The sequence below is a fragment of the Veillonellales bacterium genome (assembly GCA_039680175.1).
Taxonomy (GTDB): domain Bacteria; phylum Bacillota; class Negativicutes; order JAAYSF01; family JAAYSF01; genus JBDKTO01.
The window spans coordinates 1-57671 of record JBDKTO010000036.1 but is presented as its reverse complement, the minus strand read 5'-3'; the positions used below and the strand labels follow the sequence as shown (position 1 = coordinate 57671).

Annotated in this window: 52 protein-coding genes and 1 other annotated feature (1 of these 53 running past the window's edge); of the genes, 8 read left to right on the top strand and 44 right to left on the bottom strand. The window is 45.3% G+C overall.

The features are described from left to right. The 3 genes in view from ABFC84_05960 to nifU are tightly spaced (at most 2 nt apart) and all read left to right on the top strand, a layout consistent with a single transcriptional unit that may run on beyond the window. On the top strand, window positions 1-287 hold the 3' portion of the coding sequence (locus ABFC84_05960) for an Rrf2 family transcriptional regulator (GenBank protein MEN6412299.1). The gene continues 154 nt to the left of window position 1, outside the view; 287 of the gene's 441 nt are visible here — the last part of the coding sequence; its start codon lies off the left edge, out of view; the stop codon is at window positions 285-287. Further along, window positions 280-1467: a cysteine desulfurase NifS gene (nifS, locus tag ABFC84_05955; protein ID MEN6412298.1), complete on the top strand. Its 1188-nt coding sequence runs from the start codon at window positions 280-282 to the stop codon at window positions 1465-1467. The genes ABFC84_05960 and nifS overlap by 8 nt, the downstream gene beginning before the upstream one ends. A gap of 2 nt (window positions 1468-1469) precedes the next feature. Next, entirely contained in the window at window positions 1470-1898 is a 429-nt protein-coding gene (nifU, locus tag ABFC84_05950; protein ID MEN6412297.1) for a Fe-S cluster assembly scaffold protein NifU, read from the top strand. A gap of 82 nt (window positions 1899-1980) precedes the next feature. Here the strand turns inward: nifU and ABFC84_05945 are convergent, their stop codons facing one another. From ABFC84_05945 to ABFC84_05930, 4 genes are all read right to left on the bottom strand, one after another. Beyond that, window positions 1981-3186 carry an MFS transporter gene (locus ABFC84_05945; GenBank protein MEN6412296.1) on the bottom strand — a complete coding sequence of 402 codons (1206 nt, stop codon included), beginning with the start codon at window positions 3184-3186 and terminating at the stop codon, window positions 1981-1983. A 314-nt stretch (window positions 3187-3500) separates the two neighbouring features. After that, window positions 3501-4610 (bottom strand): HD domain-containing phosphohydrolase, encoded by a 1110-nt coding sequence (locus ABFC84_05940; protein MEN6412295.1) that lies wholly within the window; start codon window positions 4608-4610, stop codon window positions 3501-3503. Between the two features lie 28 nt (window positions 4611-4638). Then, window positions 4639-5112 carry a chemotaxis protein CheW gene (locus ABFC84_05935; GenBank protein ID MEN6412294.1) on the bottom strand — a complete coding sequence of 158 codons (474 nt, stop codon included), beginning with the start codon at window positions 5110-5112 and terminating at the stop codon, window positions 4639-4641. A 15-nt stretch (window positions 5113-5127) separates the two neighbouring features. Beyond that, window positions 5128-6300, bottom strand: coding sequence for a methyl-accepting chemotaxis protein (locus tag ABFC84_05930; GenBank protein MEN6412293.1), 1173 nt, complete (start codon window positions 6298-6300; stop codon window positions 5128-5130). Window positions 6301-6820: 520 nt separating this feature from the next. Here ABFC84_05930 and ABFC84_05925 point away from each other — a divergent pair. Then, window positions 6821-7210: a helix-turn-helix transcriptional regulator gene (locus tag ABFC84_05925; protein ID MEN6412292.1), complete on the top strand. Its 390-nt coding sequence runs from the start codon at window positions 6821-6823 to the stop codon at window positions 7208-7210. A 79-nt stretch (window positions 7211-7289) separates the two neighbouring features. On the opposite strand, the gene nirJ2 is transcribed toward ABFC84_05925, so the two are convergent. The 5 genes from nirJ2 to hsp18 all read right to left on the bottom strand — a co-directional run bounded on the left by nirJ2 (window position 7290) and on the right by hsp18 (window position 12413). Further along, entirely contained in the window at window positions 7290-8309 is a 1020-nt protein-coding gene (gene nirJ2 / locus ABFC84_05920) for a putative heme d1 biosynthesis radical SAM protein NirJ2 (GenBank protein MEN6412291.1), read from the bottom strand. Window positions 8310-8319: 10 nt separating this feature from the next. Next, window positions 8320-9516 (bottom strand): putative heme d1 biosynthesis radical SAM protein NirJ1, encoded by a 1197-nt coding sequence (nirJ1, locus tag ABFC84_05915; GenBank protein MEN6412290.1) that lies wholly within the window; start codon window positions 9514-9516, stop codon window positions 8320-8322. A 177-nt stretch (window positions 9517-9693) separates the two neighbouring features. Continuing rightward, a complete protein-coding gene (locus tag ABFC84_05910; GenBank protein MEN6412289.1) occupies window positions 9694-10296 on the bottom strand; it encodes a TetR/AcrR family transcriptional regulator in 603 nt (200 codons plus the stop codon). Window positions 10297-10545: 249 nt separating this feature from the next. Next, complete coding sequence (locus ABFC84_05905) at window positions 10546-11772, bottom strand: SLC13 family permease (GenBank protein ID MEN6412288.1); 1227 nt, start codon at window positions 11770-11772, stop codon at window positions 10546-10548. A gap of 191 nt (window positions 11773-11963) precedes the next feature. Then, window positions 11964-12413 (bottom strand): heat shock protein Hsp18, encoded by a 450-nt coding sequence (hsp18, locus tag ABFC84_05900; GenBank protein MEN6412287.1) that lies wholly within the window; start codon window positions 12411-12413, stop codon window positions 11964-11966. A gap of 374 nt (window positions 12414-12787) precedes the next feature. Here hsp18 and ABFC84_05895 point away from each other — a divergent pair, with 374 nt between their 5' ends. Continuing rightward, the gene (locus ABFC84_05895) at window positions 12788-15118 is read left to right on the top strand and encodes an anaerobic ribonucleoside triphosphate reductase (GenBank protein MEN6412286.1); all 2331 of its coding nucleotides are present in this window, start codon (window positions 12788-12790) and stop codon (window positions 15116-15118) included. A 71-nt stretch (window positions 15119-15189) separates the two neighbouring features. Here the strand turns inward: ABFC84_05895 and ABFC84_05890 are convergent, their stop codons facing one another. From ABFC84_05890 to ABFC84_05850, 9 genes are all read right to left on the bottom strand, one after another. Continuing rightward, complete coding sequence (locus tag ABFC84_05890; GenBank protein ID MEN6412285.1) at window positions 15190-15876, bottom strand: TVP38/TMEM64 family protein; 687 nt, start codon at window positions 15874-15876, stop codon at window positions 15190-15192. 156 nt (window positions 15877-16032) lie between these two features. Beyond that, complete coding sequence (locus ABFC84_05885; GenBank protein MEN6412284.1) at window positions 16033-17175, bottom strand: HD-GYP domain-containing protein; 1143 nt, start codon at window positions 17173-17175, stop codon at window positions 16033-16035. A 217-nt stretch (window positions 17176-17392) separates the two neighbouring features. Beyond that, window positions 17393-18604, bottom strand: a complete 1212-nt coding sequence (locus ABFC84_05880; GenBank protein ID MEN6412283.1) for an LCP family protein — start codon at window positions 18602-18604, stop codon at window positions 17393-17395. A 124-nt stretch (window positions 18605-18728) separates the two neighbouring features. Beyond that, window positions 18729-19535: a TIGR03915 family putative DNA repair protein gene (locus tag ABFC84_05875; GenBank protein MEN6412282.1), complete on the bottom strand. Its 807-nt coding sequence runs from the start codon at window positions 19533-19535 to the stop codon at window positions 18729-18731. After that, window positions 19514-20851, bottom strand: coding sequence for a putative DNA modification/repair radical SAM protein (locus tag ABFC84_05870; protein MEN6412281.1), 1338 nt, complete (start codon window positions 20849-20851; stop codon window positions 19514-19516). The genes ABFC84_05875 and ABFC84_05870 overlap by 22 nt, the downstream gene beginning before the upstream one ends. 148 nt (window positions 20852-20999) lie before the next feature. Beyond that, a complete protein-coding gene (locus ABFC84_05865) occupies window positions 21000-21734 on the bottom strand; it encodes an amino acid racemase (GenBank protein MEN6412280.1) in 735 nt (244 codons plus the stop codon). A 179-nt stretch (window positions 21735-21913) separates the two neighbouring features. After that, the gene (locus ABFC84_05860; protein ID MEN6412279.1) at window positions 21914-23128 is read right to left on the bottom strand and encodes a M20/M25/M40 family metallo-hydrolase; all 1215 of its coding nucleotides are present in this window, start codon (window positions 23126-23128) and stop codon (window positions 21914-21916) included. 144 nt (window positions 23129-23272) lie between these two features. Beyond that, the gene (gene dcuC, locus ABFC84_05855; protein MEN6412278.1) at window positions 23273-24649 is read right to left on the bottom strand and encodes a C4-dicarboxylate transporter DcuC; all 1377 of its coding nucleotides are present in this window, start codon (window positions 24647-24649) and stop codon (window positions 23273-23275) included. 20 nt (window positions 24650-24669) lie between these two features. Beyond that, window positions 24670-25623 (bottom strand): isoaspartyl peptidase/L-asparaginase, encoded by a 954-nt coding sequence (locus ABFC84_05850; GenBank protein ID MEN6412277.1) that lies wholly within the window; start codon window positions 25621-25623, stop codon window positions 24670-24672. Window positions 25624-25831: 208 nt separating this feature from the next. Here ABFC84_05850 and ABFC84_05845 point away from each other — a divergent pair, with 208 nt between their 5' ends. Beyond that, window positions 25832-27826, top strand: a complete 1995-nt coding sequence (locus tag ABFC84_05845; protein MEN6412276.1) for a sigma 54-interacting transcriptional regulator — start codon at window positions 25832-25834, stop codon at window positions 27824-27826. 20 nt (window positions 27827-27846) lie between these two features. Here the strand turns inward: ABFC84_05845 and ABFC84_05840 are convergent, their stop codons facing one another. From ABFC84_05840 to ABFC84_05815, 6 genes are all read right to left on the bottom strand, one after another. After that, the gene (locus ABFC84_05840) at window positions 27847-28971 is read right to left on the bottom strand and encodes an iron-containing alcohol dehydrogenase (GenBank protein MEN6412275.1); all 1125 of its coding nucleotides are present in this window, start codon (window positions 28969-28971) and stop codon (window positions 27847-27849) included. Window positions 28972-29058: 87 nt separating this feature from the next. After that, window positions 29059-30033 carry a 2-keto-3-deoxygluconate permease gene (locus tag ABFC84_05835; protein ID MEN6412274.1) on the bottom strand — a complete coding sequence of 325 codons (975 nt, stop codon included), beginning with the start codon at window positions 30031-30033 and terminating at the stop codon, window positions 29059-29061. A gap of 51 nt (window positions 30034-30084) precedes the next feature. Then, window positions 30085-31086: a 4-hydroxythreonine-4-phosphate dehydrogenase PdxA gene (pdxA, locus tag ABFC84_05830; GenBank protein MEN6412273.1), complete on the bottom strand. Its 1002-nt coding sequence runs from the start codon at window positions 31084-31086 to the stop codon at window positions 30085-30087. Window positions 31087-31164: 78 nt separating this feature from the next. After that, complete coding sequence (locus tag ABFC84_05825; GenBank protein MEN6412272.1) at window positions 31165-32454, bottom strand: four-carbon acid sugar kinase family protein; 1290 nt, start codon at window positions 32452-32454, stop codon at window positions 31165-31167. A 147-nt stretch (window positions 32455-32601) separates the two neighbouring features. Continuing rightward, complete coding sequence (locus ABFC84_05820) at window positions 32602-34503, bottom strand: sigma 54-interacting transcriptional regulator (protein ID MEN6412271.1); 1902 nt, start codon at window positions 34501-34503, stop codon at window positions 32602-32604. A gap of 131 nt (window positions 34504-34634) precedes the next feature. Continuing rightward, a complete protein-coding gene (locus ABFC84_05815; GenBank protein ID MEN6412270.1) occupies window positions 34635-35801 on the bottom strand; it encodes an MFS transporter in 1167 nt (388 codons plus the stop codon). A gap of 131 nt (window positions 35802-35932) precedes the next feature. Here ABFC84_05815 and ABFC84_05810 point away from each other — a divergent pair, with 131 nt between their 5' ends. Beyond that, complete coding sequence (locus ABFC84_05810; protein ID MEN6412269.1) at window positions 35933-37300, top strand: PLP-dependent aminotransferase family protein; 1368 nt, start codon at window positions 35933-35935, stop codon at window positions 37298-37300. Window positions 37301-37308: 8 nt separating this feature from the next. Here ABFC84_05810 and ABFC84_05805 read toward each other — a convergent pair whose 3' ends face one another. The 14 genes from ABFC84_05805 to ABFC84_05740 all read right to left on the bottom strand — a co-directional run bounded on the left by ABFC84_05805 (window position 37309) and on the right by ABFC84_05740 (window position 51094). Then, complete coding sequence (locus ABFC84_05805) at window positions 37309-38055, bottom strand: ABC transporter permease (protein MEN6412268.1); 747 nt, start codon at window positions 38053-38055, stop codon at window positions 37309-37311. Further along, complete coding sequence (locus ABFC84_05800) at window positions 38052-38810, bottom strand: ABC transporter ATP-binding protein (GenBank protein ID MEN6412267.1); 759 nt, start codon at window positions 38808-38810, stop codon at window positions 38052-38054. The genes ABFC84_05805 and ABFC84_05800 overlap by 4 nt, the downstream gene beginning before the upstream one ends. A gap of 1 nt (window position 38811) precedes the next feature. Beyond that, window positions 38812-39774, bottom strand: a complete 963-nt coding sequence (locus ABFC84_05795; protein ID MEN6412266.1) for a MetQ/NlpA family ABC transporter substrate-binding protein — start codon at window positions 39772-39774, stop codon at window positions 38812-38814. A gap of 46 nt (window positions 39775-39820) precedes the next feature. Further along, on the bottom strand, window positions 39821-40567 hold the full coding sequence (gene map, locus ABFC84_05790) for a type I methionyl aminopeptidase (protein MEN6412265.1): 747 nt from the start codon (window positions 40565-40567) through the stop codon (window positions 39821-39823). A 119-nt stretch (window positions 40568-40686) separates the two neighbouring features. Next, window positions 40687-41691, bottom strand: coding sequence for a diguanylate cyclase (locus ABFC84_05785; protein MEN6412264.1), 1005 nt, complete (start codon window positions 41689-41691; stop codon window positions 40687-40689). Window positions 41692-41985: 294 nt separating this feature from the next. After that, window positions 41986-43296, bottom strand: coding sequence for a TrpB-like pyridoxal phosphate-dependent enzyme (locus ABFC84_05780; GenBank protein MEN6412263.1), 1311 nt, complete (start codon window positions 43294-43296; stop codon window positions 41986-41988). A gap of 99 nt (window positions 43297-43395) precedes the next feature. Next, window positions 43396-43679: a binding site (T-box leader), on the bottom strand. A gap of 172 nt (window positions 43680-43851) precedes the next feature. Beyond that, window positions 43852-44814, bottom strand: a complete 963-nt coding sequence (locus tag ABFC84_05775; protein ID MEN6412262.1) for an amidohydrolase family protein — start codon at window positions 44812-44814, stop codon at window positions 43852-43854. Window positions 44815-44881: 67 nt separating this feature from the next. Further along, complete coding sequence (locus tag ABFC84_05770) at window positions 44882-46258, bottom strand: tripartite tricarboxylate transporter permease (protein ID MEN6412261.1); 1377 nt, start codon at window positions 46256-46258, stop codon at window positions 44882-44884. A 73-nt stretch (window positions 46259-46331) separates the two neighbouring features. Beyond that, window positions 46332-46772: a hypothetical protein gene (locus tag ABFC84_05765; GenBank protein MEN6412260.1), complete on the bottom strand. Its 441-nt coding sequence runs from the start codon at window positions 46770-46772 to the stop codon at window positions 46332-46334. A 37-nt stretch (window positions 46773-46809) separates the two neighbouring features. After that, entirely contained in the window at window positions 46810-47379 is a 570-nt protein-coding gene (locus ABFC84_05760; protein MEN6412259.1) for an HD domain-containing protein, read from the bottom strand. A 14-nt stretch (window positions 47380-47393) separates the two neighbouring features. After that, window positions 47394-47618 carry a hypothetical protein gene (locus ABFC84_05755; GenBank protein MEN6412258.1) on the bottom strand — a complete coding sequence of 75 codons (225 nt, stop codon included), beginning with the start codon at window positions 47616-47618 and terminating at the stop codon, window positions 47394-47396. 108 nt (window positions 47619-47726) lie between these two features. Continuing rightward, on the bottom strand, window positions 47727-48890 hold the full coding sequence (locus tag ABFC84_05750) for an amidohydrolase family protein (protein ID MEN6412257.1): 1164 nt from the start codon (window positions 48888-48890) through the stop codon (window positions 47727-47729). A 20-nt stretch (window positions 48891-48910) separates the two neighbouring features. After that, window positions 48911-50131, bottom strand: coding sequence for an MFS transporter (locus ABFC84_05745; GenBank protein MEN6412256.1), 1221 nt, complete (start codon window positions 50129-50131; stop codon window positions 48911-48913). 69 nt (window positions 50132-50200) lie between these two features. Then, window positions 50201-51094, bottom strand: coding sequence for a DUF1932 domain-containing protein (locus tag ABFC84_05740; protein MEN6412255.1), 894 nt, complete (start codon window positions 51092-51094; stop codon window positions 50201-50203). A gap of 134 nt (window positions 51095-51228) precedes the next feature. Between ABFC84_05740 and ABFC84_05735 the strand changes: the two genes are divergently transcribed. Next, a complete protein-coding gene (locus ABFC84_05735; protein ID MEN6412254.1) occupies window positions 51229-52212 on the top strand; it encodes a LysR family transcriptional regulator in 984 nt (327 codons plus the stop codon). Between the two features lie 87 nt (window positions 52213-52299). Here ABFC84_05735 and ABFC84_05730 read toward each other — a convergent pair whose 3' ends face one another. The 6 genes from ABFC84_05730 to ABFC84_05705 all read right to left on the bottom strand — a co-directional run bounded on the left by ABFC84_05730 (window position 52300) and on the right by ABFC84_05705 (window position 57623). Next, complete coding sequence (locus tag ABFC84_05730; protein ID MEN6412253.1) at window positions 52300-53316, bottom strand: 2-hydroxyacid dehydrogenase; 1017 nt, start codon at window positions 53314-53316, stop codon at window positions 52300-52302. Window positions 53317-53329: 13 nt separating this feature from the next. Further along, window positions 53330-54031 carry an RraA family protein gene (locus ABFC84_05725; protein MEN6412252.1) on the bottom strand — a complete coding sequence of 234 codons (702 nt, stop codon included), beginning with the start codon at window positions 54029-54031 and terminating at the stop codon, window positions 53330-53332. Between the two features lie 371 nt (window positions 54032-54402). Beyond that, window positions 54403-54969 carry an acyloxyacyl hydrolase gene (locus ABFC84_05720; protein ID MEN6412251.1) on the bottom strand — a complete coding sequence of 189 codons (567 nt, stop codon included), beginning with the start codon at window positions 54967-54969 and terminating at the stop codon, window positions 54403-54405. Between the two features lie 229 nt (window positions 54970-55198). Further along, window positions 55199-55774: an ATP-dependent Clp protease proteolytic subunit gene (locus ABFC84_05715; GenBank protein MEN6412250.1), complete on the bottom strand. Its 576-nt coding sequence runs from the start codon at window positions 55772-55774 to the stop codon at window positions 55199-55201. Window positions 55775-56042: 268 nt separating this feature from the next. After that, the gene (locus ABFC84_05710) at window positions 56043-57164 is read right to left on the bottom strand and encodes a D-alanyl-D-alanine carboxypeptidase family protein (protein MEN6412249.1); all 1122 of its coding nucleotides are present in this window, start codon (window positions 57162-57164) and stop codon (window positions 56043-56045) included. A 246-nt stretch (window positions 57165-57410) separates the two neighbouring features. Beyond that, a complete protein-coding gene (locus tag ABFC84_05705; GenBank protein MEN6412248.1) occupies window positions 57411-57623 on the bottom strand; it encodes a hypothetical protein in 213 nt (70 codons plus the stop codon). Window positions 57624-57671: the final 48 nt, after the last annotated feature.

The following is a 57671-nucleotide window of genomic DNA, read 5'->3' as shown; positions in this document are numbered from 1 at the left end:
CCGGCATCATCAAGAGCATCCGTGGTGCCTACGGCGGCTATACTTTAAGCAGACCGCCCCAGGAAATAACCGTCTACGATATTATGGATGTTCTCGAAGGCTCTATTGAGATATCCGACTGCATTGAAGATACTTCCTGCACTAATATCGACTGCTGTCCGACCAGGCTTCTCTGGGTCCGAATCAAAGAAAGTATTGACAGCGTGCTAAAGTCGACCACCCTGGGGGATATGGTTGATGACTATACTAAAATGAAAAACAACAAGGAAGGTGCTACTCATGAGTGACAAACATATTTATCTGGATCATTCGGCAACAACCTACATCAAACCGGAAGTTTTCGATGAAATGCTCCCCTATCTGAATACTTATTACGGCAATCCTTCTTCCATCTACTCCCTGGCACGGATCACGGAAACAGCCATTGATGAGGCCCGGGAACAAGCAGCCAAAGCCCTGAACGCCGATAAAAGCGAAATCTTTTTCACCGGCGGCGGCTCCGAAGGGGATAACTGGGCTTTAAAAGGCATCGCCTTTGCCAATAAAAATCGGGGAAATCATATTATAACCACCAAAATTGAACATCATGCTGTCTTACACGCTTGCCAGTTTTTAGAAAAGAACGGATTCGAAGTCACCTATCTGCCGGTTGATTCCCAAGGTTTTATCAACCTTGATGAACTGCGCCAGGCAATTACCGACAAAACCATTCTGGTTTCGATCATGTTTGCCAACAATGAAATCGGCACTATTGAGCCGATCAGTGAAATCGCCAAAATCTGCCGGGAGAAAAAGATCTACTTTCATACCGATGCCGTACAGGCAGTCGGGCATGTGCCGATTGATGTAAAAGCCCTGAATGTCGATCTGTTATCAATGGCCGGTCACAAAATTTACGGACCGAAAGGCGTTGGCGTCCTCTATATCCGTAAAGGCGTAAAAATCGAAAATCTGATTCACGGCGGCGGGCAGGAACGAGGCAGAAGAGCCGGCACGGAAAATATTGCCGGCATCGTCGGCTTAGGCAAAGCCATTGAAATGGCAACAGCCGACATACAAGGAGAGAGCGAGCGTTTACGCCGTTTGCGGGATAAGCTGATTCAAGGTCTTTCCTCTATTCCCCACAGCAAACTGAACGGTCCCGCCGGGGACAAGCGTCTGCCGGGAAATGTCAATATGTGCTTTCGGTTCATTGAAGGCGAATCTCTGCTGCTGCTGCTGGACAGCAAAGGCATCTCCGCCTCCAGCGGCAGTGCCTGCACCTCCGGCTCCCTTGATCCTTCCCATGTCCTATTAGCTATCGGGCTGCCCCATGAAATTGCTCATGGCTCACTGCGGCTTACTCTGGGAAGCGCCACAACGGAAGAGGATATCGACTACACCATCGAAGTACTGCCGGGAATTGTGCAGCGGCTGCGCGATATGTCCCCCTTATGGAAAGAATATTTAAAGCAAGGAGGCAATTAACTATGAAGTACAGTAAAAAAGTAATGGATCATTTTATGAATCCCAGAAATGTCGGCGAAATTGACGATGCCAACGGAGTTGGCGAAGTCGGCAATCCGGTCTGCGGCGATATTATGAAAATATATTTAAAGGTCAAAGATAATCGTATTGAGGATGTAAAATTTAATACCTTCGGCTGCGGTTCTGCCATCGCCTCTTCCAGCATGGCAACGGAAATGATTAAAGGCAAAACCCTGGAAGAAGCCTGGGAACTGAGCAATAAGGCAGTCGCGGAAGCCCTTGACGGACTTCCGCCGGTAAAAATGCACTGTTCCGTGCTGGCGGAAGAGGCTGTCCACAAGGCCATTAACGATTATCGTGTTTCCATCGGGTTGGAGCCCTGGGACATTAAGGAACATAACGATATTCATGCCCAAGTCCACGGTGAGTAAATTATAGTACGTTAAAAGACGGTCAAAATCATTTATTTTATCAATGATTTTGGCCGTTTTCGTCAAAAGTCTGCTTACCGTTTTAATGTCTTTGAACCGTTGCAGCTGTCCCCAGTTTGCCGCGCAGGGGTACGGTTAAGGGAATGGTAAGCAAAACAATCAGAGCAATAATGACGACTGTAGTTTGAATTCCAACCACATCACTTACAAAGCCGTAAACCGGCGGTGATATAGCCCCGGCACCAATAGTCGCAGTATAAAACAAAGCAAAAGATTGGCTGCGTTTTTCTTCTGAAACCAGCTCAGGAACACTGCCATAAAGAACGGATGAAGTACCGTTAAGCGCGATTCCCAGTATCGAAGCTAATAGGATCGCATTTCCCAAAGGCAATATCATCATTCCGCCAATGCATACAGCGGTAATGATTTCAGTTACTATTACGCTGCGCAAAATCCCCAATCGTGTTGCTAACACACCGCAGGCTAATTTTCCAACGGCACCACCGGCGAAAATTAATGTTAACGCCAGCCCTATCGTGGTAATATCAGCACCTTTCTCTCTTAGCAGAAAAGGAAAGAAGGTCAAAAACCCCATCCTGGTTGCACTATCAATGACCCCGATTGTGGAAAGAGACCAAAAAGCTTCATATCCTTTCAGCCCCAGCAGTGTATAGGATGGTTTCTTTGTGCTGGGTTTCGCAGCTACTTTCATCCTTCTGGCAAGCAAGTAAAGGATAAAAACTACCGATAATCCAAAAACCGCCAGTACTTTTGTTGCTATTTCCCAATTGGAAAGGGAAATAAAAAAGGATGTTATGCCAGGAAGAAGCAGCTTCCCCAAATCTCCGGCTACATTAAAAGTCGAAAGTGCGGTACGTCTTGCTTTCACCTCTGGATACGCCGCTGAAATGATTGACGATGACAGGGGATGTTGAACACTCTCGCCTAAGCCTCCCAGGATCAAAAAAAGTCCTAACAGAATCGGTGTAGACGCCCAGCCAAACGCCATAACCGCCATACACGTCAGTACCGTACCCAATAATACCAGCCGAAGTGCGCCAATACGATTTGCCAATAAGCCCGCCGGAACCTGAAAACTGGCTATCGTCCCGGAAAACAGGGTCTTAAGAAAACCGACCTGGGTAAAAGATAAGCCGAATTGCGCCTGCCAAATAGGAAACAGAACATATAACGTATCACTGATACCATCATGCAGTAAATGTGCCGAGCAACCAAAACTTAAAGCTTTACGCCCTGTTTGTCTTTGTTGGATAGTTTGATCTGCCAATGTAAATTCGCACCTCTATCTTCGCCATATTTATTCGAGCATCACATATAAAAAGAAACGCACTCATACCTTGTTAGATGACTCTCTTAAATATGATATATGTTTCTGGCCTATTATGTAAAATTCCTGTCTTCTTTAAAATACATGAAAATTAAATATAAATCGATAGCGAAAATTTCAATTTTATACTTCATTCGTCAAAATTTTCTCCTGCGTCGCCAAACACAAAAGCAGTAGAAAACGCAAAATTAGCGATTTCTACTGCTTTTTAAAATATTAGTTACAGTAAATGGCACCTATGCAAACCAGCCGCTCTATTGGCTGGTAATATCAGTATTCCACTCGGATAATTCCGCTTCAGCCAAAACTCTGCGGACAAAAATCGTATGCTCAACACTCAAATCAATCTCTGGCCTATCCGGATATCTGTCCCCGTCACAGTTTACAATCAGCCTGACTGTCGGCCGCGTCGCTAACTTAGGTATTACCTTGACGACAATCCCGATATCGCCGGTATTCAATTCCACTAGACATCCTGCCGGATAAATGGCTATGCGCTCTAAAAATGCCTGAAGAATTACCGGATCAAAATGGGTATTGGCCTCGGCCAAAAGTATTTCATACGCTTGCTGCAACTGCATCGCCTTATTATAGACCCGATCCGACGTCAATGCATCATACACATCCGCCACAGCGACAATGCGGGCGAATTCATGGATATGATCGCCGCTTAATCCCCGCGGGTAGCCTTCGCCATTGAATTTTTCGTGGTGCTGAAACGCCACATGGGCGGAAATGATTGACAAATCCCGGCTTTTAGTCCGCAGGATTTCAAAACCGTAGGCGGAATGCTGCTGCATAATCTTCCATTCCCCGGCGTCCAATTTCCCCGGCTTATTTATAATTTCGTTCGGTACCATCATCTTGCCTACGTCGTGCAGCAAAGCACCCATCGCCAGCTTTTCCAGCCGCTCCCTGTTCATCGTCCCCAACGCCATTCCCGTCAGCACCGCCAATACACACACATTGACCGAATGACCAAACGTATAGTCGTCAAAAGTGCGGATATCGGTCAACTGAACCATCGCACACTTGTTATTCATGATTTCTTCTACGATTGTAGCGGCGATTTTGTGGACTGCTTCACAAGAGGTGCTTTGCCTCTTCCGTAAATTTTTAAATGTCTCCTGAATTCTGGCAACAGCCATAGTCCGCGTCTTTTCCTGCAATACTTCCGGAGTTTCTACATTCTCCCCTAACAAACTCTCAATATATATAGAATATATCCCCAAGCTCCGCAGCCGGCGAATATAACTTTCCGTCAGTATCATTCCACCGGCAAGCAAAAGATCTCCATCGGCACCGAACACATTTCTCGCAATCACCATTCCCGGCTGCGCTTGCGACAGCGAAATTATCCGCATGTGTTTCAACCGCCCTCATAAGCCGTTATCAAACAACAATATTCTCCAGCGCTTGCTCTTCGTTCCCAGTCAGAATTTTATCCATATCAAGCGCAATAATCAACCGGTCATCCACCTTGCCGATGCCGATAATATATTCGGAACCTATGCCCCCGGCAAACGACGGCGTCTGTTCCATATCTTCCGCCGCCACCGGAATAATTTCCAATATATCGTCAACGATAAGGCCGCATTTTTGCCCGCCAGCTTGGGCCACAATAATCCGAGTTGTATCTTTCGTCACTGTACTGCCAATCCCAAACCGTTTCTTAAGATCAACAACCGGAATCACACTTTTCCGCAGATTCATAACACCTTCGACAAAAGATGGCATCCCCGGTAATTTGGTAATTTTATTCGGCCGGGTAATTTCCTGCACCTGACCGATAGGGATGCCGTATTCGTACACGGTCTGATCCGTTTCCATAGTAAATACGACCAACTTCAAACTATCTTTCGCCATTGCTCCTGCTCCTTTCTACAGGTTTGCCGCCATACCAGATAAGTTATTCCCCATACTGGTCATTTCTTCAATTGTCGCATTCACTTCTTCCACTGCCGCCGATGTTTCTTCCGTCACCGCCAAGGTGGACTGGGAGGCGTCCGCTGTCTCATTCATTGATGCTTCGATTTGTTTGGTCAGTTCCTTGATTTGAGCGACAGTCTTTTTTGACTCTTCCGACAGTTTTCTGATTTCTTCCGCTACCACGCCGAATCCCCTGCCGGCATCGCCGACCCGGGCCGCTTCAATCGCCGCATTCAGACCCAGCATCTTCGTTTCATCGGCAATGTCTTTAATAAAAGCCATCACTTCATTAATCTTGTCCAAATGACCTTTTACATTTTCAATTTCCTCATGCAAATGGCTTTGGTTGGTGCTGGCGTCATTCGTCGCCGAAGTAATCTGCTGTACCGCAGCTGCGACTCCCGTCAGCCCCTGATCAAGGTTCTGCGCCAATTCCTTCAAATCGGTAGCCAGTTTTCGGGGTATGGCAATGTTAAACGATCCAACGACTTCGCCGCTTGCGTCATCCAGCAAAGGAACCCCGATGGCCCTGACCGGAAAGCCAAATACCGCTGCATCAACGTCTACCGTAACTTGCTTTTTTTGTTTCATCGCTTCCGCTTGGCTGCTGCCGTCCCTTATTGGCACGCCCGCCTGCACTTCGGCTATATCAAATTTAGCGGACCCCTGCCGTTTGACGCATTTTTCTTTATCGGTAAGAAATATAACGCCGCCTTCCGGCAGCAGGTCGGTAATAACCGGCGCGAAATGCTCGAAAGCGCCGCCCAGTTTATGCTCCTGGGGAAGAAGCAACGCCCAGGCGCCGCTAATGTCCGTGTCGTTTTCCTGCCAGACGGGACCGCTGAAAACTTTTGTTCTCACACCGTATATATTCCGGTTAAGTTTCTGCATGCCTGTTGTACCGGTTTGAATCGCGTGGGCGATAACACCGCCCTGGACATGCTGCGAACCGACTTCCACCCCCGGAAGGTCAAATTTCTCCGCCAATTTATACGTTACCGTATTGAGATCGGCAACGACAAAACATCCGCCATCCTCGAAAGCATTGATAATAGAACTTAAATACGATTTCAAAAAATCTACTTCGTGCTCATGCACCCGCAGATCGGTTAACGCCAAATTCACTCACCGCCTCATAATTCCCGCTTTGTATAAACCTCTAGGTTGTTTCCTAACCAGAACTCAATGTATAATGAAGTAATACGAGTAAAAGACATTCTTTCATGCTACTCTGTGTAATTTTCCCTGCCCGCTGCGAACGGCAGCGAAGCAATCTCTATGCCTTCTTCACTCCTTCTTGGCAATCCAGTATAATGCAACCCCTCCCTTTCGTCCGGAAATGGGAGGCGCTTGCCGTTTGCCCGGATTATCGTTCCTGCTGTTTTGCCTTCTTTTACGATACCAGCGCACTACTGCGCTTTCTGTGCTTACTCCATTATGATAGGCTTCACCTCATTTTTAATCATGTCCTGTTAACGCAGACTTAATGTAACAAAATTAACACTTTTTTCTATATATTATACATTATATGACATTAATAGATTTCAGTCAATCGATAATTGAAATTTATCAGTGCCTAAATTCACTTTACTTTATTTTATTATGATATTTATAAGTATCATCCATCAACCCTGAGGAGGTGTTGTTGACGAGTCTACATTTTGAAGAAATCGGTGCAAAAATCCGTCAGGTCCGGGGAACTCTGTCGCAAAAAACTTTTGGAGAATCAGTTGCTGCTTCCCGCGGTTACGTAAATAACATTGAGCATGGCGCAAAGCCGAGCCTTGAATTTTTAGCGAAGGTGTGTGTTACCTATGGAGTGTCACTGGACTGGCTGGTATTGGGTAAAGGCACCCCGTTCCCTTCCAATGACGAAACTGCACCCGATGGGGAATTGGCAGAAATGCTGGCTGTACTAACAGGACTGCTGAACAGCACTGACAGTGACTTGCAAGGCTGGACAAGGATTCAATTCAAAAAAATTTTCGGCGAATACGATCCGGCAGTGAAAAAAGAAAATACGCAGAATATTTAATGTCATAACAAAAAAGCACGACTGTCCTTACCCGACAGATCGTGCTTCTTCGTTACCATACCAGTATTACACTTAAATCCTATACTCCCCGGCGTCCGTGATACAAACACCAAGGCTCCTCCGCCATATAATCCCCGTCATGGTAATAGGCCGCCCTGGCCCGGCAGCCGCCGCACAGCCGCTTGTACTCACAGGCGCCGCAGCCGCCCTGGTATTCCATAGTCCGCAGTTTCTGGAGCACTTCATTGTTACGCCAAATTTCATCAAACGGAGTCTTTCTCACATCCCCTAAGGGGATATTCAGATAAGCGCAGGGCTGCACCTGTCCCTTGGGGCTGATAATGCAATAAGCCGTTCCGGCCAGACAGCCGCGACCGAAGCGCAAATTCATGCCCATTTGCTTGGCAATCCGCATGAATTGGGGAGCGCAGGTAGGTTTCAGTTCAATATCGACTTCCTGCTGCTTTTTCAAAATTCGCGTCAGAGTAGCTTCATAGGCCTCAGCTCTCAGGGATTCCGCTTCAATGGAAACCGCTCTGCCGGTAGGCACTAAAAAGAAAAAGTGATGCGCCACAGCACCTTCCTGGACGGCAAAATCCGTAATCTTTTCAATCTCAGGAGCATTCCAATCCATAATAGTGGTATGAATCTGAAAAGGCAGTCCCACTTCCCGGCAATTGCGCATTCCTCGCACCGCCCCTTCCCAGGCACCGGGAAAACGACGGAATTCATTATGCTTCGCAGCATCCAAAGAATCAAGGGATATGCCCATGCCCATAGCCCCGGCTGCTTTTAATTGCCGGGCCATGTCTAATGTAATTAAGGTTCCGTTGGTGCCGAAAACAGGCCGCAGCCCCAGCAAAGCCGCATAGCGAACCAGTTCAACAATATCCGGACGCAGCAGCGGTTCGCCGCCGCTGAAAATCATAATTTTAAAGCCAGCTTTGACGATTTGCTCCAGCAGAGTTTTTGCTTCCGCTGTATTCAATTCTTCTTCCGCCTTGCAGCCCGCATCCCGATAACAATGATCGCAGTACATATTACAGGCATTAGTTGTATTCCAGGAAACAATCATCCGTCCTTCTCCTTCACAAACAATATCAAACGCGTTAAACCGACAGCTGCCGATCGGCGATGCCGATTTCCTCGTCCGTCAAATAGCAGGCCGGATCCGATTCCCAAAAATCACCGGTAATGGCTTCAGCCCGTGTCCGGAAATTGCCGTTGCAGCTGCCAAGGTACCGACAGGCCGCACACCGGCCCTTCAGCAACGGCTTGCGGTCTTTCAGTCCGGCCAGAACCGGCTGGCTTGCATCGGTCCAGATGTCGCCGAATTTGCGTTGCCGTACATTGCCGAAAGTATAATGCTGGGTAAATTGATCCGGATGGACAAACCCCTGGGGATCCACTTCCGCAAAAGCAATCCCGGAACGATTACCGCCGTTTAACGATATCAGTCTTTTAATTCTTTCGGCCTGTTTATAATTATTTTTCTCCAGCGCCTTGAGATACATGTATACCCCATCGCAATGATTATCCACCGTTAGGATTTCTTTGGTCAAACCCCGTTCTTCAAAATCCCGCGTCCGGCGGATAATAATGTCCATGGCCTGCCGGGACTCGGCGGGAGTCAAATCTTCTCCCAGCATTTGGCTGCCCCTGCCGGAGTACACCAGGTGATAAAAGCAAACCCGGTCAATATTTTCCGCTTCAATAAAATCAAAAATCCGATCCATTTCTTGAAAATTATGACGGTTGATGGTAAACCGCAGTCCGACACGCTGTCCGGCGGCAACACAATTTTGAATTCCCTGCATGGCTGCCCGGAAAGCGCCTTTTTTCCCGCGAAATTTGTCATTAACTTCCCGTAACCCATCCAGGGAAATCCCGACATAACCAACGCCGATCGCTTTAATCCGCCCGGCAACCTCCGGCGTAATTAAAGTACCGTTCGTTGACAGAGTCGGCCGGATGCCTTTTTCGGCTGCGTAAGCAGCCAGTTCAAAAAAATCGGGCCTGATAAGAGGCTCCCCGCCGGAAAATAACAAAACCGGTACCCGGAAATCCGCCAAGTCATCAATAAATTGCTTCGCCTCAGTTGTCGTCAGCTCATCCTGATACTGCCGGGCATCCGAATCCATATAACAGTGACGGCAGCGAAGGTTGCACGTTTTTGTTGAATTCCACACAACAACCGGCCCGGCATCAATTGTAACGCCATTGCGGGCTCCCCGGGAATGCCGGCTATAGCGCAAACTATCGCCGAAATATTCGGTTGCAAACAGCAGTTTCGTAACACTTATCATATTATCCCACCTAAAAAATTTCTTCGTGTATACTTATGGTTTTTTGAAAATCGTTACCGCAACAAAAGAAAATAGAATTCTGTTCATAACTGAATTAGATTCATTATTAATTGTAGTGTATCACGCTTTTAGCCGGCAGGTCAATAAATGTATGGACATTTTTTAGCGATTCAGCGATTATTTTTGCAAAATCAGCCCGTCTAAAATCAGCTTGAGCTTGTATTCAATATTTTCCATAAAGGTGATGTCCAGACTGCTAAAGGAAGCAGCCTGAAAAATCGAATGAAACATCTCCGTTATGACTTCCGCCGGGATATCCCTTCTGAACTCCCCTTTCGCCTGTCCTTCCCGAATAATGCTGTCAAAAATAGTCTTGAAGGTCAGCCGATTGGCTGATGCTGCGGCAGAATTCTTAGTCCCGCTGCTTTTATGAACGCTGCTTAAAAACAGCGGCAGCACAAACCGGTTTTGATCCAGCATTCTTCCCGTAAATAAAAACATTTCCGTCAATATTTCGGCAGCACTCTTGGATTCTTTTGATAAGTTTATAAAAGACTGATTGGTCTTGGCAATAATATCTGCCAGAAAATATTTGAGAATCTCTTCTTTGGATTGAAAATAATTATAAAAAGTACCAAGACCCAGATCAGCTTCACCCATAATCTCGGCAATAGATGTCTCGCTGTATCCTTTTTGAATAAATAAGGCTACGGCAGCATCAATAATAGCTTTTTTTGAATTAATTTTTTTCCTTTCTCGACGATTAATTGATTTTGCCATTGGAAGTTCCTCCCATATCAAACCTAAACAACTATACGCTTTTAATTATACTGAATAAAACCAATAATACAATGTGAAAAATTCCTTTAAAACTAAACGAAAGGCTCAACCGGCAGGTTGAGGGGCCAGTTAAGCCTTTATTTTATTTATCCGGCACTCTGGAACGAAATTCATCCTTGTACTTCTCATTATCTTTCGCTAATTTATCCCAGTCAATCTTAAGGGCATTAGATGACTCCTTTTTTATGACTATCCAACTATAGATAACCATAATACTCCACTAATAATCGTCAATAGGGTAAGAGGAAATCCCACTTTGAAATAATCTCCTGCAGTTATATTAATATTTTCACGTTTGGCAATCTCCACTACAATCAAATTGGCAATTGAGCCGGAGATAGTAAGATTTCCGGCCAATGTTGAAAATAGGGCCAACGCTTTCCACCAATATTCCGCTTGCTCCAACGGTATCAAAAATTTCATCAATAAAACAGCCGGTACGTTACTTACGACATTGGATAAAACAAGTGTTATCGCAGCAAACAATCCCATACTGTTGAAACCTGAAAAAGACAGATGGTCAAATACTAGAGTTATCAACCCGCTGTTTTCAACGCCGGCAACAATGATAAACAGGCCAATAAAAATAACCAGGAGGTTGAAATCAACGCTTGCATATACTTTATTAGGTTTAACACGCCTAGTAATCAGTAGTGCTGCTCCTCCCAAACAGGAAACCAGTGCCAAATCATAACCGGCCAAGTAAGCGACCAATACAAGCATTAACACAACCAAGCTTTTAGCAATTAAATAAGGATGAATATTGATGTGATTTTGAGAAGGCGTAATAAAACACCCTTCAAGTTCCTTCCGATAAAAATAAGCAATTGCGGCATAGGCAGCAATTAAGCCGATAAATGATACCGGACCGGCAGCCAACAAGTAGGTGAAAAATGACATGCCGGATAAACTTCCCACCAGAATGTTTTGGGGATTCCCCAATAGTGTGGCAGCGCTGCCAATATTGGAAGCCATCGCCACTCCCAGTAGATGAGGCAGCGGATCGCACTGAGCTTTTTTACATACCAACATCACCACCGGTGTAAACAATAAGCAAACAATATCATTGATCGCCATTGCCGACATGATGCCACTGACCATAATAACAGCAAAAAGTAATTGTCTTCTACTTCCAACTCGTTGACAGATGGCATCTCCGGCCAATTCGAAAAAACCGGCCACTTTTAAATTAGCCACTATAAGCATCATGGAAAATAAAATGATAATCGTTTTAAAATCAACAGCTGCTGTTGCTTCCTTAAAAGATAAAACCCCCGTACCTACTGTAGCAACCGCGCCGATGATAGCCGCACCCGCTCGGTCTACCCGAAATAACGGACTTTTCCCCAACGTAAATATTACAAGTACCGCAATCAATATTAAACCGGCCCATAGCATGTCTATCCTATATTCCAATGAACTACCCACCCTTACCTTTAACCTAAAATATTATTATATCACGTGTCATGAACAGAACAAGTTTATACATTAACTAGGAACATTCACATTGCAAACTCGTATCCGTCTTAAAAGCAAAGGCCCACAGCATCAAAAGATGCTGCAGGCCTTTGCTCGCCTTATACCATTCTTTACTTTACGACTGATCTTTACTTAATGGGTATCGTATTGACTGTCCTCGCAGTCGTATCCTGCTTGGGTAGTACGATTTTTAGAACTCCATCCTTAAATTCAGCTGAAATTTTATCATCCGCTACATTACTTACGTAGAAGGACCGCTGGAATTGACCATAGTGCCGCTCCCGGCGCAAATAATTTTCCTCCGCCCTGTCCTCCTTCACTTCGTCCCGTTTGGCAGCAATGGTCAGATAATTATTGGCATACTGCAAGCTGATGTCTTCTTTTTTAATGCCCGGCAGATCCGCTTCGACCTGATAATCACTGCCGGTTTCTTTCAAATCCACATGAAATCCGCTATTACCCAGAGTAGTAAAGGGAGCAAAAAAATCTTCTTTAAAAAAATTGTCAAACATTTGATTAAAAAAATTCTCCCGGCTTGCCACCTGATTGTTTTTGTTGAAAGGAACTAAATCAAACATATCGCATACCTCCTTGCAAAATTTACAATTGGGTTAACCGCCTGATTGGCGGCTGCCCTTTTGCTTACTTTTATTATAGTCAAAAGGTCAAACTTTTTCAAATTTGCAAAGATTAATAATGATTATCAAACGGAGCTGTGATTTTAAACCGAAAAGTTATTTCTACTTTTTGGCCGAATATGACTCTTTTTCGTAAGTTAAGCTGATTTATTGACTTTACGATATCCTATTTTTTCTTACTTTATTCATACCATATATTGAGTATTAAGTTATTGACAAGCACAACATATAGTATTACCATTATATTCACAAAGATAAATTCCAGGCGAGGAGGCGAGAGGCTGGGACGATACTACGACCGCAGCCTGAAAGTCATGATTACAGCCATAATAAAAAGAGATGGACGCGAGGTACCCTTCAATTTAGAAAAAATTACCAATGCAATTTATAAGTCACTGCAGGCGGTTGGCAGCGGCGATGAAAAGCTGGCCCTTAATTTGGCAACAAAAGTTGTCAGGCAAGCTGACCGGGAATGTGCCGACAAAAATAATCCCCCTTCCGTGGAAGAAATTCAGGATATGGTGGAACAGGTACTGATTGACGCTGATCTGTCTAAGGCAGCCAAAGCCTACATCCTGTACCGTGCCGAACGCACCAGAGTTCGCCAGATGAATACGCGGCTGATGAAAGCCTATGAAGAAATTACCCACGCGGCTTCAAAAGAAAGCAATCTAAAGCGGGACAATGCTAACATTGACGGTGATTCGTCCATGGGCACCATGCTGAAATACGGTTCGGAAGGCGCTAAAATTTACAATGAAATGTACATTCTGAAGCCGGAGCATGCCAAAGCTCACAACAGCGGCGACATTCATATCCACGACTTTGATTTCTATACCTTAACGACAACTTGCTGCCAAATTGATATTAAAAAGCTGTTTAAAGATGGTTTTTCCACCGGTCACGGCTTTTTGCGGGAACCAAACGATATTGCCAGTTATTCCGCCCTGGCCTGCATTGCCATCCAGTCCAACCAAAACGATCAGCACGGCGGCCAGAGCATCCCTAATTTTGATTATGGCCTGTCCGACGGCGTGCGGAAAACCTTTGCCAAAAAGTACCGGGAAAATCTGATTAAGGCACTGGTATTTTCCACCGGACAGAAGGAAACCATTACGAAAAAGGTAACCGACACGGCAAAAAATATTGGAACGCAGCTTCATTTAATGCCGAAAATCGCCAATGACAATGGCTACCTTGACGAGGAATATCGGCTTCTGGCCGGAACCTTCGATGGCGCCCTGCTGAAAAAATCGCAAATCTTTGCCCTGGAGCAGGCACGCAGCGAAACGGATAAAACCACTTATCAGGCAATGGAAGCGCTGATTCACAATTTAAACACCATGCACAGCCGGGCCGGCGCGCAAGTGCCCTTCAGTTCTATTAATTATGGCACCGATACTTCACCGGAGGGCCGGATGGTAATGAAAAACATCCTGCTGGCCACAGAAGCCGGCCTGGGCTATGGAGAAACACCGATTTTTCCCATCCAGATATTTAAGCTGAAAGAGGGCGTCAATTACAATCCCGGTGATCCAAACTACGACCTGTTCAAGCTGGCCTGCCATGTCAGTGCCAAACGTCTTTTCCCGAACTTTTCCTTTATCGATGCTCCCTTCAATTTGCAGTATTACAAGGAAGGCCGGCCGGAAACAGAAATCGCCTATATGGGCTGCCGCACAAGAGTAATCGGCAATGTCTGCGATCCTACCCGGGAAATCGTTTACAGTCGCGGCAACCTGAGCTTCACTTCCATTAATCTGCCCCGGCTCGGTATTTTAAGCAACGGCAGTCTGCCGGAATTCTATACAAGACTGGATGAACTAATCTCTCTTTGCATTGATCAGCTGCTGGAACGTTTCGAAATTCAATGCCGGAAAAAAGTTCGCAACTTTCCCTTTCTCATGGGCGACGGCGTGTGGCTGGATTCCGAAAAGCTGGGACCGGACGATGAAATACGCGAAGTCCTGAAACACGGAACACTGACCGTCGGCTTTATCGGTCTGGCAGAATGCCTGAAAGCACTGACAGGCCGGCATCATGGCGAGTCGGAGCAATCTCAGCTGCTTGGTCTTGAAATCATCGGCCATATGCGTAAAAAAATAGACGAGGCAACCCAAAAATACAAATTGAATTTTTCCCTGCTGGCAACGCCGGCAGAAGGACTTTCCGGCCGGTTTGTCGAGATTGACCAAGAACGTTTTGGTAAAATTCCCGGCGTGACGGACCGTGAATACTATACAAATTCCTTCCATATTCCGGTCTATTATCCCATCAGCGCCTATGACAAAATCCGGTTGGAAGCACCTTACCACAAATTCACTAACGGCGGGCATATCACCTATGTGGAACTTGACGGCGATCCCGATAAAAATCTGGAAGCCTTTGAATCGGTAATCCGTTGTATGAAAGAATGCGGCGTCGGTTACGGCTCGATCAATCATCCTGTCGACCGGGACCCGGTATGCGGCTATAACGGCATTATCGACAATAATTGTCCTCAGTGCGGCCGGAGCGAAGCGGACGGCATACCCTTTGAGCGAATTCGCCGGATCACCGGCTACCTTGTCGGTACCCTTGACCGTTTCAATAATGCCAAGCTTGCCGAAGTAAGAGACAGAGTAAAACATCTGTCCGTCCGGTAAAACGAGCTATCATGGAAAAGGACCTTTCTCCTATTGCGAGGAAGGTCCTTTTCCAATGAATATCAAAACAGTTAAGTATTTTGATGTTTCTTTTTATACCGCAAAAATAAATAGTAGCCTGCTCCGGCAATCAGCAGCAGGATCAGCAGCCGCAATTCATGCTCCCGGTAAGAAGCCAAATCATGTCCCAGCATAACTTCGATTGTGGCTGAAGGAAATTTACCAATGAGTGTGGCCAGGATATAGTCGCGGGTCGAAATACTGCTTAAAGCTCCCAGCGCGGTAATGAGACCGGAAGGGACAAAGGGAATCGAGCGGGCCAGCAGCATAATGACAAAGCCCTTTTCACCGCTGAATTGGTCAAGGGCTTTTAACCCCTGCCGGCGGACAATCAGCTTGTGGGCATAGTCGCGCAAAAGATAACGCATGATGAAAAAGCTGATGATTACACCGACAGATTCCGCCGCCCAGGAAACAAGCGTTCCTTCAACAACGCCAAAAAGAATCCCGTTTGCCGCCAGAATAAATATATTCGGCAAAACAGCAACCATATTAATTACGACAATCAGCAAAAAGCTGATCAGCATGGCATAGTGTCCGTAGGAACGGATAAAATCGATCAGCGAGTCAATATCATTTAAATACTTCAGCACACCTATCAACGGCCGCGCCCATGCCGGCTGCAGCCAATAAACAGCTGCTGCTGCGACTGTCAGCCCACCGACAAACAGCCACAACAAATTTTTACCTTTTTTCAACATGCATAGCTCCTTTATTCAGAAGGTCAATGGTTTCATTTTAGTATAACAGCTTTCTTTTTGGGGAACAAGAGAGCCTCCTCTTGGGCAAAAAAAATACCCTACCCCTGCAATTGTGCAGAAATTAAGGTATTTACAATTACCGCTCTGTATCATTTATACAACGGGCTGCCCTTTCCCACGATTAGTATAGGCATAATCAGCATAGGCAGTTGCATAACCAAAATATGGATCATCAAAATCCACAATAAACAATTCCGGGTTTTTCAACAAATCAAGCTCGACGAGCTGATTGACCGGATTACCATCTTGATCGGCGGTAATACGAATGACAGGGGTAGTCTTGTTTTTTATCCCCACGCCAAGGATAACGCCGCTTTGTCGATTGTTCAGCTTTACCATTTTCCCCATGGGATAGATGGCAACATTCCGGTTAAAGGTATCGACAAGTGCCGGGTTAAAATACTCTCCCGCGGCTTTATTCAAAATGGCAACTGCATAATAAACCGGCGTAGGCAGACGATGAGGCATTCCCACGATCAACCGGTCATAGACATCGGCAATACTGATAATCTGGGCATACTCGGAAATCGCATCGCCTTTAATCCCCATGGGATAACCGCTGCCGTTCCAGCGCTCGTGATGCTGAAAGCAGGCGTTCACAACATCAACCGGCAAGGTTGGATTCCCCCGTAAAATTTCCAGGCAATAAAACAAGTGCCGCCTGTATTCCTCTCTTTCCCTCTTGGATAAATAGTCGGGAAACTGCATCGCTAATTGCCGGGGAAATTTTATTTTACCGATATCGTGCAGCATGGCTGACAGTCCCAGATCATTCAACTGCGCTTCGTTATATCCCGAGGCAATTCCGGTCATTACCGACAAAATACAAGTATTGACAGCATGCGAGAACATATACTCCTCTTTGCGGCGCATATCCAAAAGATGAATCATATTCTCCGGCTGCTGGCTAAGCTGGCTGATCATATCATCAACAACAGCTTTAACCCCATCAAGCTGTATCCCTTTACCGACGCGAAAATGATTAATTGTCTCCCTTGCATCATCCATGGCTTCCTGCTTGTGCTGTAGATCATAGAAATTTTCTTCAGTCTCAGCCTTATCTTTATTTTCCGGCTCCTTAACATATAAAGATGTAATGCCTTTATTGCGAAGATACTCAATGTATCTTTCTTTTATTTCTATGCCTTCATGCAGTAAAACCGTACCATCCTCTAAAATAAGCGGCCTTGACAGGTACATGCCCGGCTGTAGTTCATCTAACATTATATTTTGCATTCAACCACCCTCTCTCAATAAGCATGTGCCCTTATCATTTTTACTTCCTATATATAATATCGAATATAGTGCAAATTTCTTAAAGCATATCGAGTCCCGTTATAGCAAAACGCCGTGTAATTTTCTCTTATTATATAAAAAAAAGCAAAGCTCTCCCTTTTCAGAGGGCTTTGCATCTTACTAGCGAAATTTTTTATCAAAGACAGCTGTTACTCAGCTATTGTTTACCGGCCGCATCCGGCCCGGTGCTTTTGTGAATTTTCCCATCTCCGGCCGCTGAACCGGAATTCGTCCCTGTTGTGCCGGAAGGCAAATTTGACCCCACTTTATTTTGCCCGGAAGCAGCCGTTTTTGACTTATTCGCTACCGCAGGCGCCTTGGTAACGGCCGCCGCGGGTTTTTCTACACTTGAGGTCCTTTGAATCACCGGTGGAACATCCGCTACTTTTATTTCTTTTGGTATGGATTGTTTATATTCGGCAGCTAATAATTCCGCAACCTGTCGGTATTTTTCGTCTACAGCAATTCCCTGTATTGCAGCAACTTTAATTCTCAGTTCTTTGATATCCGGCAGCCAGTAACTAACATCCTGTATCCAGATCGGCGTTCCGGTTACCCACTGTGTCTCTAACCCTGCTTTAACCGCATCATTGGCGATCGGAATCAGCTGGAGCATTTTGCTTGTCGGCATATCTGTTCTGACAGCAGTGGAAAACTGCTTCACAAGTTCAGGCAGCCGGGTAATCAACTGGGGCTTGGTAAATTCCTGCATCACTGCTTTCAAGAATTTCTGCTGTCTGGCGACACGTCCTATATCTCCTTCTTCATCCCGGTAACGAACATATTCGATTGCTGTTCGGCCGGTTAATTTCTGCACACCGGGGTGAAGGTCAATATACAAGCCGCCGTCGTCATCATAAGGATCGGTATAATGCATCGGCTTGTCCACATTGATGGTTACCCCGCCAATAGCGTCAATCATACGGACAAATCCGTTAAAATTGATGACAACAGTATAGTCCAGCGGTATTCCCAGCAAATCCTCAATCGTTGTTTTGGCTAGCTTTGATCCGCCAAAAGCATAGGCATGGTTTATTTTATCCCAGCCGTGCCCGGGAATTTTTACCCGGGAATCACGGGGTATGGAAAGCATGGTCACTTTTCTGGCATCGGTATCAACCGTTACCACAAAAGTGGTATCCGAGCGGCCCACATCATCCTCCCGCTCATCCACTCCCAAAACCAGAATATTGATCCTGCCCTGAGCATGAGTGATAAGGCCGGCTACCGGTTGATTGTCGTCCCTAAAGATAGCGCAAGCCGCTCCGAACAGGCAGAAAATAATTGCCAGTACGATGACAACCCGTCCTTTACGAAGACGGCGAGCCGGTTTTTTCCCTTTTTGACTTTCTTCTCTACCTTCACTCATACATCCACCTTCGAATCCATTTAACATTTAAGTGCCGATATTCCGCTTGAGTATAACCGGCAAACTTCCTATATAGGATAGTACATACTCGTCTTCCCGTCAATACAAATTTCGACAGTATTTTCTAAAAATGCAATTTTCCCCCGCCGGAGCCCTCCAGACGCCGCGGTGATTTCTGTTGTGCAGAACCGAACTCCGTCATGTATTTCCAATAACGTTTCGGCATCAGGCTCATGCGGCACTTAGGATTATGCCGTCCCTGAATCTCGACGGCATCGTAGAAAACCCGCCACAGCCGGCGAAAATATTCCTCGTTTTCATCCGGTTCCGGCAGTTCAAGCTTCCTAATGGGAATCACCGCCGACTCATAGGGCCGGTAAACCAGCCCCATGCCATGGGTTTTATCAACAATTAAAAAATGCTCTTCCGGATAACGCTCACAAAAATGCTGCCGCAGCAGAGGAAGCACATAATTTTTCGGTTCGATCTCAGCCACAAGAACATTGCTGAAAATAGAAAACCGTACAAATCCCTTGAACAGATGACTTTCCTTAGCCAAATGTTTGACAGCTTTAAACAGCTTATCCACCACCGGGTCGGTCAGCCTGCTCAGCACGGCTGGTCCGTAACGATAACCCAATCGCAGAAATAACAGGATGTACAACTCCTTGTGGGCAAGACAAGTTAAAAAAGCGTGCCGCACAAACTCCAGCGTCGGAGCGCCCATTTTTTGCGGGATGGATCCCAATACCCGTCCGGCTTTTGCCGTATCCGTGATAATCTCCTTTACCGGCAGCAAAATACCTTGTGCCATCTCGGGCAGAAGAATGTCCAGAGGAATTTCCTTTTGCTCATAGCTTTCAAACACACAGCACAGCAGCCCCTCAAAACTGCCGTCATAACAATACATCAAAGCGGTGCGGTTAGGCATTTTCCCCTGTCCTCCTGTTTCCCGCCCGATGACAGCAGCGATGGGGGTGAAAAAAGCGAAAGCTGCTCCATGCCGGTCTGGTGAGAAAAATCATGCTGATACAACCCCAGCGCTTTTTCCGACAGTAACGACTGCAGCACCGTATCCGGCGTGACTTTCAAGCCGCCGGGAGCTTTCCCGCCGCAGGTAATAAAATACTGAGCCCGCTTCAAGACAACCCCCAGTTTTTTCAGACCGTCAAACTGAAGTCTGCCGGTGCGGCGGGCAGTGATAATCCGCTTGGCGCTGATTACGCCGATACCCGGCACACGCAGCAGGTCGCTATAGGAAGCGCGGTTTACATCCAAAGGGAAAAGCTCCATATGATTGAGTGCCCAATTGCATTTCGGATCAATATAGGGATTAAAGCTCTGATGCTGCTGATCCAGCAGTTCATTTGCTGTGAATCCATAAAACCGCAGCAGCCAGTCCGCCTGATACAGCCGGTGTTCCCGCAGCAGCGGCGGCTTGGTTTCCGGCGCGGGCAGCAGGCTGTCTTCCGCCACCGGCATATAGGCGGAAAAGAAAACCCGTTTCAATCTATATTTTCTATAAAGCCCTTCCGCCAAATTCAAAATTTGGAAATCCGTTTCCGGCGTGGCGCCGATAATCATCTGAGTGCTCTGTCCGGCAGGAACGAACTTAGGCGCATGATGATATCGAATGATGTCGGTGCAATTTTCCTGGATCCGGTTTTGAATATAGCCCATGGGAGCCAGAATGGAATGCTTTGACTTATCCGGCGCCAGCAGCTGCAGACTATTATGGGAAGGAAGCTCAATATTTACGCTCATCCTGTCTGCCAGCAGGCCCAAACGGGCAATCAGCGCACTGTCCGCCCCCGGAATGGCCTTGGCGTGGATATAACCGGAAAATCGGTATTCCTCCCGCAAAATACGCAGTGCCTCGATCATTTGCTCGCAGGTATAGTCAGGCGTTTTCAGTACACCGGAGCTTAAAAAAAGGCCCTCAATATAATTTCGCCGGTAAAAGTTGATGGTTAAATCCGCCAGCTCACGGGGCGTAAAAGCGGCCCGGGGCGTGTCATTGGACCGGCGGTTCACACAGTACTTGCAGTCATAGGCGCAAACATTGGTCAGCAGCACTTTTAACAGGGAAATGCAACGCCCGTCTCCGGCAAAGCTGTGGCAGATGCCGCAAGCCGCGGCACTGCCAATTCCTCCCGTAGCCGCCTTTTTATTGACTCCGCTGGAAGTACAGGCCACATCATATTTTGCTGCGTCAGTCAAAATTTTCAGCTTGTCAAAAATATCCATGTGCATCAACTCCCTTGCTTACTTTTATTATATTACAGAACATACGTTCTTGCAAAGGAGAAAGAATATTTTTGGCTCTGATCCCTCTGCAGCACAAAACTCCCACGCTATGCGCAGGAGTTCATTCCGCCAGCAGACAGTATTTTTATTACACGCCGCTGTAAATTCTGTGCAGACAGGCATCCACCAAAGCACCCAGACTTGATACAGTTCGCTCTGGCGGCAGTCCCGACGCATCATAGGCTAAGGGAAGTTCGGTACAAGCTGCCATAACCGGTACATCTCTTTCCCGCCATAGCCCCAAGACAACAGCGCGTATAAGAGCCCCGGCTTCCGTTTGTTTTCCCGCCTTCACCAGGTTAATGCTTTCCTGTACCCTGGCAGCGGTACCAGAGTCAGGCAGCCACAGCTGATAACCAATACCCTGGGCATACTTCTGGTATAATCCGCTTTGTCGCGTTCCCACCGTCGACAGCATCCAACAACCCTCTGGATTCAGTCTTTGCGCTGCTAAAACAGTTTCCTCCACAATATGTACCAATGGAACCGGCAGTTCCGACCGAAACTGATCAATAAAATAATGGGCTGTATTGCAGGGAACCGCTAATAAGTCCGCCCCCATTTGCACAAGTGACAGTAAATCCGCCTTCAACCGCTCCGTAGGATCGTTTCCTTTGCCTAAAATTGCGCTGCTGCGGTCAGGTACCTGGGAATCCGATATCAGATAAACGATGGGATGTTCCTGGTCTGTTTCAGCCGGAGCTTCTTCCGCCAATATCCGTAAAAACTCCGCCGAAGCGGCGGGACCCATCCCCCCCAGTACGCCCAGTTTTTTTAACTGCGTAAAATTTCTCTGATTGCTCCCATTCATGTCCCCGTACATATTATCTAACCTCCTTTTCTATTATTTTGATTTTATCCTTCTGTTTCAGGCCGAAAAATTCCTGCCGGATTCAAAACTCGTCTTCACCACGAAACATCCTGCCGATTGATAACCAAAGGGGAATGGCCTCTCCCTTTGCTGCTGAGGCAATGCCGGAAATAAAAAGAATGTCCTGTTGACTACTTCCCCAATAATGGCTGACTGACGCCATCTATTCCCACCAATCCAAGAATAGTAAGGAAAGCTCTTTGCGGTCCTTTATAAGCGTCCGTGGGATCAAACCACTCATCAAGCGAATGGCCGCAGCCTTCATTACCGCCAGGGCCGAGGGCAATAGCCGGAATCTTTAAGCTGATTGGTAAATTGACATCGGTACTGCTGGCTTTACGCAGCACAGGCTCTTCACCTATGCTTTGAGTTGCGGTCCATGCAGCTTGGACTATCGGTGCATCTGCCGACTGCACTCCTGCCGGACGATCGCCGACAAGCTTGCTTTCTACCGTTATCCGGTCGCTGTCCCAGCGAGCGTTTTCTGCCGCCGCCGCTTGCTTAACAATAGCCAGCACTTTAGCTTCAAGCTTCAGCAATTCTGCCTGAGAATTAGAGCGGATGTCCACCAGCATACTGGCTTCGTAAGCAATTGCATTAACCGAAGTACCACCTTTTATAACACCCACTGTAAATGTTGTTTTCGGCTCGTCCGACGTTTTAATGTCGGCGATCTGAGCAATGGCGCGGCCTAAAGCATGGATAGCGCTAGGAAGGCCAAAGGCACTGAAGCTGTGTCCGCCAGGACCTTTATAGGTGATTTCAAAGCGATGGCTGCCGGTGGCCAAATACGTAATATTCTGGGATCCGGTACCATCTAAAGAGATAAATCCTTCTATATCCTTATTATCCCGGAATATTGCCTTGACGCCCCGCAGATCCCCTAACCCTTCTTCACCAACATTCCCGCAAAAAATAATATCCCCGACTGTTTTAATATTGCTGGCATTAAGTGCTCTGACAACTGAAAGGATCGCCGCTAATCCCCGGGTATCGTCACAAATTCCCGGAGCATAAAGTATTCCGTCTTTCTCTTTGACAGTCGTATCCGTACCAGCAGGAAAAACCGTATCCAAGTGAGCGGCCATCATTACCTTGGGGCCGTTGCCCACCCCGTGCCGAACGCCAAAAACATTTCCCTCGCTGTCCATCCGTGTATCTGTTAAACCTAAAGCCTTAAGCCGTTTTAAATAGTCCGCCGCACGCAGCCGCTCTTCAAAGGGCGGAGCAGCAATTGCACAAATTTCTTTCTGATCGGCAATCGTTTTATCCTGGTCTGCCTTGATAAACTTCAAACCCTGCTTTACAGCCGAATTAGCAGTAATACGGTCGTAAACCTTCTTCACGCCAAACCACTCCTTTTTGTTTTATAAGAAAACCCTGTTCCCTTGTTTGAACCGGCCCCATAATGGATGTCCCGGTCTTCAGCAGCAAAATCTTCCTGGCAACAGAGATCTACAAAACCGACAAGAACCTAATCGTTTTTAGATTTATTTTAGTAAGATGGGTAACAAAATCAGATTAATTGCAAACGCAAATACTGCTGTACTGATCATCGGGACGCAATTTCGCCTCACTAAATCAATTACGTTTACCTGCGTTATACCTGCAACAGCGATAACAACACCGGCTACAGGAGCGAGAGGCCTCCCGAGAATAGCCAGATCGTGTAATGGCATTAAAAACATCATTAATGGTACTGAAAACTGCGCTGCGATTGCTGGTGATAAATTGGCAAATGCAATAACAACCGCATTTGCCGAACCAATCATTGCTGCCAATAGAAAAGCAATAGTTGCAAAAATAAGCGATATACCTAATCCGCCCAGTTGCAACGAATTACCTAATTTTATCAAATATGTAACGGCTCCCATATCAATTAGACCGGCTGCAAAAATTTGACCTGCAATAACAAGAATAACCACGCTAAGAATTTTAGACATACCAGAAAGATACTCCCCAACTAATGTAAATACCTCTTTTAGTGACAATTTTTTAACAATTGCCATTAAAACCACTGAAATAGCAACACTGGCAAACATTACCGTGGAGATATCCATTTTTATCTGTTTATTAAAAAGCGGAATAAACATTATGAAAATCGGAATAAGCGGTATGATTGCCAATAAAGGATTACCTGGCTTTAAATCGCTCGTTTCTACATTATCCTCATCTGAGATGACAATAGATTTTTTATTATCACAGTATTTATGCCATACAAGATGCGATAATCCGGCAAACAAAACGATGAATACAGATGTATATATTTTATAATTAAAAAAATATTCATGTAATGGAAGATGAAGTAACTCCGCATTTAATGCACCAATAGTTGATAATGGAGTAATTGCAAAGCTGCCTGTTGTTGATATAACTGACGCGGCGGCCAGTTTTGAGATTCCAAGCTCTCTCAATATAGGATAAACCGTCGCTACTAACAACAATCCCAGTCCGGCGGCACTATCAATAAAAATATTTAAGAATACACCGAAATAGAATATTAATGCAAGAACGATGTAAGGGTTTTTAATTTTCTTTAAAGGTTTAATGGCATAATACACCAATGTTTGACCTGAACCTATTTTTTCTATGAAATAAGCAAAGCCTCCTATGGTAAGAATATACATTCCTACGCCACTAAATGTTGCTTTAAAATTCTCTGTCAGCACAGCAAATATATCAACAAAGAAAAAATCCGTAGGTTTTTTCAAAGGAATTTTACCATCGCCTATGTTAAAAAAATAGGCGATGGTAATTAAAATAAGACCAGCTGCCAATAAAGTGACAGTTGGATTATACTTTTTGATAATTGCCCAAAAAGTTAAAACCATTGATATTGCCAATATTAATATAATAAGAATATCCATTTTTAGATTTCTCTCCCTTTCTAGGCTTCATCCTTGAAACATTTAATGATCGGTTCCTCATTATTTATAGCAACTCCACGGTACATGCCATCAGTATTCATTTCAAAAACATAATTGCCATCTTTATCTAGCGCAATCATACCACCATGTCCTCCCAAGTCATATATTTTTTGCAATGTTGCAGATACTGCACTTTTTAAATCTAGTCCTTTATATTGGTATAAAGCATTCACTTCATGGCCGGCGACTGCTTGTACAAAAATGTCCCCAGTACCGGTCCCTGACATTGCAATACTATTATTATTGGCATAATTGCCGGCACCCGCTATGGCTGAATCGCCAACACGACCATATCTTTTATTAGTTAAACCGCCGGTAGAAGTAGCAGCAGCAAGATTACCGTGACAATCCAATGCTACGGCACCTACTGTTCCCATATACTTAGGTTGTTTATTCTTACCTGATGATAATGGAATATCATGATCGACATATACTGCATCTTTTTTTAATGCTTCTTGCAATTGATGGTAACGAAAATCCGTATAAAAATATTCCGGCTCTACACATTCAACACCATATTCTTTTGCAAACTTTTCTGCCCCTTCACTAATTAATAATACATGCGTTGAATGGCTCATCACTACATTTGCTGCTTTTATCGGGTTTTTAATTCTTCTAACCCCGCCAACAGCTCCTGAATTTAATGTTTTTCCATCCATAATACAAGCATCCATTTCGTTTTTACCTTCATGAGTAAAAACAGCACCTTTACCGGCATTAAACAAGGGAGAGTTTTCCATGACAACGACAGCAGCAGTCGTAGCATCAATACTCGAACCTTCATTTTGTAAAATATCTTGACCCGCCTTTAATGCTTGCAATAAAACCGTTCTTCTTTCTTCCAGTTCATCTAAAGATAAAGAATTTATGGTGCTTCCTGCACCGCCATGGATAAGTAAGACCGTCTTTTTCATTTTGTTAAACTCCTTTTTATATTAATAGCACTGTTTCTTCCATAATAGCTATGCAATATTCATGCCAACTGCAAAATATATCATAAATCCTGCAATATTAGGCTGATTCATAGAGGAATGATGCTATATGTGTAGAAAGGGAATGGGATAGGCTATTACTAATCCCATTTATAATCCCAATTCAAGAGAATGGAGCAGGGGGTACACAATGAAAAGCCTGGCTATCGTTTCCCAGGGGAAAAATACATGTTTGGCACTGCAAGAGCAACTCAAAGATTTACTGGGTAACCGGATAAGGATTACCGGATATTATATTGATGGAAATATGGCTGACAACATTACCGCTGATGTTGTGGTGTTTTCAAGCAAGCATTCCTATGAAAAAGCACTGCCCCGAATCAACCCTAAATGCCCTATAATTTTGGCAAGGCGCGCCATTAATTACCACGAAGTGGATCAGTTATTTGATTTACCGGCCAATACCGATGTTCTGCTTGTTAACGATCTCCTTTCTTCCGCTCAGGAGACCATCTCATTATTAATCGCCTTAGGTATTGACCATATAAAATATCATTCTTACGCCCCCGTCATGAAGAATTATCCTCACCTGAAAATAGCAATTACCCCGGGTGAAGTCAATTTAATACCGGCATGCGTGGAACAAGTGATAGACATTAAAAGCAGAGTTATTGATCTAACCACTCTAACTGAAATTTTGCAAAAATTATCCATTCTGGATAATAAAGCAAACTATCTTTCGGCGAACTATTTGCGGGATATTATAGAATTGATAAAAAAGAGCAAGTACAGCACAAATGTAAGCAATAAAATAAAAAATCAACTGCAAACGATTATTGACACCGTACACGACGGCATCATCGCAGTTGATAATGAAAAACACATATCCGTATTTAACCCGGTAGCGGAAACATTGTTTGGTTTGAAGGCTGTAGAAGCAGCCGGAAGTACGATTGACCAATTGCCCGGCGGCAAAAATCTTGCTTTTTTTAATCCCCTGAGCAGTGAAAATGAAATTTTTGTTAAAATAAACAACCACCATGTGATAGTGAATGCGGCAAAAATTCATGAAGAAGCTACCGAACTGGGTACGGTATATACGTTTAAAGATGTTTCAGAAATTCAAAGACTGGAAGAAGAACTGCGACGCAAATTAGTAAGTCAGCTTCACGTTGCCCGTTATACCTTTGCTAACATACAAGGAAAAACTCAAGCAATAACCCACACCGTAGAGCTGGCACGTAAAATGGCCGCATCAAATGCTCCCATCCTGATTCTGGGGGAAAGCGGCACAGGAAAAGAACTTTTAGCCCAGGGTATTCACAATGCTTCGCCACGAAAAAGCGGTCCGTTTGTCGCAGTAAATTTTGCCGCAATGACGGAAAATTTGCTGGAAAGCGAACTTTTCGGTTATGAAGAAGGGTCATTTACCGGCGCCCGGAAGGGCGGCTCAGCCGGACTATTTGAACAAGCCCATAAGGGGACCCTCTTCTTGGATGAAGTAGGCGATGCGCCTCTCCCTTTTCAGGTCAAACTTTTAAGAGTACTCCAGGAGAAGCAGGTCCGCCGCATCGGCGGATCGCGGATCATTCCGATTGACGTTAGAGTCATTACCGCTACCAATAGGGATTTAAAAAAGTTAATTGCAAACAATACTTTTCGTCAGGATTTATACTATCGTTTAAATGTATTGCCGATAAAAATGCCGTCCTTAAAAGACAGAAAAGCAGACATTCTTTTATTGGCGGAAAGCTTTTACAACGCCCATTGCCGCCAGCAAAAAAATACAATTCCGGCCGACATCTATTTGGAACGGATTGCAGCCCAATTTCTTTCATATGACTGGCCCGGCAATATCAGAGAACTGCAAAATGCAATCGAATATCTCGTTACTATTTCACCTGATTGCCCACCTTCGCCTATCATGTTGTCGGAAGAGCTGCAATCAACTCATACCAATCTCCATACACCTGAACAGCAAAACCTTGAGCCGCTGATTCTCACCACAATAACCAAATTCAACGAACAAAAAACACCGGTTGGCCGAAGATCCCTGGCCGCAGCCTTATCGTTACCAGAAAGCGTGGTAAGAAAATCACTGTCTCACCTCCAGCGGGAAGGATTAATCCAAATCAACAAAGGCCGAAACGGGCTGACGGTTTCTAACCACGGGGCTAAACTTTGAGAACCTCAAAGCCGGCAGCTTTACAATAATTTTTTATAAATTGCCCGCATGTCCTCCCTAGTTACAACTTTGGGATTGTTATCTAGCAAACGGGTTACTTTGGCAGCCGCTTCAATCATATCATCAAGGGCAGCTTCATTAATACCTTTCGCCTGCAAGTCGCATTTCACATTCAGATCCTCAATCATAGAATACAAATTATCAATCATCCGTTCAGCGGCTTCTCTGGTTGTACAGCCTGCAAGTTCAAGTCCCATAGCAACGGCAATATCTTTAAATTTTTCTTCACAGACATCTAAATTGAACTTCATCACATCCGGCAGCAGGATTGCATTGGATAAACCATGAGGAATATGATATTTCCCGCCCAGCGGATACGATAAGGCATGTACAGCAGTCGTACTGGAAGTTGCAATCGAAATGCCGCCAAACAGCGCTCCCAAAAGCATATCTTCCCGGGCTGTTAAGTTATGTCCGTCATTGTATGCCTCGCGGATGCTGCGGGAAATCAGGGTAATTGCTTTCAGCGCAAAAGTGTCACTGAAGGGATTCGCCTTTTTCGAAATATAACATTCAATGGCATGACATAAGGCATCCATCCCCGTATTCGCCGTGATGTGCTTAGGCAAATCAACTGTCATTGCCGGATCTAAAATTACACAGTCTGATACCATTTTTTCACTGACAATCCCAACCTTCAATTCTTCTTCCGGTACCAGGACAATGGCATTTGGCGTTGCTTCAGCTCCGGTTCCCGCTGTAGTCGGAATCATTATTGTTGGGATCCCGCGATATTTTATCTGTGCTTTTCCCTTGACTAATTCCCGTAAATTCACATTGTTAGTAAACAGCAACGAAACTATTTTTGCCGTATCCATGGAGCTGCCGCCGCCAATACCAATGATCATCTGACATTCAAACTCTTTTGCCGCCTGAAATATAGCTGCCACCTGATCTACCGCGGGTTCCGGCGGCGTGTTGTTTATTACATGGACATTAACCCCTGCCCCTTCCAGCAATGCTTTCGGCTTTTCTACCAGCCCGGAATTCCAAACCCCTTGATCCGTAATAATAACTACGTTTTTCGCTGCATAATCAGCTGCAAGATCTTTTATTTCTTTAATACTGCCCGCACCGGCAACAATTTTTCCAATGTTTAATAATGAATATATTACTCATAATTATTTTCCTCCATGAAAATGACTATCTTCTTTTCCCTTCAGGCTGTTCCCTTATACCCCTGAAGAAGATACATCTGTATTAACTACACCCACGTGTCTGGCCCATAATGCAGTAACAATTGGCACCAAAATACAAGTAACGATAACACTAGTAGCAACCAGCATGGTCGCCGCCGGAGCCACAGAAGCATACGCCGGATCAATGGATGCAATGGCCATAGGAACAACCGCTGCATTTCCAGCCGTTGATGCCGCCGCGATACCCGCGACTCCATTTCCACCCGTAAGTTTATCAAGAAGAATCAATACAGTACCTGTGCATATGACTACACCGACACCCAGCATTATACCCAGCAGACCGGCTTTCCAGACTGTTGTCAAGTTCAAGGTATTGCCTAAAGCAAACGCAAAGAAAGGAATCATAACCGGCACAGCTTTGGCAAGAAACTCACGCAATTCCCGGTCAAGATTACCGAGAACCATTCCGATGATCAGCGGCAGAATAGCGCCAACAAAAGTCTGCCAGGGGAATGCTGCCAGACCGGCTACTCCCAATGCGGCCATCGTAAAAAACGGTCCTGATTCCATACTCATGATCGAATAAGCTGCTCCATCTTCGCTCTTGCCGAACTGACCAATCAACGCCATGTACAATCCCCCATTAGTATCATTCATGGCGGCCATAATTGCCAATGCGGAAAGGCCTGCAAACATTCCAGTCTCAATCATGCCATTTGGTATAAAATGAGCGGCTAAAAGGCCAAGACAAGTGCCAGTCGCCAATTTGCCCAACAGTAATGTCCCGCCTTTTTTTAAAATGTATGGCGTTGCCTTCACATCAATGGTAGCTCCCATGCATACAAAGAACACCGCCAAAATTGATAACGATCCGGTCATCCAAGCACCGGTAAAAGAGCCGAAAGTTTTAGCTGCTGTTGGAAATAGTGTATTCACGACCGCTCCCAGCAGCAGCGGTATCATCATCATCCCACCGGGAATACGCTCAACCGACCTTTTAATTTGCATTTTCTTCACTCCATTCATTTTAATTTTACTATTGCAAACTTTTAACTTATTTTAAAGATGAGCAAATTTCACTTTTGCCATCTGTGCGCCAAGTAATAATGATTCTGTCATACTGCGGCTGTCGGCAATACCTTTACCGGCAATAGCAAAGGCTGTACCATGGTCAACAGAAGTCCGGATGAAAGGTAAGCCGACTGTTACATTAACTCCTGTTTCAAAGCCCAGGACTTTGATGGGAATATGCCCCTGATCGTGATACATAACCACTACAATATCAAACTCTTTTTTGATCGCCGCTTGATAAAATACAGTATCCGGCGGCACCGGTCCGGTAACGTTTATTCCTATTGCTTTTGCCGCGTCAACAGCTGGTGTAATTTCCAGTTCTTCTTCGTCGCCAAACAAGCCATGTTCACCGGAATGGGGATTTAACCCGGCTGCAGCGATCCGGGGATTTTCAATGCCCATCATTTTTAAAGCTTCATCGGCTAATTTAATCACGCGAAGCACGCGAGCTTTTTTAATAAGATCACAGGCTTTTCGCAGCGGCACATGAGTTGTTACATGAATGACTTTAAGCGGGCCGCTGACCAGCATCATCGAATAATCTTTTTGCCCGGACAGTGCAGCCAAGATTTCAGTATGTCCCGGATAATGATTGCCGCCAAGATTTAACGCTTCTTTATTTAAAGGAGCGGTCACAATTGCTTGAATTTCTTGCTTTAGCGCATAGTCGGCAGCTTTTTCAATATATTCATACGCTGCTTTACCCGCTCGGGCATCTACTTGGGCAAAAGGCAGATCCGCCGGTAAATTAGCCAAATCAACAATATCAATCGTCCCATACGCTTTACCAGCCAGACTTGGTGCCTGGACAGCCTGACATTTTAAGTCAGCACCGATGATTTTGACTGCCCGCTGAATTATTTTTTTATCGCCAAAAACTACCGGCCTTGCAATATCATATATTTTTCTTTCCGCCAATGCTTTGACAATAATCTCCGGACCAATTCCCGCCGCATCACCCATTGTAATTCCCAGTATCGGTTTCATCTGTATTCCTCCTCGTACTGTACTTCAATCCTAAAGCTTCAGCTTGTTTGCGCATTCACCAAGCAAGGCCGTTAATTTTTACGCCCGTTTTTTTCGCATTGCCTGCAGCGACAAAATAAATGAATCTTCATTGCCAAAAGCGCCGGCTTTTGTTATCACCAGCAGCCCGTTGCAACGACCGCCAACCAATCGACAGAGAGGAATTCCAGCAGTAACTTGTTCCAGTACTTCAATGGCTTCCGCCTCTAACGCCCGGCAAACATGAATTGCCGTGTCACCGCCGGTAAGCACCATACCCGCTAATTGAACATCCGCCAAACCCGCGGCAAGAGTACCGAATGCAGCCGCGGTATACTCACTTACCTCAGTACTGCTGATCCCGAGGCCTTTTCCCGCCGTAACCGCATCAACCACGTCATAATCATCAACCGCACTGGCAATTAAAACATCTTTTTCCTGCTCAAGCAGAACTTTCGCTTGCTTAATACACCGTTCTATTTCCCGCTCTTGATTCTGAATGAGTTTGGCTGCATCCATTCTTATCATTTGAATATTCGATAAATTCAGTACTGCATTGATTTGGGCTTGGGTAACTTTACTCACACTGCCGGCAATCACCAGGACGGCCCCTTTCCCCGGAATTACTGCAGTTTGGGGCTCAACTGACCATTGATAAAAATCAGGTAACTGTTCTGCCATTCCTGCCGATCCCACCCACAAAACGTTATGATAGTCTTGGGCAGTCTTGACAATCAGCCGTAAATGCTCATCCAATACGGCGTCAAATACGATCCAGCTTTCGCCACGATCTAAACAATGCCGAATCGCCTGTTTTATGGCTCCTGCTCCGGCCATAACCGTACTAAGTGAAATCAGCCCGATCTTACTATCGGTTTGTGTATGTAAAAGTTCCACTATGCGTGACTCATTTACCGGACTCTTCGGCGCATGAGCAATTTCGGTCAATTCAATCGGCAGATTAGCCAGTAAATGATAGCCGCCGACAGTTGTCCGCTGATTACCGGGAAAAGCGGGCGCTATCACGACCAGCTCCGGTTGAAAAACCATTGCGGCCGCTTCAATTTCAGCGCCGAGATTTCCCCGCAGGGTTGAATCAACCTTTTTGTAAATATTTTTCACGCCACTGGTTTGTAAAGCTTCGCAGACTGTTTTCACTTTCCGGTAAGCTTCTGCCGGCGCAATATCCCTGCTCTCCGTATCGACAACAATAACATCCGCCGGTTCGTGCAATAATTTTTGCTGATCAAAATCGATTCTTACACGACTTCTTATATTATGCTTAGCAAATTGTACTGCCGTATCATTCGCACCGGTTATATCATCGGCAATAACCGCTAATTTTACCATCACTATCCCCTTCCTCTATTACGTCCCGCTATATATTACTGCAAATTCCGTGCCAACATGATTTCCCCTGAAAATACTGCATTCATTTTTCCCCCATAAAAAAACATGCTGCGTTTTGCAACATGTTTAATGCAATGTGCAGCAAAATTATTCTTTTGCTGCCTTGGCATTTAGTTTTCGCCATAACGTCGTCCGATGAATTCCCAATCTGGCCGCGGCGCGCTTATAATTATATTCTTCTTCCCGCAGTACCCGCAATAACGTCTCCTGTTCCACCATCGCCAGACTGTCTTTGTTGCTTTTTTCACCGGCTCTTTCCGCTGCCGGCTCGCCTGCTTCATCACAGGCTTCCATGATATCCTGCTTCGTAATAGCCGGCCCGCCGCTTAATAGCATAGCCCGTTCTATCGTATTGGCCAATTGTCTGATATTACCCGGCCAGTCACATTGCTTTAAATATTCCCTGGCTGCTAAATTGATCCCCGTAATTTTCCCATTGATTTGATTCATTTTCTTAATCATTTGTTTTGCCAGCAGCGGGATATCATCTGCCCTTTCCCGCAATGGCGGCATATGAAGGCGCAATATATTGAGCCGGTAATAAAGATCCTGCCGGAATTTATTTTCTGCGATTAATTTTGCTAAATCGCGGTTAGTGGCAGCAATAATGCGTACATCAATGGGAATAACGCTGTCGCCGCCCAAATGCATGACCGCTTTTTCCTGCAGTACACGCAGTATTCTTGGCTGTAAAAACAACGGCATTTCACCAATTTCATCTAAGAAAAGCGTACCGCCATGGGCCAGTTCGAACAACCCCTGCCGGCCGCCTTTTCTGGCGCCGGTAAACGCACCTTCCTCGTAACCGAATAATTCACTTTCCAGCAGATTTTCCGGCAATGCCGCGCAATTTACGGCAACAAAGGGGCCGTCGGCCCGCCTGCTCACATTGTGAATACTTTGTGCCAGCATTTCCTTACCCGTACCTGATTCTCCTGTAATCAAAATCGTCGACTGCGTCAATGCATACTTCATCGCCTTGCGTTTTAACGCATTAAAAACCGGCGTCGAGCCAACAATATCGGACATTTTTATATAAGCCACCAAGCCTTTGGCGTGCAGCTTTTTGCGGACATTTTGCTCCAATTGCTGCAGCTGCGAAACATTTTGGAATGTATAAATAATGCCGATATTTTCATCATTGACTTTAATCCGGCTATGCTTAATCGCCAGTGTCTTATCACCGACGCGTTGTATATCCGCCGTTTTTTCCGCAGAATCATCATTCCCCGGCAAAAAAAATTGCGGTATGACTGTTTGCAGCTGATTGCCAATAGCGTCGAAGTGGGATACCTGAAAAAATTTTTCCGCCATCGGATTAAAAATAGTAATCCTTTCATTCACATCAATTGCAATAATGCCTTCGGCAGACGCATCAATTACCGTGCGCAGCAGCTCTGATTTTTCTTGCTCCTCACGCCGGATCCGCGCGATTAATCCAGCATCGTTAATCGCTTTATAAATCGCCTCCTTGCCGGATTGGATCAAAGACCCCTTTACACCGGCACGAGCCGCCAATTTTGTTGATATGGCATCGCCAACGATAAGTTCCAGGCCATTTTGGGCCGCGGCAGCAATTTTTCCCGGTGCCTCAGCTTCATTTTGTAATGCTATTTCCACAAAGGTAATACCAAGAAGTGTCGCTAAATCCTCACAGCCATAAATGATATTTTCAAAACCGGCAATCCCGATTTTTCCGGGACTTTGGCCGCTTTGCCTTAGAGCGCGTAAAACATCCATTACCGTAACCTGAATGTGCACAACCGGTATATTCACATTTTTCTCAATCAAGGTTGCTGTGCCGCCCCGGCTAACAATAACTTCAACCCCGTCTTCCACAGCCTGCTTAACGACAGCCATACCTTCTTGCAAATCGCCCTTGATTACCTGAATAAAAGGCGCCGAATCAGCAAACCGCTCCGCTACAACTTCCTTTGCCAACTTTTCCAGCCCGGCAAAGGGGGCTACAAATAAAATCTTCGCTGTCACGCTTGATCACCTCAAGACTCAATCTTACTGTTCACCACACTTATCTTTTCCAGCTTATCTTAATTCACTTAGCGACATTTTGTCCATAGCCTTTTCTATATCCCTGCTGCCGCTTCTAATAATGTAATTCATTAACACCTCTGCTCCGCTTCATCAACCAGGAATCGAATCGCAGCCAACATAAAAATCAAAATTCCGGCACCAAAAGTCAGCCATAAAACCAAATAGCTGCTTTGGGAAAGCAGCCAGCTATTAAACATAGTACCGAAACCGCCGCCGCCAAAAAGCCCCAGCCCAATTAACGCCGAAGGAAGTCCCTTGCTGTTGCTTGAGACATCAAAGGCGATTGTCGCTAACGTCGATTGAATAAAAATATAGCTAACGCCCAAGCTGATTGTCGCTAAACACCCGACTGCCCGGCAGGGGAACATGGTTAATAGTACAGCTGTAAGTAAAGCCAGACAGCCGCCCGCCGCGACTGTCTTTTTTTGTCCAATTTTTTGTCCCAGCCTGCCGACTTGCCCCCCGGCCAGAAAGCAGGCAAAGCCAAAGAGCATAATGACGATCCCCACTTGCAGGTAAGTCAACCCGGCAATCTCATGAAAAAATGCCCCCAGATAACTATAAGATCCAAGTAATAAAAATCCGGCAAAAAAAGCTAACGGGAAGATCACTTTTCCTGTTGACGACAGTGTTACCCGCTTGATTTCCGCGAAAAAACTATGGCCGGTAGAATCAGACAAACCGGGAGGCAATTTTTGCAAAAGAAGCACTGTACCGGCAGCCGCGGCGGCAAAGAAGGCAAAGGCGGTGCGCCAGCTGACATATTGGGCAAATATGCCGCCAAGTCCGGCGCTTAACCCCTGACCGAGAAAAACAATTCCCATAAACATTCCCACATTCTTTTGCCGCTCTGAAACTGAAACAGTATCCCCGATCAATGCCAGAGAAACAGCAATAATTCCCGCCGCAAAGAAACCGGTAACGAACCGCCAGCAGCATAATGCCCATAAGGAATTTGCCATAAAGCAGCCGGCTGTGCCTACAGCAAGCCCCGCAACAATCCCTTGCAGCAGTTTTGCTTTTCCCCAGCAATCACTGAGAAAGCCATAAACAGGCTGCATGATTCCATAAGGCAGCAGATAGGCCGTCAAGATCACTCCGGCCTGGGAAACCGAGACATCGAACCCGGATGCGATTGCCGGTAAAACAGGGGAAATAACCCAATTGTCTGCTGCAGAAATAAATCCGGCAGCACCCAACCTCCCAATTAACGTTTTATGATTTAACTTATTCAAGCAGCCTCAATCCTTTCATAAGTTTGATGAAAGCTATATAATAGTGGTACAGTTTTAGTATAACTACGGAATTTTTGAGCTGCAAGGAGTTATTTTTTCATTGTACCGGTACAGAATGGAGAAAAAATAGCATGAAATATAATCAAATCATAAACTATCTGCAAACAGAAATTAACAGCAAGCGGCTGCACAGCGGCGATAGAATCCCCTCCATCCGGGAAATGGCGCTGCTGTTTCACTGCAGTAAAGCCACTGTCATCCGCGCTTATCGTGAACTGGAGGATAAACACATTTTATATTCTATTCCCAAGAGCGGCTATTTTGTCGTAAATAACAGCCAGATTCAGCCTTCCAATCTATCATTTATTGATTTTGCGTCGATGATGCCTGAAACCGCAATAATCCCTTATTGGGAATTTCGTCATTGCATTAATCAATCATTGGATGTATACCAGGAAAAATCATTAATGTATAACGAGAAACAAGGGCTGCCCGCTTTACGGACAGCCTTGGCCAGACAATTGCAGGATGTTCAGATTTTTGAGAAGCCGGAAAATATATATATTACCGCCGGCGCGCAGCAAACCATTGATATTCTGGTCAGAATGCCCTTCCCTAACGGAAAAACCACCGTGTTAGTCGAACAGCCTACATATGCCGGCATTTTAAAATCTTTAAGAAATTCCGGGGTTACTGCAATCGGTATAAGGAGAAATTACAACGGAATCAGCTTTGACAAACTGGAAAGTTTTTTTAAAAATGGGAATATAAAATTCTTTTATACGATGCCGCGTTACCAAAACCCTACCGGTGCATCTTATTCCGGCAAAGAGAAAGAAGCGATTTTAGCTTTAGCGCGTAAATACGATGTTTACATTGTAGAAGACGATTATTTAGCCGAATTTAATGCTGACGCCAAAACAGACCCTTTATATGCAATGGATAATTCGGAACATATCATTTATGTTAAAAGTTATTCGAAAGTCTGCCTGCCGGGGCTGCGCCTCGGTGCAGTATTATTGCCGCAATCCTTTAGAAATGTATTTCTGGAATATAAGTGCTGTGTTGATCCTTATACCTCGGCTATACTCCAGGGAGCATTCGCTATGTTTTTAAAAAACGGCATGTACACTCACCATGTAAAAAAAATGAATCACTTTTATTACAGCCGCATTGCCGCCCTCGCCCATGCTTGTAAGCAATTGCCTCCCGAAGCAACTTGGCAGCACTCCAGTCATTGTCCCCTTATCTTTGTGGAATTGCCTGAGCAAATAAGTTTTCCCCGGATCGCCGCGAGTCTGCAGACCAAGAATATCCTGCTCCAAGGCGGCGATATCTGGTACTTGCCGAACTTTGAACAAAAAAACGGCATTCGCTTATGCGTATATCAAACGGACGAAGCGCAGATCTCTGCCGGAATTTCCAGCATTACTGACGCAATCAATTATCAGTTAAGCCAAAAAGCTGCCCGCCCGCCCGAATTTTCCTATGAGATATAACCGCGGGATTATTTATACTGCCAACAGCACATTTTCCGTTCCATATAGTCCAGCGTGCCAAATAAAATAAGACCGATAATACTTAGCACAACAATTCCCGAATACATTTCCAAATAGTCTACCCGCATCCAGGCGTCCATGATAAAGTACCCCATTCCGTATTGAGTGCCAAAGGTTTCGGTAAAAAACAACACGGATATGGCTGTCGCCATAGCGATCCGCAGGGACGTCAAAAAATTCGGCATAGAGGCCGGAATGAGAATTTCCCGAAAAATATCCATATACCCCGCCCCTAAAGAATAAAGGGGATAATACGTTTCCCTGGGAATGCCTTTCACACCGTCCCGTACGGCGACAATCACCTGAAAAACAACGATTAGAAAAATCATAAGAACCTTGGATAAATCTCCCAGACCGCAAAGCAGCATCATAATGGGAAGCAATGCGATTTTAGGAATAGGATAAGCTAAATAAATAAGGGGTGATAACCCCCGATCCCATTGCGAAAAATACCCCATACAAAGACCGAGCGGAATGCCCACCGTCACTGCCAATAAAACGCCCGCGGCAATGCGCCACAGACTATAAAGGCCATGAAGGGCAATCTTCGCCGTGAATATTTGCAATAGGTTTTGCGCCACACTCCAGGGAGATGGAATAATCGGAAGCTGTACCATAAAGGCAATCGCGTGCCATAAGCCTATAAAAATGAGTACGCCGTAAAGATACCAGACCCCTGTTACTTGTTTTTTCATTTTGACCAATCCTCTTTTATCGTTTTGCGCAAAGATAAACACAGCTGAAAAAACTCCGGCTGATTTCGAATATCTTCCCTGCCAAAAAGAGGATTATCAATAACTTGGTTGACTCTCCCGGGAGAAGGAGACAAAACCAGAATCTTCTGTCCCAAATAGACGGCTTCCTCTACTTGGTGAGTAACCAGTATGGTCGAAACATCATGTTTTCGCCAAACATGCAAAAATAGATCTTGTATTTCTTCCCGGCTCATCGCATCCAGCGCTGAAAACGGCTCGTCCATCAGCAGCAAGTCCGGATTCAGCAGAAAACCTCTGGCCAATGCCACTCGCTGCTGCTGCCCGCCGCTTAACTCTCCGGGATAACGCTTCTCCAGCCCTTCCAGCCCCAATTGCTGCAGCAAAAAGCCCAGTGACTCCCTTAGCGCGCTGTTCATTTGCTGCTTGATTTTTACACCGAGACAGATATTGTCATATACATTTCTCCAGGGCAGCAGTCCATAATCCTGAGGAATAAAGCCAATCTTTTGTCTCCGGGGCGTCACCGGCTGTCCCCCGATTTCAACTAGGCCGTCGTAGTCCGTAATGATGCCGGCGATCACTTTGAGCAGTGTTGATTTTCCGCAGCCGGAGGGACCGATAATCGCACAGGTAGCCCCCTCGGGAAGTTCCAAATCTATATGCTGCAAAGCCGTATGCTTTTCCCCCGCCAATTGATAGGCAACAGTTAAATTGCGAATACGGATCATTGTCATTTTACCTCACAAACCGGTCGTCAACCAGCTCCGTATAAGAATACCCCTGCTGAATTAACTGTCTTTCCTTAAGCCAGGCGATTACTGCTTCGATATCATTGGGCTGCGGTGCTGCAGCCTTCTTGTATTGAGGCAAAACAAGCGCCTCTTTCATATCTTTCGGAAAACCTCCCTTTTCAATAATCAAATCAATATAACTTGACATCGGCTCGCGGGATAAATAATCCACCGCTTTGCCATAGGCACGATACACAGCCTGAATTTCTTTTTCCTTGTCTTTGACTGATTTGGCAGTAAAAATCATTACTCCGGGACTGATCCCCAATTGATCTGAACTTTCCAGTACCCTGCCGCCGTTTTTAACGGCAATACTGGCCATAGGCTCCGGTAAGGTTGCCGCGGATATTTTACCGTTTTGGAGCATTTCCAGACGGGCAGGGATCTGGGGAATGATAATTTTATTGATATCGGCGGGAGCTAATCCTCCCTTAGCCGCAATCTTATCGGTTACATACTCAATAATCGTATTTTTTGAAATTGCCACATCTTTTCCCTTTAACTCCTGGATAGTGCTCGCTGGTTCCTCTTTGTTTACTACCAGTTTATAACTGCCTGTTGTCAGGGAGGTAATCCTGGTATTAAAGCCGCCGTTTTTGGCAAACGTTTCCGCCAGCATGTCGGAAACAGCCCCGTCCAGGTTCCCACTTTGCAGGGCGCTATCCCGATCTACGGCACTTTTAAAATACTTAAGGGTTACCGTGACGCCCTCTTCTTTAAAATAGCCTCTTTCCTGAGCAATAATAAACGGAATGGAATCTACATCCGGCATAACCCCAATGGTAATACTTTGCAATTGGCCTGTCTTTTGGGCAGAGTCTTGTTTTTGCTGCGTGCTGCAGCCTCCCAGAAGAAGAGATACCGCCATAACAGCAATTAAACTTAAAATAGCAGCAAGTTTTCTCATATAATCCTCTCTTCCTTATTTTGCTTCATCAACCTAACCACATATATCACTGCGCAGTTAAAATGAATGGTCCGTTCGGCGTAATCGCAAGCGTATGTTCATATTGCGCCGAAAGCTGACCGTCAACTGTTCTTGCCGTCCAGCCGTTCTGATCTATTGTACAATGGAACGAACCGATATTAACCATTGGTTCAATGGTTATAACCATGCCCCTTTTCAGCTTAAGGCCTCTGCCGGGTCTGCCGTAATTAAGAACCGCCGGGTCCTCATGCATCACTCTGCCGATACCATGTCCCGTAAAATCTCTAACAACCGAAAGCCCTGCGTTCTCCGCATACGTTTGTATAGCATGCCCGATATCGCCCAACCGGTTTCCCTCCTGTGCCTGCTCAATCCCCTTATACATACATTCTTTCGTAATTTGCATTAAATGTTTTGCTGCAGCGGAAATATTGCCTACGGAATGAGTCCAGGCCGAATCAGCAAGACCGCCTTTTAAATTAACCACAAAATCAATTGTCACAATATCCCCGTCTTTGAGTGGTCTGCCGTTAGGAAATCCATGGCAAATTTCATCATTAACCGAAGCACAAGTCGCATAGGGATACCCCTGATAGCCTTTTTGTTCCGCTGTAGCACCCCAGTCGGCTAAATATTCTTCGACAAATTTATCAATTTCCAGCGTACTAATGCCGGGTTTGATCATCTTTGCAATCTCTTTATGGCACGAGGCCAGTATTTTACCTGCTGCATGCATCTTTTCTATTTCCTGTTCACTTTTAAATATAATCATCTTTCTTCTTCTCCTTAAATACGCAGGGACAGAGCGCCTGTGTTATTCTGCCTTTACCACAACATTTGCTGCAATGTTCGCTTTCAAATCATACCAATATACATAATACACAGCTGGCTCTAAGGCACAACCGAGCCATCCTCGTATATATTATACCTGCTGCCCCCTAATTTTTTCGCCCTGTACATGGCCTGATCGGCATAATGAACCAGATTAGCAACATTGTCGGTATCTGCCGGAAAAAAGCTTACACCAATGCTTACACCTATCGTTATCCTGTGTCCACCAATAACAATAGGCCGACAACAATTCTCAATCAGACGGGTCGCGATGAGCCCGGCTACGCTGCTGTCGCCTCCCCCCGACAGGATTGCAGTAAATTCATCACCAGCCAGCCGGGCAACAAAATCCTTGTGCCGTACCGTGTGACGAAGCCGCTTGGCCACCACTTGCAGCAATAAATCGCCGGCAGTATGACCATATGCATCATTAACCTTTTTTAAGCCATCGATGTCCAGAAACAGAACAGCAAACGAATTCTCGAATTGCGCCTTGCGCGAAACGGCTTCTTCCAATACGGCATCAAACAACCTCCGGTTAGGCAGATTCGTGAGTGAATCATAAAAAGCGTAGTGGTAGATAACTTCTTCGTTTTTTCGGCGTTCACTGATATCCCGTGTAATACCGACATATCCCATCAGACGGTTGTCGGAACTAAATATAGGATTGACAGTCACCTCCAGCCAAATATGGTGCCCGTCCTTGTGAATCGCCTCCACAGTATAGGTAGAACTTCCCCAGGTCTGCTTTAACTCCTGCAAATATGCAACCTGGGAATATCCTCCTTTAACCTCACTGCCTGATTCCGGCGTAAGTATGCTGAAGAGAGAGCGCCCGACGATTTCTTCGACTTGATAGCCCAAGATAGTTTGAACCGCCGGTGACACATAAACAAACTGGAAACGGTTGTCGAGGTGCCACATCGCATCCACCGAGTTTTCAGCAAAAAACCGGTACATTGCTTCACTTTTTTCCAATTTTTCTTTAATCTGCCGCAGTTCTTCACACTTTTGCCGCAATTCCATCACTTGAAAGTTTTCCCTGGTCTCTTCCTTCCGCCTCACGTCTTCACACCTTTCCTGCCGCTATAATCAAAATTACTTTCACGCCCCATTTCCCCTTTGGCCTATCCGCGTTAGGAGATATTTCATACGAATTGACTTCCACAATTTATCCCCAAAAACCTGCTTATTCTGACAAATAACTATTAACTCAGCTTCGGAAATCATATAGAAGTTCCCCAGTAAATTAGCTGAATTTAGCTATTGGCCAGTTCCTTGCCGAATCAAAAAAAAGATGGTCCCAGCTTTATATTACACAAAAGCTGAAACCATCCTGCGTTCATTTACCGGATTGCACTAATCTTCCATTTGACCCTTAAAGTGATAATCATAACTGGAAAAATCAAAGTAGCCATGCCCGCTCAGATTAAACAAAATGACTTCTCCCTTTCCAGCCTCTTTAGCGAGCAATGCTTCGTGGATAGCTCCTTTGATTGCATGGGCTGATTCAGGTGCCGGAACAATTCCCTCCGCTTTAGCAAAAAATACGGCAGCGTCAAATATCTCATTTTGTGTATATGCCGCAGCCTCAATTATGCCATCCGCATATAACTGACTTATAATTGGCGAAGCGCCATGATATCGCAAACCGCCAACATGTTTTGCCCCGGGAACAAAGGAATGTCCCAAGGTATACATTTTCACCATAGGGCCAACTTTTCCGGTATCGCTGTAGTCATACTCAAAAGAACCTTCGGTTAATGTCGGACAGGCTTTCGGCTCGACGGCAACCGCTCTTAATTTCTTGCCTTCCGTCAATTTATCTTTCAAAAAAGGAAATGCCATCCCGCTAAAGTTGCTCCCCCCGCCGCAGCAGGCAATAACAACATCCGGGTACTGGCCCATAATCTCCATTTGTTTCTTCGCTTCCAGCCCAATAATCGTTTGATGCATACAAACATGGTTTAACACACTGCCTAATGAATAATTCGTATCCGGATGATGTAGCGCATCTTCCATGGCTTCACTAATCGCTATGCCTAAACTTCCCGAGCAATCCGGATCCTTCTCCAAAATTAATTTACCGGCACGAGTCAATTGGCTGGGACTTGCAATGACCGTTGCCCCGAAGGTGTTCATAAACGACCGCCTGGATGCTTTTAGCTCAAAGCTGGCCTTCACCATGTAGACCGTACAGTCCAAGCCAAAAAAGTTACACGCCAAACTAAGAGCGCTCCCCCATTGGGCACCTCCGGTTTCGGTTGTAAGGCGTTTAATTCCTGCCTGCTTGTTATAGTAAGCTTGCGGCAGCGCCGTATTTAATTTATGACTGCCGGTAGCGTTTGTGCCTTCAAATTTATAATAAATTTTCGCAGGTGTATCCAGTATTTTTTCAAGATTCCGGGCTCTATAGAGCGGCGTAGACCTCCACTGCAGATACATCTCACTCACCTGCTCGGGAATGTCAATCCATCTGTCCGTAGACATTTCCTGCTTTAAGATTTCTTTGGGAAAAACAGCTGCTAAGTCTTCGGGTTGAAGTGATTTCCCTGTGGCCGGATTTTGATAAGGTTCCGGTTTATTGGGCATATCCGCCAAAATATTATACCACTGCCGGGGAATATCCTTTTCGTCCAAAATGACTTTTGCTCTTTCTTTCGAACTCATTGTATTCATCTCCTATTTTTTTTGCAAACTGCCGTGGGTAAAAATTATGGTGATTCTAAACTTTAGATATATAAAACAAAAAAACCATCCCGACCCCGTTGCAGGGGCGAAATGGTTTCGCGATACCACCCTAATTTAGGAAACTATAATTTCCCATCTCAGTTCAAGTACAAGATAACAAAATTGCCAACCGATACTCTAGCCTAATAACGAAGGCAGCCGTCCCAGCCTACTCAGTTTAAAATATTCAAACTTTTCGGTGGTCAACTCATAGAACCATTCACCATGCTCTCTAGGCCGATCATCCCACCTCCGGTGTTCCCGGTCATCGGCTCGCTGTACTAAAGGATTACATGACTACTCTTTCTATTCATTGTTGTTAAAATAATTAGCTTTTAGTTCATTATAATATATCGCTTAGCAACATGTCAATTATTCTGTCAAAAAAGGCAGGGCATTTTCATGGAAAAATCTTAGGCTGAAAAACGGCCGATGCTACAACATGAATAACTGGGAATGTTCCGTACTCACGACAGACATCCAGCAAAAAATCAACTAAAATCCATAAAGTTTTTCAGGATTCGTTACCAAAATACGATTGCGAACTGCCTCATCGGGAACCCATTCAAATAAAAGATTTAACAAGTTAGCATCATTCGGCTTATTGGTAAGACTGCTCGTAGGATGCGGCCAATCACTTCCCCAAACTAAGCGCTCGGGCGCTGTTGCTACGTAAGAGACAAAAACCTCCTTGCGATCACTGTAACTTGGAGCTCCTACCTTCGATAAAATATAAACTCCGGAAAGTTTAATCCAGGTATTTCCCTCCCTAAGCAACTCTTCCAGTACGCCAAAGGCCGGATGGGAAATCGACGGAATATGCCCTAGGTGATCAAATACAATTGGACATTTGATTTCAGGCCATACAGCACGATTTTCAAAAATTTGTTCAGCTTTTGCGACAACTTGAATATGCCAGCCCAGAGGTTCAATACGATCCGACAGTCCTTTTAGCATATCCCAGCTCGTCGCTTCTCCCGGTACGGAAAAATTAAAACGAATTCCTCTCACACCGGCCTGATGAAGGCCTTCGAGCTGTTCGTCGGTGACATCGCTATTTACAACGGCAATCCCTCTCGTTGTTTCCAAGCCAAATTCCTTTAACGCTTCCACTAAACAGCGGTTGTCAATTCCGTAAGTTGACGGCTGTACGATCACATGTCTAGTTGTTCCCAGTCGCTTTTGTAACAGACGATAGTCGGCGACCGTTGCATCCGGAGGACGGAGCGCCGCTTTAGGATCAATCGGAAAACGGCTGTCATAAATATGATGATGGCAATCACAGGCATTTGCCGGAACCTTGAACGCCGGATAATCGGTTCCCGACGAAAAAGGCACTTCTATTGACTCATTTTCAAAGGCCAGAGCCGCTTCTGACATATCGAGTCCATACAAACCAACCAGAGCGCCACCTGTTCTTGCAATGAAACTGCGCCGCGACAATAAAGAAGCATCCATCTTATCCCCTCCCAGCAAATTCGGCTTATCTTTTTTACTTACGATCCGGAAAATCCCCTTAAACTCCCTACTTCATGCCAAATAGCTGCAATACGATCCAAGGCGCCGCAAAATAGGCCATAAACTGTACGCCCGTATTCATTCCAAAATACTTATTCAATATACCGCTGAAAAAACCAATCAGAACGGCAATTGCAATACCGATACCCTGCGCTTCAAAATAGCAAAGGACAACAAACAAACCGGCAAACATCGTGAGCAGCGCTTCCTGGCTGATATTGCGCATGACCCAGACGCTAGCGGACCTCGCGTAATTCATTGCCAGCGGATAGGATATAAGCGAACCCACGCCGACCGACAACAAACCGTACCATAAAAACTGCATCGGCGTCAAAAGATTGTGTAAATTATTGACCACCGGTTTACTGGTGAATATCGGCGGCGCGTTAAATAACGGGAATGCCGCCCCCGCAGCGACCGAACTCAACGGAATGCCAAAGGCAACGAGAGGAACTAAAATTTCGGCGAGATACGTCCCCTCGGTAGCAGCATTCATGACGGCAACGGCCGTCGTTAATTTTTCATAAAAACTCTTTACCCGCGATTGAACAACCTCTCCGACTAAAACAGTGATCCCTACGGCGCTGCTGGCGAACGTTACAACGGAAAACAGAACCGTATATAAGGTGTATAGCTGTTGTTTTCTAGATAAAATTTTTAAAGGACTCGGAAAATAACCGGACCATGTTTTTAAATCCGGTGCCAGCCAAAACTGCTTAGGAGACTGTGTTGCCGCCTTGTGCTTCGAAAGGGGGGATAATGCCGTCAAAACATCGACAAACATCGGCCCCATTGCCATTCCTAAAAAAATGCAAATTACAACGCCCTTTCCCGTTACGTCAATGGCTGCTTTGTTTAAAATCTGGGAAAAGAAGGCGAACGGAATAATCATGCAAATACTGCTCCACTTACCGGCCGAACTGTAGGCAAGGCCCACCGCTACAACCGTAAAGATTGGTCCGGCCCAGGCTTTAACAATCTCGCCGTAAGGAGCCAATATCATGGCAAATCCCACCGAAACCGGAATCGAAATAAACGACGCGATAACACCGGCCGAAATCATTTTTTGCAATCCTATATGCGGCAAGCCCAAACGGCGCAAAGCCGAACAAGGATCAAGCAAAGGAACCGCCAGGGTATCGCCGGGTACCCCCAGCAATGCCGTTGGAATTGCATGAATAATATGTTTCGCTACAAAAGCCGTAAGACAAAAAGTAAAGATGGCGACTGGCGGAAATCCCAGAAATATTATCAACAGTGTAGCCGGAGCAACGGTTGCGGTTTCACTGGTGCCTGCAATGAGCCCAATGGCACAAAAAATGATTCCGCCCAGCAAGGCGCCGCCCAGCCCCCATAAGATTTCGTACGCCAAAGTAGTTTCCATTGTTTCCTCTCCTTATCCGTCAGATTCCGCTTGCACAGATGCTGCATCCCTGATTGAAATTGCAGGTGGATGCTCACTTTCGAGGGAAATTACTTGCTGGATTATTGTCGCTTTCCTTGGAAAACAATTGATAAAGTTGTAGTTCTTTCATTTCTTCCTGAACATCGGCCGGTACGTATTTTAGATATTCGGCTTCTCGACTAAGATCAAGATTTAAATCCTCCAAGGTTGTCCGCAAATCCACGCAAGAAGAATCTTCAAGGAAAATTCTTTTTGCCTTAAAGGCTTTTGCTGCTACGCCGCCCGCGATTAAACAACCGGCAATCCCAAAAAGCAAAGCGTATCCCATAAATAATCCTTTTGGCAAACTTGAAAAAAACTGTCGAAGAAACCATATTCCACCGGCAAAACTGGCATAGCCAATCATTGCACCGGCAAACATGCCAATCAATAGTTCCTTAAAATCCACAGTATCTCCCCAAACTGATATGTATTCTTTTTTACCCCCTTGCATTAGCGATCCCCCCTCTCCCAGTCAAATCACTGCTCAATTAACGTAAAACGCCCATTGCCGAGCGGATACAGTCGAAATTCATTTCATCCACCTTGTATACCAGCATGGCCTCCGGAGTACGCTGCGCAGTATTTCCTTCCGTAGAATGTACAAATATACAATGGACGACTGCATCCGGCAATCCCTGCATCGCTGCTACAATCGCACCCGAAATCGGATGCCGGAGCAATTTTCCCTGTTTCGATTTTACGGCCAGGCTGCTTTCCGTCTTTTCCCACTCGAGAAACTTACCGATGTCATGCAAAATGGCACCCGCCAAGACCGTATCACTGTCTAAATGATATCCATGTTCCTTATAGGCTTCGTTATATTCATCCATGAGCATCTTGCACATGCGGGTCACAACACGGGTATGCTGCAGACAAGACACCGAGCAGCCGGCAAACGATTTAATAAACGGCATTTTATCATAATCATCAAGCGTCCATTCACTCTTTTCCATAACATGGGCATGGCACCGAATCACTGCCGCCCTTATCGTTTCAGCTTGAATCCAATTGATCTCCGGAAAAATCCCCAACAATTTCTCGCGATATTCTTCGTTCATCGCAAATCCTCCTTTCATTCTGCAGTTATCTTTTTAAATTCCAAAGGCTTGATCTCCGGTACAATAAATAAAATGGCACACATAGAAAAAAAGGATAAGGCTATTCCCATATGCCCCGCATCAATTCCCAGATCCTTAATCATAATCGGCGCCGCCACTCCCAGCGCACCGCGATCAAAGGTATTAATCATCATCATTACGGTCAATAGAGCCACAATTCCTATTTTCCTGCGTTCCAATTCAATCTCTCCTTACCTATTGAATGATTCTGCGTATAAATCATTATTTTCTAAAAACAGCGTGTAGGCTTTCCCGCTAAGAATGATGGTTTGACTATGATATATAGGTTACTTTTCAACGGCGGCGAAATTGGCGTAAACAATCTGACCGTCGCTTACCGTCAACTGCGGTAAAAGCAGATTTTGGCACGGCAGCATTTTATCAAAAACATCGGTAAGCGCGAATTCCGTTTCCTTTAATTTAAAAAGGGCAATATCCGCATAGGCTCCCGGCGCTAAGGAGCCGATTTTTCCTTCCATATTTAAGGTCTTGGCCGGCGTGACCGTACACGCTTTTACGATATCGTATAAGGGCATTCCCATATTTAAATATTTTGTCAAAATAAGCGGCAAACCAAACACCGACCGGTCGTACGCGCTGGCCTTAACCAAATCCGTACTCAGGATATCCGGTGTAAAACCATCTTGCAGCGCCGCCTTCGCTACGGAAAAGGCATAGTGCCCCCGTCCATCCGCCGTATCAAACAAAACGCCTCTTTTTTTCGCTGCCCGCACCGCCGGCAGCACCTTGCCCCGAGCATCGAGAATCGTGCTTCCCTTTCCTTGATAGACATGAGCGAAAATATCGTTCGGGCGTAATAAATCTGCGATCTTCTCCGCTGATTCCGGTGAGTTTGTCGTATGCACAACGATTCTCGGCTTTTCCTCAAGCCGATTGGCTATATCAAGCATCGCTGTTAGTGGCGATAACCCCAGATCGCCGACGACTTCCCGGCTCTGCCGGATTTTTAAGCCAACGAGTTTATGTGGGTATTTTCTAAAAAGGCGGTCGATCGCTTCCCCATCAAAATTTTTCGGATTCACCGCTTCCATAGAATACGGCAGCGTCGCCAATCCGGCCGGAGCCGCATGCAGATAGGCGAAGATTCGTACCTGACTGAACTGCATAATGGAACGTGCGAATTCGTCAAAATTATTTATGCCGGCGCTTCCCTGATCAACTACAGTCGTCACGCCCTGAGGCAGGCACGATGAATCCGGATGAATCCCTATCGCTGTTCCCCCCCAGAAAACATGGGCATGATTATCGATCAATCCCGGAAAGACCAACAACCCCGCCGCGTCGATAATTTTTTTGGCGGTAACGGTTTCCCCTGGGGGAACATCGACAATTCGATTGCCTTGTACAAATACATCCGCTTCTTCTTGTAAATTTCTTGCCGGATCTATTACCATTCCCTTGCGAATCCATAAATCAACTTGCCTCACCATACGCTCGCTCCCTCCAATTTTTATTTCAAACTCATCGGCTTAACCGCCGGAATAACAAACAATACCGCGCAAACAGCTAGAAGCAGGAGGCTGCCGCTGGACATCAATGCCAATTGAAAACTGCCTGTAGCCTTAACCACAAAACCCGTAAGCACCGGGGCGAGAATTCCCGCAAGCGCTCCTATCGTATTCATGCTGCCGGCTACGGTACCCGTCATTCCCGCCGGCGCCACTTCAGTCGCCAACGTAAACAGCATACCGCCGATCGTCGAACCTGCCGCAATATTTAATGTCAATATGGCAACCACAATCACCGGATCGTCAACAAAATTCACCGCCATAATCGAAGCGCCGCAAAGCTGCGCCAAAACGAGAATTCCTTTTCTTGCGAAAGTAACGCCAAAGCCTTTTCGGATTAAAAAATCCGATGCATAACCCGCTACCGGCTGAATAATAAACGCCGCCAAGAAAGGGATTGATGCGGAAACACCCATTTTGAAAAGCGAAAAGCCTCGTTCCATGACGAGATACGAGGGAACCCAGGTCAAAAACATGTAATACAGATAATCGCTGGCAAACTTAGTGAAAAACAGGCCTAGCGCACACCGATTAGTAAGAAGTTTCAGCCAAGGTATGGCGACCTTTTGAACAGTCTCTTTTTCAGCGGTATCCTGTCGTTCTTTTCTTTCATCTTTTCGATAAAGGAAAGCCCAGGCAACGCACCAAAGCAAGCTTCCCAGACCGGTAATGATAAAAGCCATACGCCAGCTGTACAAACTGATGAGCCAGCCCATGAGCAACGGTGTTATCGCATAGCCCAACCTCGCACCGGATAAGTATAAACCGGTTACAGTACCACGCTTATTCGTTGGAAACTCTTCGGCAACAATTTTTGTGTTCGCGGGAAACACCCCTGCTTCCCCGACGCCGACTCCCATACGAGCCGCCATAATCGTAATCAAATTGTGCCCACAGCCTGTAGCTGCCGACGCCAGAGACCAAATCGCAACCGCGCCGTTTAAAATGCGCTTGGCTCCAAACCGATCGGCCAGATTGCCCGCCGGCAAATTGCACAGTGCGTAGGTCCAGAAGAAAGCTGACAATATAATTCCCATAGAGCCGGTATCCATATTTAGCTCTTTCATCATAATTGGCGCCGCAACGCCGATACTGCTCCGATCTATCCCCATAATAACCATTGCGAGAAACAGCATCAACACCAGTTTCACCTGACCGCCCACTTTTTTCCCCTCCTTCATAAAATATAAGCTGGAAATACATCGCTAGTATCCGATGGTTTCGACATAAGGCTAGAATGTAATCAATTGTTTTTCATTCTGCAACACACCAATAATATCTTTCCACCCCTCCGGATCTTTGTCGACAAAGCGCTTGGCAAACTCGTACTTTTCCAACGCCTCGGTGCGATGCTTCGCCGCCGCCGTCATATCAGAGGAAATCCCTTTATCGGCTAACAACTGCAGGGAACCCTTTAACTCGGCCGCACGACGTGTACAATGAATACCGGTCCCCTTAACCAATCTGTCGAGATGAGAAGTAAAGGAGATGCCATCCATGGATTTAGCCAGGGAGGCAACGACTTCCTGCTCAACCTCATAAGCTGTAGCCGCCTCCAGCATTTCAATCATCAGCGCCGCAATGCCTTTCATGTAGATACTGCGAATCAGCTTAATCGCGGAAGCCGAACCGGCTTTTTCGCCAGCCAAAGTAACTTTCATGCCATAAGGCGTCATCCGCTCCTTCAATGCCTGCGCCCCGTTACCGCTGGCCGTAATCGGTACCTTATGCTTGTCCTTCGGCAAAGAACCCAGCATCGCCGCATCGGCAAAAAGTACGCCGCTGCTTTTGATCTGCTCCCAAATTTGAAGCTTCGTATTCGGAGTCGAAGCGCTTACATCGACATATAACTGAGCACTTGTAAGAAAATCCTTGATTTCCGCGCAAACCCCCAGAGTAAACGATGACGGAACCGCCGCGAAAATCACATCCGCCCATTTGGCAATTGCTACGGCTGTATCAACCAGCTCAACCTTTGCTTTCTGCGAGCGGGAATGAACCAGCCTTCCCATCGTCGCGTCATTCGCCATCGTATCAAAAGCACGAATTCCCGTTATCCCTTCATTGCTCAATCCCAGAGAAATATTAAACGCAGCCTCACCGAATCCAATAAAACCGATTTTCATAAACGCAGCCTCCTATGTATAACATTTCAATATTGCTTGAATTTTTATTAAATTCATAGTAATATAAAATTATTTATAAATCCAACGATATATATTTGTGTTTTCAACAAAAAAAATTTGTAGTTGGTGACAATATGAATTTGCATAGTCTGTATTATTTCAACGAGTTAGCCAAGGATTTGAACATGACACGAACCGCGGAACGTCTCTTTATCTCGCAGCAGACGCTCAGCAATCATATTCTCCGGCTGGAGGAGTATTACGGCATTAAGTTGTTTACGAGAAATCATAAAATGTCGCTTACCGATGCCGGTGTGTATCTGCGCGATTTTACAGCCAATTTACTGCAGCAAGACAAACGAATCCGCGATATCTTTTTTGATCTCAAAATTCAGGAACGTGGTTTTCTGCGCTTTGGCGCAAGTTCGTTGCGCGCTTCGAACTGTCTGCCGAAACTACTGCCGCATTTCTCCGAAAAATTCCCGAATGTTGAAATCGAACTGATCAATGAAAACAGCGATGCCCTGCAGAAAAAAATTATTCAAGGAGAACTGGATCTCGCTCTTTGTGTCCTAAATGACGAACCTCCCACCCTCCAAACGGAGCTGCTCCTTCAAGATCAGATCTATCTCTGCATTTCCGAAAAACTTCTGGACAAATACTATTACAAAAACAAGGAAGAACTCAAACAGAAATCTTTATCCGGCGTACATCTCGAAAATTTTTCCGAACTGCCGTACTTTGTAATGTCAATTGCGAACCGTCTAGGCACAGTCATCTCTAAATGCTTTGAAGAAGCGGGTTACAGTCCCAAAGTCTATTTACGCGCCAAATATGTCGCCTTATCGGCTATGGTATGCTCGAACGCTTTAGCAGCCTGTTTTATGACCCAAATGGATCTTATATCTTCCCTGTCGAATATTGCGGAAGATGTCAACATTTTTCCCTTACTCTATAAAAACGAGCCTCTGTACCACAATCTATACCTCGTTCGGCATAAAAAATGCTATTTCCCCAAATACGTACAATATTTCAGCAGCCTGCTGCACGACTATTTCCAATCTGCCAGCGCAATCGACATGTCCCATATCTACCTAGAACATCCCGACCAATTTTGAAAAAATTCACCGAGTATACCAGCCAAGCTTCAAAATCTTCTGCCGACTCACCACTGTATCGGTGCGCGCATACACAAAAAGCTTCTGCTAACGATAGCTGTCAGCAGAAGCTCTTTTTATGATTTTTGTAAGCCTTCCGCGTAAATACTTCGCGTTCACGATGTCTCTCGTAGGCAGAGGTTTACCCTGACTAACTTTCACAATGTTTTCAATGCAATGCCGCGCCATATTGACACTGGTATCCATTGTACTGCCGCCCATGTGCGGCGTAAGCACGACGTTGTCCAACTTTAGCAAAGGATTATCCGTTGAGACCGGCTCGGTTTCCAGACAATCGAGACCAGCACCCATAATCTTATGGCTGCTCAAGGCCTCAATCAAATCCGACTCCTGAATGATACCACCTCTGGCCGTATTAATGAGAATCGCATTTTTCTTCATAAGCCTGAACGTATCCTTATTGAGCAAATGGCGAGTCGAATCCGTCAACGGAATATGCAGGCTCACGATATCTGAATTTTTTAAAAGTTCCTCCAGGGAAACATACTGTATTCCCAGTCGCAGCTCTTCGACGGGCTGTAGGCGAAACATATCATAATACTGCACTTCGGCGCCAAAAGCCTGAACCTGTTTCGCTACTAATTTCCCGATATTGCCCAGGCCGATCAAGCCCACCTTTTTACCGCAAATCGTATAGGAATGACTCGCGATACCGGGACGCTGCCATTTGCCGTTTACCACATTGCCATGCAGTACAAGCAGTTTGCGATAAACAGCCAGCATATGCAGCACAGCCATCTCCGCCACCGAAGCAGCATTCATCCCCGGAGTCACCGCTACAGGAATATTTCTCTCACCTGCGGCGGCAATATCCACCTTGTCAAAGCCAACACCCCAACGTTGGATGAGTTTGAGCAAAGGAAGTTCACGGATGAGCCCACCCTCCATGCGCAGTACTCGTAGAATGATATAATGCGCCTCCTTAAGCTGGTCCGTATCCTTCATATCCGTCACTTCAATAAAGCGGAAGTCCTTGGACACCATCTTCCTCATGATTTTTTTGACCGCAGCATCGTAAGGGCCCATAAACGCGATTGTTTCCACTGTGTTCTCCGCCTCATTTCATACAATAATCATCAATAATCTCCGTCTCGTACGCCGCAAGCTTCTTTTCCACCCATTCCCGCTTAGCAGTGCCCGTAGCCGCCGCCGTGACCTTGGCCGCATCACTTTTATGGTATTCCACTGCCGCCTTGAGAACTTCTTCCGCATCCTGCAAGGGAACTACCACAATACCATCGGGATCCATAATAATAATATCGCCGGGATTTATGCTGATCCCGCCACAGGAGACCGGTACATTGATCTCGCCTATACCATCCTTATACGGGCCACCCGGATTTGTTCCATTCGCGTAAATGGGCAGCTTCATGCCGCGCACCGCATCGACATCGCGAATCGGACCGTCCAAAATGATACCCGCAACCTTTTTATAGGCGGCAACCGTAAACATAATCTCGCCCATAAGCGAGCGATAGGATTCACCCGCGTCGTTTGTTGCAATGATCACATCGTCTTCTTTAGCCATATTAAGGGCCTTATGAATCATGAGATTGTCCCCTGCACGCCCTTTAACGGTTAAGGCGCGGCCGACTGCGACAGCTTGATCCGGACTTGACATAAGGCGAATGCGTGGGTGCATTGCACAAAGACGCCCCATAGTATCAGCTACATTTGACGCCGGTATTTCTTTAAATGCCTCGAGCAATTCCTTTGCCGCCTCTGGTTTTTTTAAATAAACTCTGTTTCCAATTGCCATAATACAGACCTCCAGTAAATTATTTAATTTTTCTTTAAATTCATGATAATATACTTTAAAGCATAAATCCAACAGTACATATTTGTATTTTCCACAAAATATATTTGTCGAGAAGATTGTAACCGTCTTTTCTTAACTTGGAACAAACAAATTCATCAAGGTGCGCGGCATTAAAAAATTGTTGCCGTCTCATACTCCTGATTTTTGCAAGATAAAAAACGTCACCAATGACTGTCGTCAAGGTGACGTTTTTGGATGTTTACCATTTTCAACTTGTTTTACTGCAAAGCTCAGATAATATACCGCTTAGCAACATGTCAATTATTCTGTCAAAAAGGGCGGCCTGTATTTTATATTAGAATTTTTCCAATTTAAAAATTTGTTACAACCCCCAATGAAACTCCCCGGGCGTTATATCCAGGATTATGCGCCCTACAGCCATTGGAAACATGCATGAATATACAACCGACATTTACTGAAGAATTTTCGCTGATTTTATAAATGAAGCGAGGCCCGATCCGCCACATAAAATTATAAGTTCTTCCTTCAGCCGGAAATGTTTTATCATATACAATAAATCCGCCGCTCATATCGAATGCTTTATATAGCTTCCCTGAAATTTTTTTTTCATTGCGAATCATGTAAACGGGCCCGATACCGACTGCAGCACTGTCTTTAGTCTGTTGATTATCATTAATTATATGCCCATACGGCCGAGTGACTGTAATGCCTCTATATACAGACCTGTTAGCTTTTTGGGAAATATTCTCAAATACATGCAGTGATACCGTATCAATATAGCGGTCTCTAAATTGTTTGTGAGTCAAGTAGTCCCACTCCATTTCGGTCTTAGAGCCAGCCGCATAGCAATATGACACTCCCGGCATACAAATCAGCGAAACATAAATAACCATTACTGCACAAATGAATCTACGCACAATAAGACTCTCCTCCTATGAATCCTTATTGGATTGAACTCAATTTCATTCCACTGTCGTGATAAAATTCTCCGGGATTGTTCCAAAAGAAGCAATCCTTTCATAATTTCTGTTTATAATTTCTGTATATCGTTGTCTTATTCCTTCCTAAAATAAAGGGACAGGAACATCGTCTCGACGTTGAAAATTCGAAAAGCTGCTCCTGTCCCTTTATTTTAGAAACTCTATTTTATAAATTCGTTAGCTCGCCGTATGTTTTAATAATTTGATTCACTATGCCATATTCTTTCGCTTCCTGTACATCAAGCCAATAATTTCTTTGGGTATCCTTTTCAACCTTTGCCAACGGCTGACCGGTGCTGTCACTGATTAGCCTGTTAATCCTGCCGCGCATTTTGACGATTTCATCCGCTTCAATTTTTATATCCGAGGCCGGGCCACGTACGCCGCCTAAGGGCTGATGAATCATATACCTGGTATTCGGCAGGGAATAACGGTCCTGCTTATCGGCGGCAAGATAGATAGTAATACCGGCGCTGGCTACCCAGCCGGTGCCGATAATGACAACGCGGGGTTTGACAAACTGAATCATGTCATGAATCGTATCACCGGCTTCCACATGGCCGCCCTGACTATTGAGATACAGCTTAATCGGCTGGTCTCCCATTTCCTGCAGAATCAAAAGCTGTGCTGTCACTTTTTCCGCTAATGCCTGATTAATTTCACCGGAAATAATAATGGACCGGGTTTTTAATAATTTTTCCTGCCATTTTTCCTTCTGGTTTTTCCCTGCTTCTTGCTCCATGATACCACTCTCCTATTAGACATTTTGTCACTACCAATCATTCTATGCTTCCAATCGGGTTAGACATAACTTGATTTAGCATACTGCCAGTAAATAATATTAACCAACCCCTTATGGATAGAATTCCCTTCCTTCATACAAACTCCTGCCGGAGTAAAACCTCTTTTGGCAGGAGGTTTTACTATTTACAAATAATTATCACGATTCCTTGTGAGGAGTTTCTAACAGCTGTCTTCAGCCAATGTACGTTCTATAATGCCTGCCAGTCTTACTTTTTCTGCCGCATTTCCTGCAGCAATTCCCGGAGTGATTTCTGATCGATGGATTCGGCAGCAACCAAGTTGACTCTGCCAACCTCCTTATTCTGATACAGAACTTTCGCAATACCGACTTTCTGTCCCTGTGTGACAGGTGCCTGTATCGTGTCAGGCACTTCAAATACCGTTTGGAACCGAGACCGGTCATTGGGAGAAAACAGCGGCACGGAAAGATTTTCCCCGGCGACCAGATTGATAAAATCTTTTTTGCCGTGAGTAACTTTTACGGTTTTTAAAACATCGCCTTCATGAAAAACATCAAAGGCCTGAACCTGACTGAACCCAAAGTCAAGCAAGGCGGTGGAATCTTCCCACATATCCGGACTATTTAAGACTACGGCAATCAATTGTACGTTGCCGCGTTTGGCACCGGAAACCAGGCATCTGCCTGCGGCAATGGTATAGCCTGTTTTTACTCCGTTGCCGCCCTGATAGTTCCTCAGCATTTTATTTTCGTTATACAGTTCTTGTGTCCATCCCTCCCGGGAAACGGTTTGGTGGCGGCAGCCGACAATCTCGGCAAAAGCCGGGTTTTTATAACCATAGGCGGCAATACGGGCTAAATCGTGGGCTGTAGAATAATGATTGGGATCCGGCAGGCCGCTGGAATTGACAAAATTGGTATTCACTGCGCCGATCGCATGGGCCTTTTGCGTCATCAGTCTGGCAAAATTCTCTACCGAGCCGGATAAATGCTCGGCCACGGCAACGGTAGCATCGTTGCCGGAAACCAAGGCGATTCCGTAAAGCAGATCCCGCAGTTTTAGTTGTTCCCCTGCTGCTAACTCCATGGAAGACCCTTCGGTGTTAGCGGCGTTATCGCTGACTGTCACTACGTCATCCATGCTGCCATTTTCAAGAGCCAGAATCAGTGTCATCATTTTTGTTGTACTTGCCGGATAATGCCTTTCCTCCCCGTTCTTTTCATATAAAACCTTACCGGTTGAAGCTTCCATAACGATAGCCGCTTTAGCCGTAACATCAGGAGCAATCCCTGCTCCGAAACCTATTGGGGAAAATACCGTCAATAAAAACAAACATAATGCTGTCAAGCGCAGTTTTATCGTTATCATCCTCTTTCCTCGTTATTGTCTCATTGTCACTGCAACCGCGATGAAAACGAGGAGTGAACTCACTCCTCGTTTGCTGGTACACCTAATTTTCGCTGGTATCCAGAAGTCTCAAACTCACTATATGTAAACGATTATATAATTATAATATGCTCTTTGAAAAAAATTTGCAATTCCTAAAAAAATATTGTGTTAAATTAGAGTGAAAAAAGCTAAAACCACCTATATAATTACTCACTTTACTTTAAGTCATCTTGATTTATTATCTATGATTCCTTCTTCGCCAATACCACTTTTTAATATAGATGACGCCTTACCTAAACAGTTATATAGAACATGAAACCGTTCTGCCGTGTGGATTTCACCTTTTTGCTGATATGTAATTTCATTTGCCCGCGCTACAATTTGCAAATGTTCCAGTTCCGCTATTTTTTGCTGCACTTCTCGAAATACATCTAACATAAAAAGCCCCTTTTTCTTATTATATTTGAGTTAATTATAGCAAAAATT

What these genes read in the sequence shown, in the direction of transcription:
- nifS (MEN6412298.1), top strand. Translation starts at nt 280, where the DNA reads ATGAGTGACAAACATATTTATCTGGATCATTCGGCAACAACCTACATC.
- nifU (MEN6412297.1), top strand. Translation starts at nt 1,470, where the DNA reads ATGAAGTACAGTAAAAAAGTAATGGATCATTTTATGAATCCCAGAAAT.
- ABFC84_05940 (MEN6412295.1), bottom strand. Translation starts at nt 4,610, where the DNA reads ATGCGGATAATTTCGCTGTCGCAAGCGCAGCCGGGAATGGTGATTGCG.
- ABFC84_05935 (MEN6412294.1), bottom strand. Translation starts at nt 5,112, where the DNA reads ATGGCGAAAGATAGTTTGAAGTTGGTCGTATTTACTATGGAAACGGAT.
- nirJ1 (MEN6412290.1), bottom strand. Translation starts at nt 9,516, where the DNA reads ATGATAAGTGTTACGAAACTGCTGTTTGCAACCGAATATTTCGGCGAT.
- ABFC84_05910 (MEN6412289.1), bottom strand. Translation starts at nt 10,296, where the DNA reads ATGGCAAAATCAATTAATCGTCGAGAAAGGAAAAAAATTAATTCAAAA.
- hsp18 (MEN6412287.1), bottom strand. Translation starts at nt 12,413, where the DNA reads ATGTTTGATTTAGTTCCTTTCAACAAAAACAATCAGGTGGCAAGCCGG.
- ABFC84_05895 (MEN6412286.1), top strand. Translation starts at nt 12,788, where the DNA reads ATGATTACAGCCATAATAAAAAGAGATGGACGCGAGGTACCCTTCAAT.
- ABFC84_05885 (MEN6412284.1), bottom strand. Translation starts at nt 17,175, where the DNA reads ATGCAAAATATAATGTTAGATGAACTACAGCCGGGCATGTACCTGTCA.
- ABFC84_05880 (MEN6412283.1), bottom strand. Translation starts at nt 18,604, where the DNA reads ATGAGTGAAGGTAGAGAAGAAAGTCAAAAAGGGAAAAAACCGGCTCGC.
- ABFC84_05875 (MEN6412282.1), bottom strand. Translation starts at nt 19,535, where the DNA reads ATGCCTAACCGCACCGCTTTGATGTATTGTTATGACGGCAGTTTTGAG.
- ABFC84_05870 (MEN6412281.1), bottom strand. Translation starts at nt 20,851, where the DNA reads ATGGATATTTTTGACAAGCTGAAAATTTTGACTGACGCAGCAAAATAT.
- ABFC84_05865 (MEN6412280.1), bottom strand. Translation starts at nt 21,734, where the DNA reads ATGTACGGGGACATGAATGGGAGCAATCAGAGAAATTTTACGCAGTTA.
- dcuC (MEN6412278.1), bottom strand. Translation starts at nt 24,649, where the DNA reads ATGGATATTCTTATTATATTAATATTGGCAATATCAATGGTTTTAACT.
- ABFC84_05850 (MEN6412277.1), bottom strand. Translation starts at nt 25,623, where the DNA reads ATGAAAAAGACGGTCTTACTTATCCATGGCGGTGCAGGAAGCACCATA.
- ABFC84_05845 (MEN6412276.1), top strand. Translation starts at nt 25,832, where the DNA reads ATGAAAAGCCTGGCTATCGTTTCCCAGGGGAAAAATACATGTTTGGCA.
- ABFC84_05835 (MEN6412274.1), bottom strand. Translation starts at nt 30,033, where the DNA reads ATGCAAATTAAAAGGTCGGTTGAGCGTATTCCCGGTGGGATGATGATG.
- pdxA (MEN6412273.1), bottom strand. Translation starts at nt 31,086, where the DNA reads ATGAAACCGATACTGGGAATTACAATGGGTGATGCGGCGGGAATTGGT.
- ABFC84_05825 (MEN6412272.1), bottom strand. Translation starts at nt 32,454, where the DNA reads ATGGTAAAATTAGCGGTTATTGCCGATGATATAACCGGTGCGAATGAT.
- ABFC84_05810 (MEN6412269.1), top strand. Translation starts at nt 35,933, where the DNA reads ATGAAATATAATCAAATCATAAACTATCTGCAAACAGAAATTAACAGC.
- ABFC84_05805 (MEN6412268.1), bottom strand. Translation starts at nt 38,055, where the DNA reads ATGAAAAAACAAGTAACAGGGGTCTGGTATCTTTACGGCGTACTCATT.
- ABFC84_05800 (MEN6412267.1), bottom strand. Translation starts at nt 38,810, where the DNA reads ATGACAATGATCCGTATTCGCAATTTAACTGTTGCCTATCAATTGGCG.
- ABFC84_05795 (MEN6412266.1), bottom strand. Translation starts at nt 39,774, where the DNA reads ATGAGAAAACTTGCTGCTATTTTAAGTTTAATTGCTGTTATGGCGGTA.
- map (MEN6412265.1), bottom strand. Translation starts at nt 40,567, where the DNA reads ATGATTATATTTAAAAGTGAACAGGAAATAGAAAAGATGCATGCAGCA.
- ABFC84_05780 (MEN6412263.1), bottom strand. Translation starts at nt 43,296, where the DNA reads ATGAGTTCGAAAGAAAGAGCAAAAGTCATTTTGGACGAAAAGGATATT.
- ABFC84_05775 (MEN6412262.1), bottom strand. Translation starts at nt 44,814, where the DNA reads ATGGATGCTTCTTTATTGTCGCGGCGCAGTTTCATTGCAAGAACAGGT.
- ABFC84_05770 (MEN6412261.1), bottom strand. Translation starts at nt 46,258, where the DNA reads ATGGAAACTACTTTGGCGTACGAAATCTTATGGGGGCTGGGCGGCGCC.
- ABFC84_05765 (MEN6412260.1), bottom strand. Translation starts at nt 46,772, where the DNA reads ATGCAAGGGGGTAAAAAAGAATACATATCAGTTTGGGGAGATACTGTG.
- ABFC84_05760 (MEN6412259.1), bottom strand. Translation starts at nt 47,379, where the DNA reads ATGAACGAAGAATATCGCGAGAAATTGTTGGGGATTTTTCCGGAGATC.
- ABFC84_05750 (MEN6412257.1), bottom strand. Translation starts at nt 48,890, where the DNA reads ATGGTGAGGCAAGTTGATTTATGGATTCGCAAGGGAATGGTAATAGAT.
- ABFC84_05740 (MEN6412255.1), bottom strand. Translation starts at nt 51,094, where the DNA reads ATGAAAATCGGTTTTATTGGATTCGGTGAGGCTGCGTTTAATATTTCT.
- ABFC84_05735 (MEN6412254.1), top strand. Translation starts at nt 51,229, where the DNA reads ATGAATTTGCATAGTCTGTATTATTTCAACGAGTTAGCCAAGGATTTG.
- ABFC84_05725 (MEN6412252.1), bottom strand. Translation starts at nt 54,031, where the DNA reads ATGGCAATTGGAAACAGAGTTTATTTAAAAAAACCAGAGGCGGCAAAG.
- ABFC84_05715 (MEN6412250.1), bottom strand. Translation starts at nt 55,774, where the DNA reads ATGGAGCAAGAAGCAGGGAAAAACCAGAAGGAAAAATGGCAGGAAAAA.
- ABFC84_05710 (MEN6412249.1), bottom strand. Translation starts at nt 57,164, where the DNA reads ATGATAACGATAAAACTGCGCTTGACAGCATTATGTTTGTTTTTATTG.
- ABFC84_05705 (MEN6412248.1), bottom strand. Translation starts at nt 57,623, where the DNA reads ATGTTAGATGTATTTCGAGAAGTGCAGCAAAAAATAGCGGAACTGGAA.